The organism is Brevibacterium sp. HMSC22B09 (assembly GCF_001806795.1).
GTDB lineage: Bacteria > Actinomycetota > Actinomycetes > Actinomycetales > Brevibacteriaceae > Brevibacterium > Brevibacterium ravenspurgense.
This window is the reverse complement of the sequence record NZ_KV786010.1, coordinates 1-57,487: the sequence shown is the minus strand read 5'-3', so window position 1 is coordinate 57,487 and position 57,487 is coordinate 1. Positions and strand designations below refer to the sequence as shown.

Annotated in this window: 51 protein-coding genes, 5 tRNA genes and 1 other RNA gene (1 of these 57 cut by a window edge); 30 read left to right on the top strand and 27 right to left on the bottom strand. The window is 61.3% G+C overall.

The genetic code is table 11. The features are described 5' to 3' along the window. On the top strand, positions 1-282 hold the 3' end of the coding sequence (locus HMPREF3087_RS04980; RefSeq protein WP_070428300.1) for a cytochrome bc1 complex cytochrome b subunit. It extends 1,344 nt beyond the left edge of the window; 282 of the gene's 1,626 nt are visible here — the last part of the coding sequence; its start codon lies beyond the left edge, outside the window; it ends in the stop codon at positions 280-282. 1,238 nt (positions 283-1,520) lie between these two features. On the opposite strand, the gene HMPREF3087_RS04975 is transcribed toward HMPREF3087_RS04980, so the two are convergent. The 6 genes from HMPREF3087_RS04975 to HMPREF3087_RS04950 all read right to left on the bottom strand — a co-directional run bounded on the left by HMPREF3087_RS04975 (position 1,521) and on the right by HMPREF3087_RS04950 (position 7,135). Further along, positions 1,521-1,922: a cytochrome c oxidase subunit 4 gene (locus tag HMPREF3087_RS04975; protein WP_019174961.1), complete on the bottom strand. Its 402-nt coding sequence runs from the start codon at positions 1,920-1,922 to the stop codon at positions 1,521-1,523. Beyond that, positions 1,919-3,622, bottom strand: coding sequence for an aa3-type cytochrome oxidase subunit I (gene ctaD, locus HMPREF3087_RS04970; RefSeq protein WP_062021495.1), 1,704 nt, complete (start codon positions 3,620-3,622; stop codon positions 1,919-1,921). The genes HMPREF3087_RS04975 and ctaD overlap by 4 nt, the downstream gene beginning before the upstream one ends. Next, positions 3,619-4,512: an aa3-type cytochrome oxidase subunit II gene (coxB, locus tag HMPREF3087_RS04965; protein WP_062021498.1), complete on the bottom strand. Its 894-nt coding sequence runs from the start codon at positions 4,510-4,512 to the stop codon at positions 3,619-3,621. The genes ctaD and coxB overlap by 4 nt, the downstream gene beginning before the upstream one ends. 145 nt (positions 4,513-4,657) lie before the next feature. Continuing rightward, a complete protein-coding gene (aat, locus tag HMPREF3087_RS04960; RefSeq protein WP_256173042.1) occupies positions 4,658-5,299 on the bottom strand; it encodes a leucyl/phenylalanyl-tRNA--protein transferase in 642 nt (213 codons plus the stop codon). Positions 5,300-5,312: 13 nt separating this feature from the next. After that, positions 5,313-5,660, bottom strand: a complete 348-nt coding sequence (locus tag HMPREF3087_RS04955) for a HesB/IscA family protein (protein ID WP_019174957.1) — start codon at positions 5,658-5,660, stop codon at positions 5,313-5,315. An 83-nt stretch (positions 5,661-5,743) separates the two neighbouring features. Continuing rightward, positions 5,744-7,135: a dipeptidase gene (locus HMPREF3087_RS04950; protein ID WP_070428299.1), complete on the bottom strand. Its 1,392-nt coding sequence runs from the start codon at positions 7,133-7,135 to the stop codon at positions 5,744-5,746. A gap of 86 nt (positions 7,136-7,221) precedes the next feature. On the opposite strand from HMPREF3087_RS04950, the gene HMPREF3087_RS04945 reads away from it, so the two are divergent. Next, a complete protein-coding gene (locus tag HMPREF3087_RS04945; protein WP_070428298.1) occupies positions 7,222-7,785 on the top strand; it encodes a DUF3043 domain-containing protein in 564 nt (187 codons plus the stop codon). Positions 7,786-7,828: 43 nt separating this feature from the next. Here HMPREF3087_RS04945 and HMPREF3087_RS04940 read toward each other — a convergent pair whose 3' ends face one another. Beyond that, positions 7,829-8,893, bottom strand: a complete 1,065-nt coding sequence (locus HMPREF3087_RS04940) for a quinone-dependent dihydroorotate dehydrogenase (RefSeq protein WP_070428297.1) — start codon at positions 8,891-8,893, stop codon at positions 7,829-7,831. Positions 8,894-8,953: 60 nt separating this feature from the next. On the opposite strand from HMPREF3087_RS04940, the gene HMPREF3087_RS04935 reads away from it, so the two are divergent. The 3 genes from HMPREF3087_RS04935 (at position 8,954) to sucB (ending at position 13,898) form a co-directional block, all read left to right on the top strand. Then, positions 8,954-10,447: a leucyl aminopeptidase gene (locus tag HMPREF3087_RS04935; protein WP_070428296.1), complete on the top strand. Its 1,494-nt coding sequence runs from the start codon at positions 8,954-8,956 to the stop codon at positions 10,445-10,447. A 130-nt stretch (positions 10,448-10,577) separates the two neighbouring features. Further along, positions 10,578-11,966: a dihydrolipoyl dehydrogenase gene (lpdA, locus tag HMPREF3087_RS04930; RefSeq protein WP_070428295.1), complete on the top strand. Its 1,389-nt coding sequence runs from the start codon at positions 10,578-10,580 to the stop codon at positions 11,964-11,966. A gap of 24 nt (positions 11,967-11,990) precedes the next feature. Continuing rightward, entirely contained in the window at positions 11,991-13,898 is a 1,908-nt protein-coding gene (gene sucB, locus HMPREF3087_RS04925) for a 2-oxoglutarate dehydrogenase, E2 component, dihydrolipoamide succinyltransferase (protein WP_070428294.1), read from the top strand. A gap of 88 nt (positions 13,899-13,986) precedes the next feature. Here the strand turns inward: sucB and HMPREF3087_RS04920 are convergent, their stop codons facing one another. After that, positions 13,987-15,447 carry a hypothetical protein gene (locus HMPREF3087_RS04920; protein WP_070428293.1) on the bottom strand — a complete coding sequence of 487 codons (1,461 nt, stop codon included), beginning with the start codon at positions 15,445-15,447 and terminating at the stop codon, positions 13,987-13,989. A gap of 124 nt (positions 15,448-15,571) precedes the next feature. On the opposite strand from HMPREF3087_RS04920, the gene lipB reads away from it, so the two are divergent. The 3 genes from lipB to HMPREF3087_RS04905 are packed head-to-tail and all read left to right on the top strand — an operon-like array spanning position 15,572 to position 18,057. Continuing rightward, positions 15,572-16,207 (top strand): lipoyl(octanoyl) transferase LipB, encoded by a 636-nt coding sequence (lipB, locus tag HMPREF3087_RS04915; protein WP_070428292.1) that lies wholly within the window; start codon positions 15,572-15,574, stop codon positions 16,205-16,207. Positions 16,208-16,227: 20 nt separating this feature from the next. After that, the gene (gene lipA / locus HMPREF3087_RS04910; protein WP_070428291.1) at positions 16,228-17,271 is read left to right on the top strand and encodes a lipoyl synthase; all 1,044 of its coding nucleotides are present in this window, start codon (positions 16,228-16,230) and stop codon (positions 17,269-17,271) included. A gap of 45 nt (positions 17,272-17,316) precedes the next feature. Next, complete coding sequence (locus tag HMPREF3087_RS04905; protein ID WP_070428290.1) at positions 17,317-18,057, top strand: DUF4191 domain-containing protein; 741 nt, start codon at positions 17,317-17,319, stop codon at positions 18,055-18,057. A gap of 170 nt (positions 18,058-18,227) precedes the next feature. On the opposite strand, the gene HMPREF3087_RS04900 is transcribed toward HMPREF3087_RS04905, so the two are convergent. After that, positions 18,228-18,662, bottom strand: a complete 435-nt coding sequence (locus HMPREF3087_RS04900; RefSeq protein ID WP_070428320.1) for an RDD family protein — start codon at positions 18,660-18,662, stop codon at positions 18,228-18,230. A gap of 79 nt (positions 18,663-18,741) precedes the next feature. On the opposite strand from HMPREF3087_RS04900, the gene glnA reads away from it, so the two are divergent. Next, positions 18,742-20,166, top strand: coding sequence for a type I glutamate--ammonia ligase (gene glnA / locus HMPREF3087_RS04895; RefSeq protein ID WP_070428289.1), 1,425 nt, complete (start codon positions 18,742-18,744; stop codon positions 20,164-20,166). An 84-nt stretch (positions 20,167-20,250) separates the two neighbouring features. On the opposite strand, the gene HMPREF3087_RS04890 is transcribed toward glnA, so the two are convergent. From HMPREF3087_RS04890 to HMPREF3087_RS04880, 3 genes are read right to left on the bottom strand one after another with little or no spacing between them, the layout of a single operon-like run. After that, the gene (locus tag HMPREF3087_RS04890) at positions 20,251-23,265 is read right to left on the bottom strand and encodes a bifunctional [glutamine synthetase] adenylyltransferase/[glutamine synthetase]-adenylyl-L-tyrosine phosphorylase (RefSeq protein WP_070428288.1); all 3,015 of its coding nucleotides are present in this window, start codon (positions 23,263-23,265) and stop codon (positions 20,251-20,253) included. Then, a complete protein-coding gene (locus tag HMPREF3087_RS04885) occupies positions 23,262-24,596 on the bottom strand; it encodes a glutamine synthetase family protein (RefSeq protein WP_062022298.1) in 1,335 nt (444 codons plus the stop codon). Before HMPREF3087_RS04885 ends, HMPREF3087_RS04890 begins: the two co-directional genes overlap by 4 nt. 5 nt (positions 24,597-24,601) lie before the next feature. Continuing rightward, positions 24,602-24,784, bottom strand: a complete 183-nt coding sequence (locus HMPREF3087_RS04880) for a hypothetical protein (RefSeq protein WP_062021537.1) — start codon at positions 24,782-24,784, stop codon at positions 24,602-24,604. Positions 24,785-24,831: 47 nt separating this feature from the next. Here HMPREF3087_RS04880 and map point away from each other — a divergent pair, with 47 nt between their 5' ends. Both map and ppgK read left to right on the top strand, forming a co-directional pair. After that, positions 24,832-25,728: a type I methionyl aminopeptidase gene (gene map, locus HMPREF3087_RS04875; RefSeq protein WP_019174941.1), complete on the top strand. Its 897-nt coding sequence runs from the start codon at positions 24,832-24,834 to the stop codon at positions 25,726-25,728. Beyond that, positions 25,721-26,575, top strand: coding sequence for a polyphosphate--glucose phosphotransferase (gene ppgK / locus HMPREF3087_RS04870; RefSeq protein WP_256173041.1), 855 nt, complete (start codon positions 25,721-25,723; stop codon positions 26,573-26,575). The genes map and ppgK overlap by 8 nt, the downstream gene beginning before the upstream one ends. A gap of 35 nt (positions 26,576-26,610) precedes the next feature. Here ppgK and rnpB read toward each other — a convergent pair. After that, positions 26,611-26,970, bottom strand: an RNA gene (rnpB, locus tag HMPREF3087_RS04865) — RNase P RNA component class A. Positions 26,971-27,012: 42 nt separating this feature from the next. Here rnpB and HMPREF3087_RS04860 point away from each other — a divergent pair. Next, a complete protein-coding gene (locus HMPREF3087_RS04860) occupies positions 27,013-27,777 on the top strand; it encodes a YaaA family protein (RefSeq protein WP_070428286.1) in 765 nt (254 codons plus the stop codon). 30 nt (positions 27,778-27,807) lie between these two features. Here HMPREF3087_RS04860 and HMPREF3087_RS04855 read toward each other — a convergent pair whose 3' ends face one another. Continuing rightward, positions 27,808-28,515 (bottom strand): CT398-like coiled coil hairpin domain-containing protein, encoded by a 708-nt coding sequence (locus tag HMPREF3087_RS04855; protein WP_070428285.1) that lies wholly within the window; start codon positions 28,513-28,515, stop codon positions 27,808-27,810. Further along, a complete protein-coding gene (locus HMPREF3087_RS04850) occupies positions 28,506-29,363 on the bottom strand; it encodes a Nif3-like dinuclear metal center hexameric protein (RefSeq protein WP_070428284.1) in 858 nt (285 codons plus the stop codon). Before HMPREF3087_RS04850 ends, HMPREF3087_RS04855 begins: the two co-directional genes overlap by 10 nt. An 83-nt stretch (positions 29,364-29,446) precedes the next feature. Here HMPREF3087_RS04850 and HMPREF3087_RS04845 point away from each other — a divergent pair, with 83 nt between their 5' ends. Then, positions 29,447-30,976, top strand: a complete 1,530-nt coding sequence (locus HMPREF3087_RS04845; RefSeq protein WP_070428283.1) for a fatty acyl-CoA synthetase — start codon at positions 29,447-29,449, stop codon at positions 30,974-30,976. A gap of 111 nt (positions 30,977-31,087) precedes the next feature. On the opposite strand, the gene HMPREF3087_RS04840 is transcribed toward HMPREF3087_RS04845, so the two are convergent. After that, positions 31,088-31,161 (bottom strand) — tRNA-Pro (locus HMPREF3087_RS04840). A gap of 78 nt (positions 31,162-31,239) precedes the next feature. On the opposite strand from HMPREF3087_RS04840, the gene HMPREF3087_RS04835 reads away from it, so the two are divergent. From HMPREF3087_RS04835 to HMPREF3087_RS04825, 3 genes are all read left to right on the top strand, one after another. Beyond that, positions 31,240-31,740 (top strand): TetR/AcrR family transcriptional regulator, encoded by a 501-nt coding sequence (locus HMPREF3087_RS04835; RefSeq protein WP_070428319.1) that lies wholly within the window; start codon positions 31,240-31,242, stop codon positions 31,738-31,740. Positions 31,741-31,760: 20 nt separating this feature from the next. Beyond that, positions 31,761-31,834, top strand: a tRNA-Val gene (locus HMPREF3087_RS04830). Between the two features lie 254 nt (positions 31,835-32,088). Beyond that, on the top strand, positions 32,089-33,342 hold the full coding sequence (locus HMPREF3087_RS04825; RefSeq protein WP_083272040.1) for an Nramp family divalent metal transporter: 1,254 nt from the start codon (positions 32,089-32,091) through the stop codon (positions 33,340-33,342). Between the two features lie 54 nt (positions 33,343-33,396). Here the strand turns inward: HMPREF3087_RS04825 and HMPREF3087_RS04820 are convergent, their stop codons facing one another. The 4 genes from HMPREF3087_RS04820 to HMPREF3087_RS04805 all read right to left on the bottom strand — a co-directional run bounded on the left by HMPREF3087_RS04820 (position 33,397) and on the right by HMPREF3087_RS04805 (position 35,691). Next, positions 33,397-34,308, bottom strand: a complete 912-nt coding sequence (locus HMPREF3087_RS04820) for an Fpg/Nei family DNA glycosylase (protein ID WP_070428282.1) — start codon at positions 34,306-34,308, stop codon at positions 33,397-33,399. Next, positions 34,301-34,696, bottom strand: a complete 396-nt coding sequence (locus HMPREF3087_RS04815) for an HIT family protein (RefSeq protein WP_070428281.1) — start codon at positions 34,694-34,696, stop codon at positions 34,301-34,303. The genes HMPREF3087_RS04820 and HMPREF3087_RS04815 overlap by 8 nt, the downstream gene beginning before the upstream one ends. Before the next feature lie 66 nt (positions 34,697-34,762). Continuing rightward, positions 34,763-35,251: a redoxin domain-containing protein gene (locus HMPREF3087_RS04810; RefSeq protein WP_070428280.1), complete on the bottom strand. Its 489-nt coding sequence runs from the start codon at positions 35,249-35,251 to the stop codon at positions 34,763-34,765. Then, positions 35,251-35,691 carry a DUF3052 domain-containing protein gene (locus HMPREF3087_RS04805; protein WP_061942710.1) on the bottom strand — a complete coding sequence of 147 codons (441 nt, stop codon included), beginning with the start codon at positions 35,689-35,691 and terminating at the stop codon, positions 35,251-35,253. Before HMPREF3087_RS04805 ends, HMPREF3087_RS04810 begins: the two co-directional genes overlap by 1 nt. Positions 35,692-35,888: 197 nt before the next feature. Between HMPREF3087_RS04805 and aceE the strand changes: the two genes are divergently transcribed. From aceE to fabF, 6 genes are all read left to right on the top strand, one after another. Continuing rightward, positions 35,889-38,648, top strand: coding sequence for a pyruvate dehydrogenase (acetyl-transferring), homodimeric type (aceE, locus tag HMPREF3087_RS04800; RefSeq protein WP_070428279.1), 2,760 nt, complete (start codon positions 35,889-35,891; stop codon positions 38,646-38,648). A gap of 113 nt (positions 38,649-38,761) precedes the next feature. Further along, entirely contained in the window at positions 38,762-39,970 is a 1,209-nt protein-coding gene (locus HMPREF3087_RS04795; protein WP_070428317.1) for a PucR family transcriptional regulator, read from the top strand. A 53-nt stretch (positions 39,971-40,023) separates the two neighbouring features. Beyond that, positions 40,024-40,935, top strand: a complete 912-nt coding sequence (locus tag HMPREF3087_RS04790; protein ID WP_070428278.1) for an ACP S-malonyltransferase — start codon at positions 40,024-40,026, stop codon at positions 40,933-40,935. A gap of 13 nt (positions 40,936-40,948) precedes the next feature. Beyond that, positions 40,949-41,950 (top strand): beta-ketoacyl-ACP synthase III, encoded by a 1,002-nt coding sequence (locus HMPREF3087_RS04785; RefSeq protein WP_070428277.1) that lies wholly within the window; start codon positions 40,949-40,951, stop codon positions 41,948-41,950. Between the two features lie 117 nt (positions 41,951-42,067). Further along, positions 42,068-42,319, top strand: a complete 252-nt coding sequence (locus tag HMPREF3087_RS04780) for an acyl carrier protein (RefSeq protein WP_019175348.1) — start codon at positions 42,068-42,070, stop codon at positions 42,317-42,319. Between the two features lie 66 nt (positions 42,320-42,385). Further along, positions 42,386-43,639 (top strand): beta-ketoacyl-ACP synthase II, encoded by a 1,254-nt coding sequence (gene fabF, locus HMPREF3087_RS04775; protein WP_019175349.1) that lies wholly within the window; start codon positions 42,386-42,388, stop codon positions 43,637-43,639. Positions 43,640-43,753: 114 nt separating this feature from the next. Here fabF and HMPREF3087_RS04770 read toward each other — a convergent pair. Then, a tRNA-Ile gene (locus HMPREF3087_RS04770) sits at positions 43,754-43,827 on the bottom strand. A 136-nt stretch (positions 43,828-43,963) separates the two neighbouring features. Here HMPREF3087_RS04770 and HMPREF3087_RS04765 point away from each other — a divergent pair. Then, on the top strand, positions 43,964-44,461 hold the full coding sequence (locus HMPREF3087_RS04765) for a DUF3145 domain-containing protein (RefSeq protein WP_019175350.1): 498 nt from the start codon (positions 43,964-43,966) through the stop codon (positions 44,459-44,461). A 99-nt stretch (positions 44,462-44,560) separates the two neighbouring features. On the opposite strand, the gene HMPREF3087_RS04760 is transcribed toward HMPREF3087_RS04765, so the two are convergent. The 5 genes from HMPREF3087_RS04760 to HMPREF3087_RS04740 form a co-directional block, all read right to left on the bottom strand. Next, entirely contained in the window at positions 44,561-45,805 is a 1,245-nt protein-coding gene (locus tag HMPREF3087_RS04760) for an EAL domain-containing protein (protein ID WP_061942702.1), read from the bottom strand. Between the two features lie 101 nt (positions 45,806-45,906). Next, positions 45,907-47,385, bottom strand: coding sequence for an MFS transporter (locus tag HMPREF3087_RS04755; RefSeq protein WP_062021579.1), 1,479 nt, complete (start codon positions 47,383-47,385; stop codon positions 45,907-45,909). A gap of 99 nt (positions 47,386-47,484) precedes the next feature. After that, positions 47,485-48,654, bottom strand: coding sequence for a glycosyltransferase (locus tag HMPREF3087_RS04750; RefSeq protein WP_070428276.1), 1,170 nt, complete (start codon positions 48,652-48,654; stop codon positions 47,485-47,487). Continuing rightward, positions 48,651-49,550, bottom strand: coding sequence for a DMT family protein (locus HMPREF3087_RS04745; RefSeq protein ID WP_141738875.1), 900 nt, complete (start codon positions 49,548-49,550; stop codon positions 48,651-48,653). The genes HMPREF3087_RS04750 and HMPREF3087_RS04745 overlap by 4 nt, the downstream gene beginning before the upstream one ends. Before the next feature lie 101 nt (positions 49,551-49,651). Continuing rightward, positions 49,652-49,724 (bottom strand) — tRNA-Asn (locus HMPREF3087_RS04740). A gap of 345 nt (positions 49,725-50,069) precedes the next feature. Between HMPREF3087_RS04740 and HMPREF3087_RS04735 the strand changes: the two genes are divergently transcribed. After that, complete coding sequence (locus HMPREF3087_RS04735) at positions 50,070-51,152, top strand: NlpC/P60 family protein (protein ID WP_141738874.1); 1,083 nt, start codon at positions 50,070-50,072, stop codon at positions 51,150-51,152. Between the two features lie 118 nt (positions 51,153-51,270). Here HMPREF3087_RS04735 and HMPREF3087_RS04730 read toward each other — a convergent pair whose 3' ends face one another. Beyond that, positions 51,271-53,013, bottom strand: coding sequence for an AMP-binding protein (locus HMPREF3087_RS04730; protein WP_070428274.1), 1,743 nt, complete (start codon positions 53,011-53,013; stop codon positions 51,271-51,273). 74 nt (positions 53,014-53,087) lie between these two features. On the opposite strand from HMPREF3087_RS04730, the gene HMPREF3087_RS04725 reads away from it, so the two are divergent. The 6 genes from HMPREF3087_RS04725 to HMPREF3087_RS04700 all read left to right on the top strand — a co-directional run bounded on the left by HMPREF3087_RS04725 (position 53,088) and on the right by HMPREF3087_RS04700 (position 57,453). Continuing rightward, the gene (locus tag HMPREF3087_RS04725; RefSeq protein ID WP_070428273.1) at positions 53,088-53,906 is read left to right on the top strand and encodes a ribokinase; all 819 of its coding nucleotides are present in this window, start codon (positions 53,088-53,090) and stop codon (positions 53,904-53,906) included. A 143-nt stretch (positions 53,907-54,049) separates the two neighbouring features. Then, positions 54,050-55,303, top strand: a complete 1,254-nt coding sequence (locus HMPREF3087_RS04720; protein WP_070428272.1) for an inorganic phosphate transporter — start codon at positions 54,050-54,052, stop codon at positions 55,301-55,303. Next, a complete protein-coding gene (locus HMPREF3087_RS04715; RefSeq protein ID WP_370919318.1) occupies positions 55,300-55,632 on the top strand; it encodes a peptidase in 333 nt (110 codons plus the stop codon). Before HMPREF3087_RS04720 ends, HMPREF3087_RS04715 begins: the two co-directional genes overlap by 4 nt. Positions 55,633-55,683: 51 nt before the next feature. Beyond that, positions 55,684-56,499, top strand: coding sequence for a DsbA family protein (locus HMPREF3087_RS04710; RefSeq protein ID WP_070428270.1), 816 nt, complete (start codon positions 55,684-55,686; stop codon positions 56,497-56,499). Beyond that, entirely contained in the window at positions 56,496-57,308 is an 813-nt protein-coding gene (locus tag HMPREF3087_RS04705; protein WP_062021602.1) for a cytochrome c biogenesis CcdA family protein, read from the top strand. The genes HMPREF3087_RS04710 and HMPREF3087_RS04705 overlap by 4 nt, the downstream gene beginning before the upstream one ends. A 72-nt stretch (positions 57,309-57,380) precedes the next feature. Next, a tRNA-Ala gene (locus HMPREF3087_RS04700) sits at positions 57,381-57,453 on the top strand. Positions 57,454-57,487: the final 34 nt, after the last annotated feature.

Here is a 57,487-nt window from a genome sequence, read left to right as displayed (position 1 = left end):
GAGTCGGGTGAAATCATCCGTCTGCCCAACGGTGAGTTCCAGGAGCGCCACAAGCCACTGTCAGAAGACAAGCTGTGGAAACTGACCGCCTTCGAAGCTCCGGGCTACATCCCCGCGCAGCCCAACGAAGACGGAGTCATCACCAAGGCGGAGAAGCGCCGCGCACGTGTTGCACGATTCTTCTATGAAGACCGCGTTGCTCCTGTCACGAAGGCAGAGCTTGACGCTGCACACCACGACCACGAAGAGGTCGAAGCAGCTGACAGCAAAAAGCTGAACTGACAATAGGCAGCTGAAGCCCCGCAGCCATTGAGGCTGCGGGGCTTCTGCTTTGCCTGCCGGCCTTAGAATGCGCTCTCCGGGCCGGGGCGATCGGCGATAACACACTCCTGTCGCCGAGGTGTTGGCCGCACTATCGACTGTTGCGGGTCACTTGGATTCAAGTGTCGTTCTTACGACAGTTGTTATCGTCAAATCCAGGTCCCTACAGGTCCATCCAGCTGACTTGCTGCCATCTGCTAGAGACACCCGGCTAAGAGCTGATTGTGCTCAAGGTCAAGGCCCGGATCATTATTCACTCGATATCCCGGGTTTTTGTGTGGGGGCGGCTGATGTGTTGGGCTGTTGTTCCCTGCTTTTCGCCCCCAGTAGGTCCCGTATCCCCAAGCCGGAGCATGTGCAGATCGGGGCACAGATGAGGCGGCTCCGTGCGCTTCTGCCTCTATATGTGCCCTAATCTGCAGAACCTACTGACACCTGTGGTTTGTTTCTTGCCAGCGCGGCTGTTGCATGGCTGCCTAAAATCCGCGCCCCACCCGTTAGCAGCAAATCCACGCTTTAGCCGCATCGAGACTCCGTTCAGAAACAGAAACACCCATTAGAAGTTGTTGCTAAGGCGAAGAATCCGGCTAAAGGGTGTCAGGTCGTCAGAAAGGGGACGTGAATGGATGCGCAAGATATCAGCGGGCAAGTTCTCAGCGGCAGAAGCGAACGCTGTCCTGAATCCGGGCAAACGTGAAGGCATCTTACAGTCGCCGCGAGCAGCAGTGACAGTCTCGAGGTCTCGAGGCGGCCTTATGTTCGCAACGCTGTTTTCGAGACTGTTGGTGTGCACAGATGATGCATCAGCGCAGTGAGCACACACGAGATGGCCTTCATTCTTGAGATGAATCTATTCTAGATGCGCTTCCGCCCTACTCCAGGACCGTCCTTAAACCGATGATCAACATGTACGCACCCACGGTGCTATGTGCAGCGGCACTCAAAGCTTCAGCGCATACTTATGCGGTCGATATTTCGCAGTCGCAGGGCCCCATAAATAGGTGCACGGCCAGGTCTATTCATTAAGGCGGCTAAACCGGTTGTGGTGTGGGAAAGAGCCAATGCTAATCACGTGTGCAGAGGCAGGGCTTCATCTGACAACAGTGAAGCTCCGCAATCACAAAGACCACACGTGGGAATTAAGAAGCACAACAAAGCGCCCCCGTGCACAATGCACGGGGCGCTTCAGTCAGAGTTGATCAGTGCGCGTGGTTGCCGCGATCGTACTCGTATACGAGTCCGATCAGCGATACCAGGCACAGCACGCCACCGAAGGGCATGATCCACCAGCCGACTGCAACCCCGAGGAAGCAGATGCCGATGCCTGCAGCCAGAGCCAAAGGCCACCAGCTCCACGGGCTGTAGAAGCCGTACTCGTAGGATTCATCGCTGATCTCGGCAGATTCGATGTCCTGCGGGTGCTTGCCCATCTTCTTGTCCTCCAAGAAGACGAACGCACCGATCATGAGCGACATCAGACCGACAAGCAAGATAGCTGGAAAGCCGACCAGTTCCTTGAAGTCCGTCAGGTAACCGTAGACGAACGCAACAGGAATGAAGAAGAAGATTCCTGCACTGAAAATCAGGCCCGAGATCCTCACTTGGTGCTCCTTTCGGGCAGCGAGTATGCGTCACTGGGGTGACCAGCCAGTTCCAGAAGTTCTGGGTGGTTCGCGTCGAATGCCGGGCGTTCCGAACGGATGCGGGGCAGCGACGTGAAGTTGTGACGCGGGGGCGGGCAGGAGGTTGCCCATTCGAGCGAACCGCCGTAGCCCCACGGGTCGTTCACAGTGACCTTAGGCGCCTTGCGTGCGGTGATCCATACGTTCCAGAACCAGGGGATCATGGAAGCTGCAAGGATGATCGTGCCGACGGTCGAAAGCTGGTTCTGCCAGGTGAAGTTGTCCTGCGGCAGGTAGTCAGGGTAACGACGCGGCATGCCCTCAACACCAAGCCAGTGCTGGATGAGGAAGGTGCCGTGGAAGCCGATGAACAGAATCCAGAAGTGGATCTTGCCGAGGGTTTCGTTGAGCATCTTGCCGGTGAACTTCGGCCACCAGAAGTAGAAACCTGCGAACATCGCGAAGACGACGGTACCGAAGATCACGTAGTGGAAGTGAGCCACAACGAAGTAGGTGTCTGACACCTGCTGATCCATAATCGGGCTTGCCAGGACGACGCCGGTGAGACCACCGAAGACGAAGCTGACAAGGAAGCCGATCGACCAGAGCATCGGCGTTTCGAAAGTCAGCGAACCGCGGAACATCGTAAAGATCCAGTTGAAGATCTTCACACCTGTCGGAACCGCGATGAGCATCGTCATGAACGCGAAGAACGGAAGCATGACTGCACCGGTGACGTACATGTGGTGAGCCCAAACGGTGACCGACAGGGCTGCAATCGCGATTGTCGCGTAGACAAGCATCTTGTAGCCGAAGATCGGCTTGCGGCTGAAGGTCGGGAAGATCTCAGACACGATGCCGAAGAACGGCAGTGCGATGACGTAGACCTCAGGGTGACCGAAGAACCAGAACAGGTGCTGGTAGAGAATCGGTCCGCCGTTTTCCGGGCTGAAGATGTGCGCGCCCAGAACACGGTCTGCAGCAACAGCGAACAGAGCGGCAGCCAGCGGCGGGAACGCCATCAGAACGAGAATACCGGTGATCAGAACATTCCAGGAGAACACCGACAGACGGAACATCGTCATACCCGGAGCGCGCATGGTGATCACGGTCGTAATGAAGTTCACGGAACCGAGGATCGTGCCGAAGCCCTGGAAAGCGATGCCGAGCGTCCACAGGTGACCGCCCAGTCCGGGGGTGAATGTCGTGTTGCTCAGCGGAGCGTAAGCCGTCCAACCGAACGATGCTGCACCCTGCGGAGTCAGGAACCCGGAGCAGGCGATGAGCGAACCGAAGAGGAACACCCAGAAAGCAAATGCGTTCAGTCGCGGGAATGCGACGTCGGGAGCACCGATCTGCAGCGGCATGATGACGTTGGCAAAACCGGCAAACAGCGGCGTTGCGAACATCAGCAGCATAAGCGTGCCGTGCATGGTGAACAGCTGGTTGTACTGTTCCTTCGTTTCGATGATCTGCATACCGGGTGCAAACAGCTCAAGACGGATGAGCACTGCCATAACACCGGCGATGCAGAAGAAGAGGAACGACGCGATCAGGTACATGTACCCGATGGTCTTGTGGTCGGTGGAGGTCAGCCAGTTGACGATGACCTTGCCCTTACTCACCGGAACCTTCGGTGCAGCACCGAGGTCGACGGGGCGATCAGCTACCGCCGTCATTTGTCAGCACCTTCTTTCTGGTATGGGTTGGAGTACCAGTGTGTGCGGTCGAATTCTTCGCCGAGTACACCGGTGTTGCCCTGTTCACGGAGCTCGTTGGTGTAGGCCAGGTATTCGTCCTTGGACACAACCTTGACGTTGAAAAGCATTTCGGAGTGGAACTCACCGCAGAGTTCAGCACACTTGCCGAGGTATTCGCCTTCCTTGAGGGCCTTGAGGTGGAGTGTTTCCACACGGCCGGGGGTCATGTCGCGCTTCTCGAGGAACGCAGGGACCCAGAAGGAGTGAATGACATCGCGCGAACGGAGCTGGATCTCAAGATCCGTGTTCGCCGGCAGGTACAGCGTCGGTGCTTCTTCACCGGGCTTTTCAGTACCGTCCAGGTTTACCTGAACACCTGCGTAGTGGACGTCCTGCGAGGTGTAGTTGAAGTCCCAAGCCCACTGCTTGCCGACAACCTCGATCTTCTCTTCGCCCGGCGTCTTGTCATTCGTGGTCTCGTCGAACAGCGCCATGTTGTGGAAGAAGAAGCCGACAACAAGGATGATCGGAATGACCGTGTACATGATCTCGACGGGCATGTTGTACTGCAGCTGCACCGGCAGTCCGCGATCGTTCTTACGACGGCGGTACGCGACGATGCAGAAGAGCATCAGACCCCATGTGATGGCGCCTACGGCTAGAGCAGCAATCCAGCCTCCGGTCCACAGTGCGGTGTACGCGTCTGTGTGGGACGTCGCGCCTTTCGAAGCGGCGGGCAGATAGCCCAGCTCCGGCGCACCGTTGGAGCAGCCGGCGAGGAGGGCAGAAGAAGCCAGGGCGCCTGCGACGCCCACCTTCTTCGCCCAGGCCTTCGGAGACCTGCGTGCTGACTGATTCGGAGAATCCACGTGCAGCCTTTCGGATACCTAACGGATGAATCCTGCGTGTTGGGCGGCGCTCATATGCGCGACGCCAACCGACGGAAGTCACCCAACTCTGACTTTGTCTTAACCACCCTACCGCTAACGGGGGTGAAATTTCATACTCACCTGCTCATTGCATGAGAAAATCCTGTGTGCGAAGACCACGAAGCCGCATTTCTACGGCTTTTGCGTACTCGAGCTCAGAGATTTCCGACACGCCGAGCGATTCTAAGTGTGGCGTCGACCACTGCGCATCGATGAGCCACTGCCCTTCCACACATCTGTCCTCCATGTGGCGAACGAGTCCGACGAGGGCCGCTTTGGAGGCATCGGTTTCCCTGTGGAACATGGACTCACCCGCAAATATGCTTCCCAGGTCAAGCCCGAACAGCCCGCCGATGAGTTCGCCATCGCGATCCCACACATCGACTGATTTCATCCATCCTGTTCTGGCCAACTCCGTGTACACGGCTTTTATGTCGTCGGTGATCCACACACCCGGGCGCGAGGGGTCGGCACACCCGACCAGGACGTCGTCGAACGCCTCGTTCCACGTAATGCGCATTCCCCGCATCGACTTGCGAAGGCTCTTAGAGACCTTGAGCTTGCCCGGCAGAAGCACACCGCGTGTTTTGGGCGACCACCAGCCGCAGCCGTCTGCGCCCTCATCGCCGAGTTCCATCGGAAACAGGCCGGCACGATAGGCAGAAACAATTCGGCCGATCTCCAGCTGCGGTGAAACAGCTGCGAGATCGGCCGGTTGCATTCCCATTGACGTGGGTGCGTCAGTGGAAAGAATCCCCGCAGGCACACGAGCCAGCGGCATTGGGGTTGTCGATCGTAAAGCCCTGCTTTTCGATGGTGTCCGAGAAGTCGATGGTGGATCCGTCGAGGTAGGGAACGCTCATGCGGTCGACGATGACCTCGACGCCGTCGAAATTGCGCACTGCGTCACCGTCGAGGACGCGCTCGTCAAAGTACAGCTGATAGATCAGGCCGGAGCACCCTCCAGGCTGGACAGCAACACGCAGGCGAAGGTCGTCGCGGCCTTCCTGCTCGAGGAGGCTGCGAACTTTGTCAGCTGCCGCTGAAGAAAGATCAACTCCGTGCGACGCCTGTTCTGTAACAGTCATATTCACTCCAATTCATCGGCAATGCCTACGGTACGTATGGAAACGGCTGGGGCAAGCATAGTATTCCCGGCCGACAACTCGGTTCAGGCCCGTTCGCCCAACCGCTTGAGCAGAAGAGCCTCGGACACAATAGCCCGCTTGAAATCAGGCAGGTAAAGACTTTCATTGGCACTGTGGGCGCGAGTGTCGGGGTCTTCAATGCCGGTAACGAGGATCGAGGCGTTCGGGAAGACCTCGAGCAGGTCCGCAATGAACGGGATGGAGCCGCCCAAGCCCATCTTCACCGCTTCCTCCCCGAAGCCATCGGTCAGCGCATCGAGTGCCTTGCCGAGAACCGGGTCAGATTCGTCCGCCTGCCAGGGGCTGCCGAACTCGAATGCGCCGAACTCGATCTGCGCGCCGAAGGCCACATGTTCTTCGAGGTGCTTGCGGAGCTTGTTAAGAGCAGCCTCAGGGTCTTGCCCCGGCGCCAAACGCATCGACACTTTCGCACCGGCGCGAGCGTGCAGAGTGTTCGAGGAATCAGCCACGCTCGGCATGTCCATCCCAATGACGGTAACTGCCGGCTGCGACCACAGACGCGAGGCGAGTGAGCCGCGCCCGATGAAGTCTGTCCCGGGCAGGACACCGGAATCGCGGCGCAGGTCTTCCTCACTGTATTCAACAGCGGCCTCTTCAGAGGCGACGAGCCCCTCGACCGCCGGCGAACCGTCCTCGTTGTGCAGGCTGGACAGCAGGCGGATGAGGGCGAGCGGTGCATCCGGCGCCACTCCCCCGTACATGCCGGAGTGAACAGAGTGCTTCATCGTCGTAACGGTGAACTCGAGCGACGCCATGCCGCGCAAGCTCGTGGTCAGTGCGGGTTTGCCCTCCGCCCAGTTGCCGGAGTCGGCAACGATGATGACATCAGCAGCCAGCTTGTCCCGGTAGCGCTCAATGAAGTCTCGGAAGCTGGGAGAGCCGGCTTCTTCTTCACCTTCAATGAACAGAGTCACACCGACATCCAGTTCGTCCGCCAGCAATCGCAGCGCAGTCAGGTGAACCAGGATGCCAGCTTTGTCATCTGCCGAACCACGACCGTAGGCGCGGTCACCCTTCACCGTCAGCTCAAACGGTTCGGTATCCCAGTCATCGCGACTGCCAGCGGGCTGTACGTCGTGATGCGCGTACAGCAGAACCGTGGGCTGCCCTTCCGGAGCCGCACGGCGAGCCACTACCGCTGGATACCCCTCACTGCCGTCCTGGTTGGCACCGCGCAGGATCTCGACGTTGTCAAAGCCGACTTCTTCGGCGAGCTCAGCTGTGAGCGCCGCTGAATCAGCTACGTGCTGAGGATCGACGTTCGGCCATGCGACCGACGGCACAGCGACGAGCTTGGTGAGGTTGTCAAGGACATCCGAGTAAATGGCGTCCAGCCGCTCGTGCAGAGCCTTGGACAGGGCAGTTCCGTGCTGTGAAGATTCAGAAATGGTCATGCTCCGATACTATTAGCGCCGTACAGCCACAGGAAGCAGCGCGCACAATACACGTGCGGAGAGCATTATCAGGAGACGAACCAGGCATGTCGGACAGGCCAGAATCCAACGAGCAGCACCGGGACCCCGAGGCGAAGAAGAACCGCCCCACACCGTCCCGTCGCCAGCAGGAACAGGCTCGCCGTCGCCCTCTCGTCCCCGAAGATCGTAAAACAGCCAAGGCTGAGGCCCGCGCCGAAATGCGCCGTGAGCGCAACTACATCCGCGAACGGATGATGGAAGGCGATGAGCGCTATCTCCCCGCCCGTGACGTCGGCCCCCAGCGCCGCTACATCCGCGACTATGTCGACGCCCGCTACTCCTTCGGCGAGCTGCTCATCCCCATCGCGCTTGTCATCCTGCTGGTGAGCCTGTTCATTCAAAACGTTCAGGTGCAGGCCTATTCGACATACGTCATCTATGTGCTTCTGGGCCTCGTGGTGCTTGATGGCTTCATCATGCACTTCACCCTGAAGAAGAAGATGTCGGACAAGTTCGGAGCCGAAAACCTGCAGCGCGGCAATACCTTCTATGCGATTATGCGGAGCATTCAGCTGCGCATGCTTCGCACTCCCCGCGCACTCGTCGGCCGGCGCGAATACCCCAACTGACAACCATGCCGGCTGCAGCTGACCCGCAGCTGCAGCCGGACATTCAGCGGCCGAGGATCTTCTGTGCAAGGCGCGGACCTTCGTAGATGAGGCCCGTGTACACCTGCACCAGATCTGCACCTGCCGCAATCCTGGCGAGGTAGTCAGCACGCGACTGCACTCCCCCAACAGAGATGACGGTCATGTCCTCCGCGACCCGCGAGCGGACCAAACGCAGAACTTCAAAGGACCGCGCGGCAGCCGGGGCTCCCGAGATCCCGCCTGCTTCCGCCTCGGCAAGTTCGCGATCCGCACCGGTGAGTACCGAACGGTCCAGAACAGTGTTGGTGCAGATAATCCCATCTAAGCCGACCTCCGATGCGAGATCGCAGACAGCCAGAACATCGTCATCGGCAAGGTCCGGTGCGATCTTGACCAGCACTGGAACATGACCGAGCGTCGAACGCACATCAGATGAGCCAACCGCCCGTGTTTCTTCCAGAACCGCAGTGAGGATCGGGCGAAGCGCCTCGACCGTCTGCAGATCCCGCAGTCCCGGCGTGTTGGGTGAGGAGACATTGATCACGAGGTAGTCGGCGTACTTCGCAAGACGCGACGCCGACACCCGGTAATCATCAGCCGCCTGCTCCAAGGGAACAGTTTTCGTCTTGCCGATGTTGACCCCGATGATGGGACGGCGATCTTCAGGAAGCTCAGCAATCTGCTGGCGCGCACGCTGCAGATTGCGCTCCGCCTGCTCAGAACCGTCGTTGTTGAAGCCCATGCGGTTGAGAACGCCCTCCGACTGGGCCAGGCGGAACAGCCGCTTCTTCGGATTGCCGGGCTGGCCCTCAGCGGTGACAGTGCCCACCTCAATGTGGCCGAAGCCCAGCCGGGACATCGCCCGGACGCCCACGCCGTTCTTGTCGAACCCGGCGGCCAGCCCCAGACGATTGGGGAACGTCAAGCCCATGACGGTGGCCGGTTTCGGTCGCACACCGAACAGGGAGCCGATGAGATCTCCGCCCCCGGGAAGAGAATCAAGTAGGTTAAGAAGTGAGAAGCTCGCGCTGTGCGCCAGCTCCGCGTCAGAGCGGACAAGAACTGAGCGGTAGAGGGCTTTGTACATAAAGCTATCTTTACCGCCTGGCACGCGCGGGAACAAATGACAGCAGAAGAAAGGTTTCGCATGACCCAGTCGATTCCATCCGCAGCAGGACGCACCGCGGCCGCGCACAAGGCCAAGGCCGATGTGCTTGTGGTCGGGCTGACCGCTGAAGGCACCGTTCTAGCAGAAGACCTCAAGCCCGCTCTCGCCAAGGACCTCGAGAAGGCCGCCGTCAGCGTCGACGCGTCCGGCCGACTCGACTCAACGGCGCGGGTGCCCGCACCCGCTGGATTCGCGGCAGGTTCTGTCGTCCTGGCCGGACTTGGGGAATTCTCTCCGGCTGACCTGACTGAACCGACCAAGGCAGATGCAGCCCTCGATGCTCTGCGCCGCGCTGCCGGTTCAGCTCTGCGCAGCATCACGAAGGCCCGTTCGGTCGCGTTGGCTCTCCCCAGCCCCGACGCCGCGGCTGCCGAAGCGATCGCAACCGGTGCCGTGCTCGGCGCCTACCGCTACGGTGCCTACCGTTCCGAAGACAAGGCGAAGACCCTTGCTGCCGGCATTGAAGTGCTCACGGCGAAATCCAACCTCAAGGCTGTTGAGCGCGGTGCCGTCATCGCTCGCGGCACCTGCGGTGCACGCGACTTCGTCAACCAGCCGCCGCTTGACCTTTACCCGGAAACGTTCGCCGCTGAGGTCGTAAAGCAGGCGAAGGCCGAAAAGATCAAGGCAACCGTTTGGGATCCAGCGAAACTCGAAGCCGAGGGCTTCGGCGGACTCATCGGAGTTGGCCGCGGTTCAAAGCGCGGACCCCGCCTGGTGAAGCTCGAGTACGCACCCCGCCGTGCTTCGAAGCACCTGGCCCTGGTCGGCAAGGGAATCACCTTCGACAGCGGCGGCATTTCCCTGAAGCCCGCTGCAAGTATGGAGGACATGAAGTCTGACATGGGCGGCGCCGCAGCCGCAGCTCAGGCCATCATCACGATCGCCCGCCTGCATCTGCCGGTCAAGGTCACCGCCTGGCTCGCCATGGCTGAAAACATGCCCGGTGCTGACGCACAGCGACCCAGCGACGTCATCACCATCTACGGCGGCAAGACCGTCGAGGTGACCAACACCGACGCAGAAGGCCGTCTGGTGCTGGCCGATGCCCTTGTTGCAGCAGGCAAGGAGAACCCGGACCTCATCATCGACATCGCGACCCTCACCGGCGCGCAGATCGTCGCCCTGGGCAACCGCACCTCGGGTGTTATGGGCCGGACGAACGCCCGCAACGCCGTAGTCCTCGCCTCCGAGAAGACCGGCGAGGCCATGTGGCCGATGCCCTTCCCGGAAGAGCTTCTGAGCTACTTCGATTCGGAAACCGCTGACATCAAGAACTCCGGCAAGCGCCCCGGAGGCATGCTCAGCGCCGGCGTCTTCCTGCAGGAATTCGTCGCAGACGAACAGGATTGGGCACACATCGACATCGCCGGACCGTCGTTCAACTCGGAATCACCTTGGGGCTACACCCCAGCCGAAGGCACCGGCGTTCCGGTTCGCACACTCGTCCAGGTGGCCGAAAACCTCGCCTGATCGCACCCGCCCCCGGTTTGACAGTGGTCACACTGCCGAGCCGGGGCGGGACTTTATCGGAATTAAGTGAAAAGATAGGACTAGCCGCCACAGCGGTCCTCAACCGACCATTTTGCTAGGAGCACATTTCGTGAGCGATTCGCAAAACAACTACGACCTCATCGTTCTCGGCGGTGGCACAGCCGGCTACGCCGCGGCACTCCGCGCGACGCAGCTTGACATGAAGGTCGCTCTCATTGAGCGCGACAAGGTCGGAGGCACCTGCCTTCACCGCGGCTGCGTCCCCACCAAGGCACTCCTCCACGTTGCCGAAGTCGCAGACTCGACACGCGAAGCCAGCGTGTTCGGCATCGATGCCACCCTCAACAACATCAACGTCGAAGACGTGCTGAAGTTCAAGAGCGGCATCACCGACAAGAACCACAAGGGCTTGCAGGGCCTCATCAAAATGGCCGGCATCGACACCGTCATCGGCGAAGGCAAGCTGACCGGCAAGGACACCGTCACCGTCTCCACCGACGAAGGCGATGTCGAACTGACGGGCAAGAACATTGTCCTGGCCACCGGTTCGACTTCCCGCACACTCGGCATCGAGATCGGCGGCAACGTGCTCACCAGCACCGAAGCTCTCAACCTCGACCGCGTTCCCAAGTCCGCAATCGTGCTCGGCGGCGGCGTCATCGGCGTTGAGTTCGCAAGCATTTGGAACTCCTTCGGATCCGACGTCACAATCGTCGAAGGACTGCCGAACCTCGTGGCCAACGAAGACGCATCCGTTTCCAAGGGCCTCGAGCGCGCATTCAAGAAGCGCAAGATCAAGCAGAAGCTCGGCGTGTTCTTCAAGGAAGTCGAGCAGACCTCCGACGGCGTCAAGGTGTCCCTCGAAGACGGCACTGAACTCGAAGCCGAGGTTCTGCTCGTGGCTGTCGGCCGCGGTCCCGTGACCGAAGGCTTCGGCTTCGAAGAGCAGGGAGTGAAGCTCGACCGCGGTTTCGTCACCACGAACGATCGCCTGCACACCGGTGTCGGCAACATCTACGCCGCCGGCGACATCGTGCCCGGCCTGCAGCTTGCACACCGCTCCTTCGCGCACGGTATCTTCATTGCCGAAGAGATCGCGGGCAAGAACCCGGCACCCCTGGATGAAACCGGCGTTCCGCGCATCACCTACTGCGACCCGGAGATCTTCTCCGTCGGCCTCACGGAAAAGAAGGCTGCTGAGAAGTACGGCGAAGACAAGATCGAAAAGGTCGAATTCCCGCTGGCCGGCAACGCCAAGTCCGCCATCCTCAACACGCAGGGATTCATCAAGATCATCCGCGAAAAGGACGGCCCGATTGTCGGCGTTCACGGACTCGGCGCTCGCCTGTCCGAACAGGCCGGCGAAGCCCAGCTCATCGTGAACTGGGAGGCCTTCCCCGAAGAGGTCGCATCGCTCATCCACGGACACCCCACCCAGAACGAAGCCATCGGCGAAGCAGCGCTGGCGCTTGCCGGCAAGCCGCTGCACTTCCGCTGATCGAGCCATAGGGAGACTGACACAATGGCCAACACCGTAAAGATGCCCGCTCTCGGCGAATCGGTGACGGAAGGCACCGTCACCCGCTGGCTGAAGGAAGTCGGCGACACCGTCGAGGTCGACGAACCGCTTCTCGAAGTGTCGACTGACAAGGTCGACACCGAAATCCCCAGCCCGTACTCCGGCGTTCTGCAGGAGATCCTGGCTGAAGAAGACGACGACGTCGAGGTCGGCGGCGACCTCGCTGTCATCGGCGACGGAGAAGGCTCCGGCGACTCCGCTGAAGACGACTCCGCTGGCGAAGAAGAAGCCGAAGAACCAGATGCCGAAGAGCCAGAGGCGGACGAAGAGCCCGAAGACGACGCAGCCGAAGAAGAGGACGAAGCTCCCGCTGCGAAGTCGGACGACAAGCCCTCCGGCGGTTCCGGTGAATCGCAGGAAGTCACCATGCCGGCTCTCGGCGAATCGGTGACGGAGGGCACCGTCACCCGCTGGCTGAAGGAAGTCGGCGACACCGTCGAGGTCGACGAACCGCTTCTCGAAGTGTCGACTGACAAGGTCGACACCGAAATCCCCAGCCCTGTCGCAGGCACCGTGCTTGAACTGCTTGCTGAAGAAGACGACGACGTTGAAGTCGGCGCACCCCTGGCGCGCATCGGCGACGGCGACGCTTCGGCTTCGGGTGACAAGCAGGACGACGCTGACGATGCCGACCAGGCTGAAGACTCGGCTGACAACGCTGACGATGCTGACCAGGCTGAAGACTCGGCTGACGAAGCTGACAACGCTGACGAAGCCGATGTCGAAGAAGAAGCCATCGACGAGTCCGAAAAGGACCTGTCGAAGGAAGAGCCCAAGAAGGCACCTGCCTCTGAGTCGACAGCATCGGATGACGAAGCCCAGACCGCTGCTGCCAAGCAGGCTGCAGGCGAATCGAGCAGCGCACCCAGCCGCTCCGCCGAGTCTGCTTCTTCGGCCGCACAGACCGTGACCTCCGGCCAGGCGCCCTACGTCACGCCGCTGGTGCGCAAGCTTGCACGCGAAAAGGGCGTTGACCTTTCGACCGTGCGCGGAACGGGAGTCGGCGGTCGCATCCGCAAGCAGGATGTCCTTGCCGCACAGAGCACCGCCAGTGCATCTGCCCCGGAGGCATCCGCACCCGCCGGCCGCGAACCTTTCGTCATCGAGGTTTCGGAAGAAGCCAAGAAGCTTCGCGGCACCACGCAGAAGGCGTCGCGCATTCGCCGCACCATTGCACAGCGCATGCGCGAATCGCTGCAGAACTCCGCTCAGCTCACCCAGGTGACCGAAGTCGACATGACTGCTGTTTCGGCTCTGCGCAAGGCCAAGAAGGAAGAATTCCAGCAGAAGCACGGCGTTAAGCTGACGTACCTGCCGTTCTTCGCCAAGGCCGTAGCAGAAGCCCTGCAGGCGTACCCGCGTGTCAACGCCACGTTCGATGTCGAGGCTGGAGAGATCTCCTACCCCGACTCTGAGAACCTCGGCATTGCGGTCGACACCGAACGCGGTCTGCTGGTTCCGGTCGTCAAGAACGCCGGCGACCTTTCGATCGCAGGCCTGGCCAAGGCAATCGACGACGTCGCGTCCAAGACTCGCGATGGCAAGATCAGCCCTGACCTGCTGTCGGGCGGCACGTTCACCATCACGAACATCGGTTCGTTCGGTGCTCTGTTCGACACGCCGATCATCAACCACCCCGAGGTCGGCATCCTGGGCACCGGTGCTATCAAGCGCCGCCCGCAGGTTGTCACAACCGAAGACGGCTCCGAGGCAATCGCTATTCGCGACATGGCCTACCTTCCGCTGACCTACAACCACGAACTGGTTGACGGTGCGGACGCCGGTCGTTTCCTCAAGGCCATCAAGAACCGCCTTGAGAACGGTTCGTTCGAGGCCGATCTCGACCTCTGATCGATCCTGATCGAACCTGAATAGAAGCGCCCGCGGAGAAGTCCGCGGGCGCTTCTGCTTGGCGGGCACCTGGCTGGCGGCTTAAGACTCAGTTCTCGTGAAGTTCCTCCGTGCGGCTCACCTTCCATTTGCCTTCGTGCTTTTCCAAACTCACCCGGATCCGCGCTTCGGGAACAGGCGCTCCGCCGACCTCGGCAGAGACAACAGCCCGGACAGTCGCAGTCTCTGCGGTGCTGTCCTCAACTTCGCACTCTGTGACGTTCATCGTGACGTTCATGGGCTGAGCGGGTTTGTCTTCTGATTCCGCATCGGCTTTCGCAGCGTTTGATCCTGGCACTGTAAGGCCTGCGAGGTCGGCTGGCTTGCCGCCGGCGAACGCAGCTGCCCGCGCCTGTGTCAGGTCTTTGAAGCCCTCACAGGGCCCACTGCTGTCTGGAGCAGCATCCGAGGTGTCTTCCGGCTCGCCGCTTTGCTCTGCCGGCACGGAGGGCTCATCCTCCGCTTTAGGGCTGCGCGGCTCTTCGCCATGCTTCCCCTGGTCAACCGCCGCTGTCGGTTCGGTCTGATCCGGCTGCGCACCACCGATGATGAGCGCAATGCCGGCAGTCACTGTCGCCAGCGCTGCAGCACCGATAACACCGGCACGCACACCTCTGCGGATCTTTCCACCCGGGGCAGCCGCGGTGGGTTCTTTTCTTTTCGGACCGGATCGCTTTGCTGTCTTCTCCGGTTTCCGGGCTCCACGACGAGGTGCCTGTGATCCTCGATTCTTGCGCGCGCGTTCTGTGTCCCCTCGGAGGGCTGCTATCGCGGTGTCGCCAATCCCCTGTTCAGCTTTCTCCTCAGCGCCTGTCTTCGGGCCCGTCTGCTCCGGGACGTTATTCACAGCCGCTGTGACCGGGCGCAGTCCAGCGGTCGGTGGATCATTGACTGGAACTCCAGGTTCGCCCGGATAAAAGGGCAGCCGCTCTGCCCCTCGGTATCTGCGCACTGCCTCAAGAAGATCTCCTCTGGGAAGATCACCTGTTTCGCCGTCCAGCAACAGCGCATCAATGAGATCGACAAGTTCCGTGGGCAGGTTGTTGTCGCGATTCTTCAAAGGCACAGCAGTTTCAGTGAAAGTCACGCCCTGCGCGGCAGCGTACAGAAGTTCGCCCAGCTCCCGAGCTTCTGATTCCTCCCCTGGAACCTCGATGCCCGGCAATGCGCAGACGGAACCGTCATCGGCAAGCGCCAGGCTTGCCCGCGAAATCGGGATCGAGCCATCGGTCCCGCCTGTGGCCTCAATCGTGCCGCGCAGAAGACACACGAGCTCTTCCGCTCCCAGAGGTGCCAGACCGAGAAGCGCGTCCTCGAGCATGCCGCCTCGACATCTGGGAATGAGCAGCCCCGCAACCGGCTCCATGTCAGGGCCCAGAACCGAAACCGGCCTCCCGGCACCAGCGGCCGTGTCTGCTGCACACACGAACCATTTGACCTCGTGGGCGTTGAACACGCGCCACAGTCCGGGACGGACCTCGGCATCGTAGATCCATTCGCACACCTGCATATCAGCCTCCTTAGGCAGAAATTCGACCACGTCGGCAGACGGACCGAAACCCCCAAACCGCAATCTGTGGATAACTGTTGCGGTGCTTTTGCCGCTTGGGCCCTCGTCGGCATATGGTCATGGAATGGCTTGGGACATCGAACATCTGGGTTTTGCACCCGAATTCGTTGACTACAGAGAAGCGCTGGAAGTCCAAAGGCGGACGCACGCTGATGTTGTCGACGGCAAGAAGAACTCCACTTTCCTCGTGCTGGAACACTCCCCCGTCTACACAGCGGGCAAACGCACTGAAGACCACGAACGCCCCCGCGACGGCACGGAAGTCATCGACATCGACCGAGGCGGAAAGATCACCTGGCACGGTCCGGGGCAGCTGGTCATCTACCCCATCTACCGCCTGAATGACCAAAAAGAGGTCCGCCTTTTCGTCGACCAGATCGAAAAAGCGGGAATCGAACTGCTCGCCGAGTACGGAATCACCGCGCAGCAGGTTGAGGGCCGATCCGGTGTGTGGATCACCGAGGGCCCGGGACCGGACAGGAAGATCCTCGCGATCGGCATCCGCATTCACAACGGCGTGTCGATGCACGGCCTGGCTTTGAACTGCTCGAACGAGCTCGCCGGCTTTGAAAACATCGTCCCCTGCGGCATTTCTGACGCCGCGACCACTAGCATTTCCATCGAAACCGGCACCCAAACAACTCCGGAACAGGCTGCCCAGCGCCTGCTGGAGCTGCTGGACAAGCACATCACCGCCTGATCCCCACGAAAGGCCATGACATGACAATCGCCCCGGAAGGACGCAAGCTGCTGCGAGTGGAAGCTCGCAATTCGCAGACTCCCATTGAAGACAAGCCGAAGTGGATCAAAGCGAAAGCCAAGATCGGCCCCGAGTTCTCGGAACTGAAATCGCTTGTCCGCACGGCCGGTCTCAACACCGTGTGTGAGGAAGCGGGCTGCCCCAACATCTTTGAATGCTGGGAGGACCGCGAGGCCACGTTCCTCATCGGCGGTGAGCAGTGCACCCGCCGCTGCGACTTCTGCCAGATCGACACCGGCAAACCCGCAGACTTCGACGCTGATGAACCCCGTCGCGTCGCTGAGTCCGTGAAGACCATGGGTCTGCGCTATTCGACCATCACGGGTGTTGCTCGCGATGACCTTGATGACGGCGGCGCGTGGCTGTACGCGGAAACGGTCCGCCTCATCCACGAAATCGACCACGGTGACGGTCACGGCACTGGTGTCGAGCTGCTCATCCCCGACTTCAACTCTGACGATGACCAGCTGGCCGAGGTCTTTTCGTCACGTCCCGAAGTGCTGGCACACAACATTGAGACGGTGCCGCGCATCTTCAAGCGCATCCGCCCCGGTTTCCGCTACGAGCGCTCGCTGTCGGTCATCACGAAGGCCCGCGAGGCCGGCCTGGTCACAAAGTCCAACCTCATCTTGGGCATGGGCGAAACGAACGACGAAGTGGTCGAAGCGATGAAGGATCTCCACGAAGCCGGCTGCGACCTGCTGACGATCACGCAGTACCTGCGCCCCAGCGCCCTGCACCACCCCATCGACCGGTGGGTCAAACCGCAGGACTTCGTTGAGCTGCGCGACATCGGCGAAGAAATCGGCTTTGCCGGAGTCATGTCCGGTCCGCTGGTCCGTTCGTCCTACCGTGCCGGTCGTCTGTGGGCTCAGGCCATGCGCCGTCGCAGTCAGGAAATCCCCGCTCACCTGGCTCACCTTGACAACGAAGCTCCCGCCCGTCAGGAAGCTCAGGCGGTGGTGGATACTTTCGGCCCGGGCGACGAGGTAAAATTCTCCTGACCAATCATTGGTTGATCATTTTTCGCAAGCAAACAGAAAAGCAGAATGTCTCAGACTGAAGAACCACGCCGCCGCGGACTTTTCCGCCGGCGTCCCAAGGACCCTTCGAAGCCCGGTCGCATCGGCCAGATGCGTCAGGTCTTCAAACTTGCCCGCAAACACTTCCCCGCTGTTCCGTGGCTTATGCTCGCCGCGATTCTGGGCTTGGGCGGCATCGGCTTCATCGTGGGCTTCTTCCTGCTGCCGCCGGTGTGGCTGTGGACCATCATCGGCCTGTTGGGCGGTCTGACGCTGGCGATCTTCATTCTCGGCCGCTACGCCGAGACCGCGGCCTTTGCAGAAATGAAGGACCAGCCCGGCGCTTACGGCGCGGTGCTCAACACGGTCCGCCGCAGCTGGCTTGCCGACGACCAGCCGGTCGCCGGTGACCCGCGCACCAAAGACCTGGTGTTCCGCGCCACCGGCCGAGGTGGGGTCGTGCTGGTTTCGGAAGGTCCGGCTGGCCGTGTGTCGAAGTTGCTGGCCAAGGAGCAGAAGCGCCACGAGCGCATTCTGCCTTCCGTTCCCGTGCACGTCATCCAGGGCGGTGAGGGCAAGAACCAGGTTCCCATGAACCGACTGGTCTCGACCGTGTACAAACTGCCGAAGAAGCTGACGAAGGCCGAAGTGCTTCAGGTGCGCAAACGTCTTGCGGCTCTGGGCACCATGTCGACGAACCAGCCGATTCCCAAGGGCATGGATCCCAACCGCGCACGTCCCAACCGCCGCGCACTGCGGGGACGCTGATCTCAAACACAAGAAGCGCCGACCACGTTGGTCGGCGCTTCTTGTGTTCTGAAGAAATCCACACCGGCTGCCGTCGGCTTCCCAGTGGCTGCACGTTCGGCTGAACGATCATCGCTCGGCAGGCAAAGCAGTTTGTGCGACATGCCCGAGCGAGTGGTCGGCTATGTCAGTCAGAGCCGCACAACGGCGGTGTCGGCCGCGAGGTCGTGCAGGCCGCGGTTGTCGGGGTTGTACAGAAGACCGGGGATGATGAGCAGCTGCAGTGCGATTCGAACGAGCAGCCGCAGGGGGTTGGGGCGGCGTCCGTGGCGATTGATGATGCGCACTCCACAGATCCGCTGGCCGATGGTGTAGCCCAGCAGCGACTGCAGCAACAGGGATTCGATGACGAAGATCAGGTGGGGCGCGAACATGAAATCAGGCGCCAGCCAGCGAGCAATCAGGGCGCACAGTGCCCAGTCGATGAAGAGGCTTCCGACCCTGCGGATCAAAGACGCTGTTGATCCCGGACCGGTTTCGGGAAGGCCTAGGCGCTGCCCCGCGTAGGTTCCCTCTTCGAGTTTCGGCCCCTGGAGCCACGAACCTAAACTGTCTCTGTCGAACACGGAAACGAGTGTAGCCGCTAAGATGAAAACACCGGCGGCCAGTACCGCACCGTCGCGACGACTCAATACAGGAGAAAAGTTGTTTTCCACCGCAAGCGAGCTCGTTTCGTATATTCGCGACAACGAGATCGATTTCGTCGACATCCGATTCTGCGATCTTCCCGGAGTAGTTCAGCACTTCAATCTTCCCGGCAAGGCCTACACGGAAGAAGTGATTGAAGAGGGCCTGCTCTTCGACGGTTCGTCCATCCGCGGCTTCCAGTCGATTCACGAATCCGACATGAAGCTCATCCCGGACGTGACGAGCGCTTACATCGATCCGTTCCGCAAGGCAAAAACCCTCGTGGTCATCCACTCGATTGTGGATCCGTTCACGAACGAACCGTACTCGCGTGACCCCCGCCAGGTAGCGGCAAAGGCCGAGGCGTACCTGAAGTCGACCGGCATCGCTGACACCGCCTTCATAGGCGCCGAAGCCGAGTTCTACCTCTTCGACTCAATCCGCTACGACAATTCAGCCCGCACCAGCTTCTACGAGATCGACTCCCTGGAAGCCGCGTGGAACACCGGTGTTGCTGAAGACGGCCACAACCTCGGCTACAAGACGCCCTACACCAGCGGCTACTTCCCCGTTCCCCCGCGCGATAAGTTCGCAGACATCCGCGACGAAATGTCGCTGACTCTCGAACAGATCGGCTTCGAAATGGAGCGTGCTCACCACGAAACCGCGACGGCTGGCCAGCAGGAGATCAACTACAAGTTCGACACCCTGCAGAAGGCCGGCGACCAGCTGCTGGACTTCAAGTACGTCATCAAGAACGTTGCTGCGGCCAACAACAAGACCGCCACGTTCATGCCGCGCCCGCTTCTGGGCGATGCCGGTGCCGGTATGCACTGCCACCAGTCGCTGTGGAAGGACGGCAAGCCGCTGTTCTACGACGAAACCGGATACGCGGGCCTGTCGGACCTTGCGCGCTGGTACATCGGCGGCCTCATTGAACACGCCGGCGCTGTTCTTGCGTTCACCAACCCGACCATGAACTCCTACCGTCGTCTGGTTCGCGGTTTCGAGGCGCCGATCAACCTGGTCTACTCGGCTCGCAACCGTTCGGCTGCCATCCGCATTCCGATCACCGGTACGTCGCCGAAGGCCAAGCGCCTGGAGTTCCGCGCACCCGACCCATCGGGCAACCCGTACCTGTCCTTCTCCGCTCAGCTCATGGCCGGCCTCGACGGAATCAAGAACCGCATCGAACCGCCGGAGCCGATCGACAAGGACCTCTACGAGCTTCCGCCGGAAGAAACCGAGAACATCAAGATGGTTCCGAACTCGCTCGAAGGCGCCCTCGAAGCTCTCGCGGAAGACCACGAGTTCCTCATGGAAGGCGATGTCTTCACCCAGGACCTCATCGAAACCTGGATCAACTACAAGTACGAAAACGAAATCGACGTTGCACGTCTGCGTCCGACGCCGACGGACTTCGAACTGTACTTTGATCTCTGATCGTCGCCTGTGATGTGAATGGCCCGGCATATGCCGGGCCATTCGCGTTTTGTCAGACGGGGCTGGTGCAGCTGAGCGTGTACCTCAGTCGGTGGGGTCGTCTCCGTAGAAGATGACTTCCATTGTCGAACGCGCCCAGCGGGTGACCCGCAGATAGTCATCGACCAGCAGCTGCGCGCTTCCCTGCGGATAGCCCATGAGCCTGGCCGCGGCTTCGAGTTCGCGGATATCGCTGGGCAGACTGTCGCTGGGTTTGCCCCTGTAGAGCGTGATGGCGTTGCGTACTTCGGTGGCCATGAGCCAGGCGGTGCGCAGCACCTCGTGATCGGTCGCCGACACAAGCCCCTCATCACGTGCAGCGGCCAGGGCGGGCAGCGTCGAGGTTGTGCGCAGCCCGGGGTATTCGGCGGCGTGCTGCAGCTGCAGCAGCTGCACAGTCCACTCGACATCGCTCAGCCCGCCGGTTCCCAATTTCACGTGCTGACGGCGATCAGCACCGCGCGGGAGTCGTTCGTCTTCCATCCGCGCTTTGAGCCGACGCACCTGCATGATGGAGCGCACCGGGAGAATCTGCGGATAGCGCAGAGGGTTGATCATGTCGACGTAGTCGCTCATGAGGTCGTTGTCACCGGCTATCGGGCGGGCACGCAGGAGCGCTTGTGCTTCCCACGGTTCGCTCCACGCTTCGTAATAGCGCCGATAGGACTCAAGCGTTCGGACATAGGGTCCGCTGCGGCCTTCAGGACGCAGATCGGCATCGAGTTCAATGGCTGGGTCCTGCTGTGCGCTTTTCAGCGCCGAGGTCACGTCGAGAGCGACGCGACGGGCGTGTTTGGCCAAAGCCTCGCGGTCGTCATCGCCCATGGTGTGTGCGGGACGGTAGACAAAGCACACGTCGGCATCAGAGAACACCCCGATCTCGCGGCCGCCCAGGCGTCCCATCGCGATGATCGCAAAATCGTAGTCATAGATTCTGTGCTCAGTGTCCAGGTCACGCCGCACTGACAGAAGTGCTGCGTCAATGGCTGTGCTCATCACGTCAGACAGGGCCTGTGGGACAGCGCTGCGGGGAATGACCTCGAGAATGTCGGCGAGGATGATCCTGAGCTTTTCGCGTCCGTAGACGGCGCGCACGCCTTCCACTCCCCTGCCTCGGCCGACCAGTTCAGACATTTCCTGGCGCAGCGAGTCCAGCGGGGTCGGCTGCAGCATGTCCTGATCAGCAAGCCAGCGCACTGACCCGTGGTAGTGCATGATGTGCGATGCCGCGTACTGCGACAGTGACAGCACCCGGGCAAGCGCTTCTGCGCCCTGCCCGGAGTCACGCAGCAGCTTGAGGTACCACGTTGATGAGCTCAGCTTTTCCGACAGCCTGCGGTAGGCAAGCAGACCGGCATCGGGATCAACACCCTCCGACAGCCAGCCGAGCATGGCCGGCAGCACTTGTCGATGCACGCGCGAAGCACGGCTGACGCCGGCTGAAAGGTCGTGGATATGCCGCATGGCTGAGTGCGGGTCGACGAAGCCGAAGGCGCGCAGGCGGCTTTCCGCGGCTTTTGCCGGCAGCGAGGTCACTGCGCCGGTCCCGACGGCCGCGTCGAGGATCGGACGGTAGAAAATCTGTTCGTGAAGAGCGCGTACGCGACGGGAATAGTCGTCGCGTTCACGTTTGAGCCGTACTTCTGTCCGGTCACCGGTCGGGTAGACCATGCGCGCCAGTTCGCGGAGTGCTTCTGGTTTGTCAGGCAGAACTGCAGCACGGCGCATGCGCGGAATCTGCAGGCGGTGTTCGACAACCCGCAGGAATGAGTAGGCCTCTTCCATCAGCGCGGCATCGTCCCCAGACAAATAGCCGCCCCGTTCAAGGCTGCGCAGGGCCTCGAGGGTGTTCGGTTCGCGGATGTCGTGGTCTTCCGTTCCGTGCACCAGCTGAAGCAGCTGGGCGGAGAATTCGACATCGCGGAGCCCGCCGGGCCCCAGTTTCAGCTGCCGGTCGGCTTCATCGCGGTCGATGAGATCGACAACTCTGCGTCGCATAGCCCGTACTTCCGGGATGAAGTCGTCCCGGTGGGCGGCGGTCCACACCTGGGGCAGACACGCCTCCGCCCACTGCTGTCCGAGTTCTTCGGATCCGGCGACGGGACGGGCTTTGAAAAGAGCCTGGAACTCCCAGTTTTCTGCGATGTCGCTGTAATAGCCTGCAAACTCGTCGACAGTGCGCACAAGCGCTCCCGCTTTGCCCTCCGGCCGAAGAGCTGCGTCGACTTCCCACAGGGCGGGTTCTGCTCCAGCAGCTGAAATGAGGTCGATGATCTGCAGGGCCGCTGCCGAGGCGCAGCTGCGGGCGCGTTCTGCCTGTTCGCCGTCCGCTGTGGTTTCCGGGCTGAAGGCGAAGACCACGTCAACATCGGATACGTAGTTGAGTTCGCGGGCGCCGCATTTGCCCATGGCGATAACAGCAAGTTCAGCGCACCCGTCGGGTATTGAATCCCCCGCGGCGAGGTCGTGTGCCGCCATGAGGGCACCCTCAGCCATTTCCGTCAGGGTCCGGCTGACAGTGTCGAAGTCTGCGGTCGGTTCGTGACTGCCGAGGTCTGCGGCTGTCAGCTGGATGAGTTCGTCCCGGTACGCTCGGCGCAGGGCGATTCGGCCGTCTTCGATTGAGAGCAGCTGACCGTCGGCGTCGTACACCGAACGGGCAATGCGCTTACGCGCCTTTCTCCTGCGCTTTGAACGCAAGAAGTCTTCGTCTTCGGCCAGCAGCCGCAGCGACTCAGGCCACCGCACAATGTGGTCAATGCAGGCCTCAGAACTCCCGGCCAACCGAACAAGTCGGTCGAGCAGATGCTGAGAATCCTGCACGAGCCCACCGAGGTCGACCTCGGCTGCCGCTGCCGCCTCGGCGACCCGCACCAAGCCCAGCGAAACAGAACCGGGGTCACCGGTGAACCGGGCGAATTCCCTAATCGCCGATTCGTGCGCTTCCAAACCGGTCAGTTCGCAGAACTGGCCAAGGAAGCGCTCAAAGCGCGAGTCGAATTTACCGCGCTGCGTGCGTGTCGGGTCCTGCCGCCGGCTGAGATCGAACCTGCGAATCATGTTTGGGTGTAGAGCCCATCGAGTTCATAGGCGGTCACCTGCGCGCGGTAGTCTCTCCATTCCCGCGCTTTGTCACGCAGGTAGAAGTCGAATACCTCTTCGCCCAGAGTGTCAGCGACGAGTTCGCTGTTCTCCATGCAGCGAAGAGCTTCCGACAGGCTCGCAGGCAGCGGTTCAATGCCCATGGCGCTGCGCTCGCGTCGACTGAGATCCCACACGTCGTCTTCGACTTCCGGAGGCAACTCCATGCCCTCCTCAATGCCTTTCAGTCCCGCGGCCAGCAGCACCGAGTAGGCCAGGTAGGGATTGGCGCAGGAGTCCATACCGCGGTACTCGATCCGAGCAGACGATTCCTTGCCGGACTTGTACTGCGGCACCCGTACAAGTGCAGTGCCCGTGCGACCCCAGCTGATGTAGGACGGGGCTTCGTGCCCGGTCCACAGGCGCTTGTAGGAGTTGACGTACTGGTTGGTGACCGCCGCGATCTCAGGGGCGTGGTGCAGCAGGCCTGCCGCGAACTGCCGGCCGGTGGTCGACAGCTGGTATTCGGCGCCGGCCTCAAAGAACGCGTTGTCTTCACCTTCGAACAGCGACAGGTGCGTGTGCATCCCGTTGCCCGGATGCTCGGCCAGGGGCTTGGGCATAAACGTGGCGTGCACGCCCTGGGAAATCGCGACTTCTTTCACAACCGCCTTAAAGGTCATGACGTTGTCGGCCATAGTCATCGCGTCCGCATAGCGCAGATCGATTTCGTTCTGCCCGGGGCCGGCTTCGTGATGCGAGAACTCGACGGAAATGCCCATGGATTCCAACATCTGCACTGCACTGCGCCGGAAGTCGTTCGCGGTGCCGCCGTTGACGTGATCGAAGTATCCGGCGTCGTCGACCGGCACAGGAGGTTTGCCGTCCAGTTCGGCCGAACGGAACAGGTAGAACTCCATTTCCGGGTGCACGATGAAGGTGAAGCCGCGCTCGCGCGCCTTCGCCAGGGTGCGGGCCAGAATATTGCGCGGATAAGAAGCGGCAGGTTCACCATCGGGAGTCAGCACATCGCAGAACATCCGACCGGTCGGCTCGACCTCACCTCGCCATGGCAGGAGCGAATACGTCGACGAGTCTGGGCGCAGAACCATGTCGTCTTCGATGACCCTCGAAAAGCCTTCGAGCGCCGAACCGTCGAAGCCGATGCCCTCGGTGAATGCTCCGTCAAGTTCGTCGGGAACAATCGCAACGGACTTCAAGCGGCCCATGATGTCGGGAAACCACAGACGCACAAACCGCACGTCACGGTCATCGACATCGCGCAGAACCGCTTCCTGCTGTTTGGTCAGCCCCATCAGCGCCAGTCCTCGTCGTCTTCTTCCCATTCGCGATTGCGCTCGCTGGCTGTTGCGAGTGCCGCCTGAGCTTCGGCTTCGCTGTCATAGGGGCCCAGCCGGTTCTCAAAGGAGCTCTTCCGTCCCTTTTCAACTTTGCCGGTCTTGGTGTTGAACCAGTATTTCTCTTCTTCGTACGACATAGCGCACCTCCCTGTGCACAACTCTAGCTGTCTACAATGATGTCATCATGACGAATTCTGCTCCGCTTGGAACTCTCACAAAGGGAACCGTGGCGCCCATGCGCTCCGTTCCAGCCCACATCGAACGTCCCGAATATGTCGGCAAGGCCGAACCGAACGAAGGTCGCGGCAGCAATTTCTACACGCCTGAAGAAATCGAGCTGGTCCGCGAATCGGGCCGCATCGCTGCAAACGCCATGGCCGAGGGCGGCAAGCTCGTTGAGCCCGGCCGCACGACGGACGAAATCGACGTTGTCGTCCACGAATATCTGCTGGACCACGGCGCCTACCCGTCGACTCTTGACTACCGGGGCTTCACCAAGTCGGTGTGCACATCGATCAACGAGGTCGTCTGCCACGGCATCCCCGACTCCACCGTGATTCAGGACGGTGACATTGTGAACCTTGATGTCACCGCCTACAAGAACGGCATGCATGGCGACACGAACTTCACGTTCGTGGCCGGCAACGTCGACGAAGAGTCCCGCCTGCTGGTTGAACGGACCCACGAATCGCTCATGCGCGGCATCAAGGCCGTCAAGCCCGGCCGTTCGATCAACATCATCGGCCGGGTCATCGAAAAGTACGCGAAGCGCTTCGGCTACGGAGTTGTTCGCGACTACACGGGTCACGGGGTCGGGCGCGAATTCCACTCCGGTCTCATCATCCCCCACTATGACGCCGCTCCGAACTACGCGGACGAAATCCAGCCGGGCATGATCTTCACAATCGAGCCGATGCTCAATCTGGGCACCATCAACTGGGAACAGTGGGATGACGGCTGGACGATTGTGACTGCCGACCGTCGCCGCTCCGCTCAGTTCGAGCACACTCTCGTGGTGACAGAAGACGGCGCGGACATTCTTACGCTTCCCGATGTCGAACTCGTGGCCGGCCGTGACTGATCGCGGCGAGCTGCGCGGTTCGGCAGGAGCACACTCCTGTGCTTTGGGCATTGACATCGGCGGCTCATCTATCAAGGCCGGGCTGGTCGACCTCGAACGCGGCCGGATCATCGGCGACCGTGTCGTTGTGCCGACGCCACAGCCCGCCACTCCCGAAACTCTCATGAATGCAGTCCACGGTGCGGCAGCCGAGGTGCTGGCACAGCAGCCGGGCGGCACCTCGTCACCAGAATCCGGGTACGAGGCGCCGCTGACTCCCCCTGTTCCCGCCGGGGTCGCATTCCCCGGGGTGGTCAAGAACGGCGTTGTCACCTTCGCGTTCAATCTTGACGATTCATGGCTTGGAGCGAATATTGAGCAGACCATTGGGGCAGCGCTTGGCCGTCCGTGTGTTTTTCTCAATGACGCTGATGCCGCCGGCATTGCCGAAATGACCTTCGGCGCTGGTCGCGACTGGCACGACAGGACTGTTCTCATGCTCACCCTGGGAACCGGCATCGGTTCGGCGCTGTTTACCCGCGGCAGGCTCGTGCCGTTCACCGAACTCGGCCACGTTGAGATAGGCGGCGAAGACGCAGAGCTCAGCGCATCCGCAAGCGCAAAGGTGCGGTTGGGCATGGACTACCCCACGTGGGCTGCGAAGCTCAGCCGGTACTGCAGGGAAATGGAAAAGCTCATCAACCCCGACGCGTTCATCTTCGGCGGGGGCATTTCGCAGGACCATGCCGACTGGCTTCACCTGCTCGACCTTCAGACGCCCGCTGTCCCGGCGGCAATGTTCAATGACTCAGGGATCATCGGTGCGGCGGTCCACGGTGCTGACGTTGCCGAAAGCATCGGTCGCTGAACATTACAGCGCTGAGTCCCGGCACCAGGTTGTGTACGGACAGGCCACCGATAAGCCGGGTTCTGTTCCCAGGCGGAAGCCTGGGCGACGGTCATCTGTCTAGGACCTGCATTGCTGCAGGCCTCAAGCAATCCACCCGACGGCACGACGAGCAGCCGTATAGCCGTCTGCACGATCTTGCTCCCGGTGGGGTTTACCCAGCGGCCCGCGTCACCGCGGGCCCTGGTGGTCTCTTACACCACCTTTTCACCCTTACCAGCACGCTGGCGGTTTAGCTTTCTGCGGCACTTTCCCGCGGGTTTCCCCGGGTGGCTGTTAGCCACCACCGCGCTCTGCGGAGCCCGGACTTTCCTCGGCCGGGCACGAGGCCCGAACGCGACCGTCTGGTGGCCTGTCCTCGGCCAAGTGTATATGTGCGGGCTTCTAGAATGAGCATCATGTTCATTCTTCTGCCGCCGTCCGAAGGCAAAACACCGGCGCAAGACGGAGCGCCTGTCGACCTGTCGTCTCTGTCCTTACCGGAACTCAATGAAACGAGGCGTGAGGTGCTTGCCGAGCTGCAGAAAGTCAGCGCCGCACCGGACGCCCTTGTTCAGTTGGGTGTAGGTGAGCGCATTGCCGGCGAGGTGGCGCGCAACATTGATCTCGACACGGAACCGTCGGCACAGGCTCTGACGGTCTATACGGGTGTCCTGTTTGAGGCACTCGATGTTTCCGCTGTGCTGCAGGCCCCGCGCGAACGGGTCGAGCGGGTGTTCATTGCCTCAGCGCTTTTCGGCATGGTCGGCGCACTTGATCACATCCCCGCCTATCGACTGTCGATGAAGACCTCACTAGGTGATCTGGGACCACTGGCGAAACTGTGGAAGGAGGCGCTGGGGGAACCGTTGGCCGAGCACTTCGGAGATGCGCCGGTGCTCGACTGCCGGTCGGGCGACTACCGCAGGCCGTGGCCGGGCATTCCTGAAAACACCGTGGCTGTCAATGTCGTCAAAGAGGTCGCCGGCAAGCGCACAACCGTGTCCCACTGGGCTAAGCACACGCGCGGCCTGGTTGCGTCCCACCTGCTGCAGCGCAGTGAACCGATGCCGTCTTCACCGGAAGCCATTGCTGACGCTGTTGCCGAACAGTTCGAGGTCGAATACGCCCCGCCCCGCGGTAAACAGTCGGCAGTGCTGACGATCGTACTGCCTGACGCCTGACAGGGCAGCGGGCTTGATGCTTCTGCGCTTTCAGGCCTGAACGATGAGGCCTTCGCAGTCCTCGCACTGAAACGCCCAGGTGCGCTCGGCATTGCGCACCGCATCAGCCTGCACTCCGGACAAAGCTGCACCACAGGCTCCACAGGCTCCTGCCGTGAGAACTCCGATACCGGATGAGCGGATGATCGACGCTGCCTCAGCCGGTAGCTCGGCGAGTTTGGCCGTGGTCTGCTCTACCAGCTGCGCGTGCTCGCCGTCCAAGCGGGCCGCTTCTTCCTGCCTGCGCTGACCTTCGGCTTTTCCTTCCGCGGCGACCTCTTCGGCACGTGCGCGCAGCTTCTGCAGCTGGGATTCGGCAGATTCGGCGCTGTCAAGAGCCTCCAGTTCTCTGTCTTCCGCTTGGCCGACAGCAGTGCGCACAGATTCGATGTCCGCCTGCAGTGCAACGAGGTCCCGGCTTGTCAGGCCGACTCCGGCATTGAGCTTCGCCTCCATGCTTTCGGCTTTGGACCGCCCATCGGCAGCTTGCGCAGCGGCCGTGCGCGCTTCTTTCTGATGCCCCTCGATTTCGCCGCGCAGATTTTTGGCTTTCGCGGCAAGCGCTTTGTGTTCACCCGCCAGTTCCTGCAGGCGTGCCACGCGCTCTTCTTGTTTTGCCTCGGTGCGTTTGCGACGAATCTGCGCGCTCAGTGATGCGTAGTCGAGCGCGGCCGCGTGCTGCTGTGTGCTCAGTTCCACTGCCACTCCTCGGAGTCGGGAAGAACGACTGCTGTCCACGGGTCAGAGCAGACACCGGACACAGTCACTTCAACACTGTGTCCGCCTGCCCGCAGGGCTTCGTCGAGCTGTTCGGCCGCGCGCGGGATCCACGCCGATTCGGCCGAGTAGTGCGAAATGTCGATGAGGTGCTCAAGCGGGCCTCCCCGGGAACCCGTATCGAGGGCTTCCGATGCGGGGTGATGGCGAAGGTCCGAGGTGATGTACAGCTGGGCTCCCGCCTTGCGCGCCGCATCGAACATGGAGTCACCCGCTCCTCCTAGAACGGCAACACGCGTAACTTCCGCACCGGGGTCACCCCCGATGGCGATGCCCCGGACAGACAGGTCAACTCCCTGTGCCAGGCGGACGGCAATATCCTCAACTGTCGTCGGTTCCACGGTGCCGACCCGCCCCAGGCCGACCCCCGCCTCGGCATCGGGGTTCTGCACAAGGGGTTCGACTTCCCGCACCTGCAGGATCTCCGCGAGGACATCGGACACCCCGCCAAGAGCTGAATCGGCGTTCGTGTGGGCGTTGAACTGTGCGATGCCAGACCGGATCAGCGTGTGTACGGCACCGCCCTTCAGCGTGTCGGCAGCGACTGATGTCACGCCGCGCAGCAGCAGCGGGTGGTGGGTGAAGAGGAAGTCCGCACCGAGCTCAACGGCTTCTGCGATGACTTCATCCGATGGGTCCAGCGCGCAGTGCACGTGCGTCACGGGGGCTTCTGGGTCTCCTACCGCCAAACCAACGGAGTCCCAGTCTTCCGCGAGGTTGTTCGGCCAGAGCTGTTCACAGATGTTCGTTACATCGCGCACATTCGTCATGCCTTCAAACTAGCGCATGACAGCGGTGAAAAAGACACGACGAGAAAATTGAATGATCGTTTGAACTGTGCCACGATTCATCTATGACACAGCTCACAGAAGAGAATCGCTCCGTCATCGGAGACATCGTCAAGCGCAGCGCCGCGCGCTCCCCCAAGGACACCGCCATCGTCTTCCAGGACCGCACCTGGACGTACAGTCAGCTCGACCAGGCAGTGACCAAGATCGCCCGCTTTTTTGTTGAGCACGGCCTTGAAAAAGGCGACCGCGTTGCTGCCTACAGCAAGAACTCCGACATCTTCGCCATCGTCTTCTTGGCCTGTGCACGCGCCGGACTCATCCACGTGCCGGTCAACTACCAGCTGACGAAGGACGAACTCGACTACATCCTGTCGGATTCGGACCCCAAGCTGATCCTGGCCGAAGAAGCCCTCATGCCATTCGTCGAGGAAACCGAAGCCGGCCAGAAGCGTGAGCGCATGCTCATGGAAAGCCTTGTGGAACCGGCACTGAAGGTCGACGGTCCGGCTCGCGATGGCGAGTTCTCCCCTGTCGACACCGACCGCGTGCAGCTGCTCTACACCTCGGGAACCACGTCGTCGCCCAAGGGTGCTGTCATGACGCACCGCAGCCTCATGCACCAGTACCTGTCGGCGCTGACGTCCCTGGACTTCACCAGCTCTGACCGTTTCGTCCACGCTCTGCCGCTGTACCACTCGGCTCAGATGCACGTGCTGCTGATTCCCGCCCTCATGCGCGGCGCATACAGCATCATCGTTCCCACACCTGTTCCGCAGCAGCTGCTCGAGCTCATCGAAAAGGAGCGCATCACCGCGTTCTTCGCCGCCCCGACCGTGTGGGTTGCGCTGACCAACAACCCGGACTTCACCACGCGCGACCTTTCGTCGCTCAAGAAGGCCTACTACGGCGCATCCATCATGCCCGGCCCGATTGTTGAGCGCCTGCAGAAGCAGCTGCCGGAGCTCGGCCTGTACAACTGCTTCGGCCAGTCCGAAATGGGCCCGCTGTGCACCGTTCTGCGTCCTGAAGAGCACGCCGACCGCCCGGCCTCAGCTGGCCGCCCAGCGCTGTTCGTTGAGACCCGAATTGTCGACCTCGACGGCAACGATGTCGAAGTCGGCCAGCGCGGCGAAATCCTCTACCGCTCACCCCAGCTGGCCGAAGGCTACTGGAACAAGCCGGAAAAGACCGCCGAGGCCTTCGTGGGCGGATGGTTCCACTCCGGTGACCTCGTTGTGGCTGACGAAGAGGGCTACATCACGGTTGTGGACCGCGTGAAGGACGTCATCAACACCGGTGGTGTTCTCGTGGCCAGCCGCGAAGTCGAAGACGCCATTTTCTCGATGGACGGCGTGGAAGAAGTCTCGGTTGTCGGCATGCCGGATGAAAAGTGGATCGAGGCGATCACCGCCTACGTCGTCCTCAACGACGCCGGCCGCGAAAGCCTGACGGAAGAAGCCGTCATCGAGTACGTCAAGGACAAGCTCGCAGGCTTCAAGGTTCCCAAGGCCGTGCACTTCGTGGACGCTCTGCCGAAGAACTCGGCGGGCAAGATCCTCAAGCGCTCACTGCGCGAAGGCACGCACTCGTGACCTGAGGCTCAAACCCAAGCGGGGATGTCCTGAAAGGGCATCCCCGCTTCTGTTGGAGGCAATGAGAAAACCCGCTCTCGACGCTTAAGTCGATGAGCGGGTTTCTGTCTGTCGGGATAGCGGGATTTGAACCCACGACCTCCTCGTCCCGAACGAGGCGCGCTACCAAACTGCGCCATATCCCGTGATTGGCAACGGGGACAACTATAGCCCACCGCGGGCTGATTGCGAAATCGCGTCTTCGACCTGCCATGATGGACCCCATGAGCTTGTCTGTTCACCGCATTGCCGATGCCGCGGTCGCAATTCTCACTGACTACGGCATGGGTGACCTATCCATGCGCAGGCTTGCTCGCGACCTCGGAGTCGGCCCTTCCGCTCTGTATTGGCACGTGAAGAACAAACAGGAGATCTTCGTCCTTGTTGCCCGGCGCATCGCCGGTGAAATTGACGAGGCCCTCGGAGACGGCAGAGACCTCGCCCCGACCGAAATCCTGTTGCACATGCACGATGTTCTTCTGCGCTACCGCGATGGCGCCGACATCTTTTCTCTCGCCTACGCCCATTCGGGTGATTCTGTTCTGCCCACCGCTGTCCGAACCCAGATCGCTGACGAGGCGGAGCGGCACTCTTCTGTTGTTCTCACCTGTGGGACGGTCGCCTTTGAGCAGAACCGCTCCCTGTTCGATTCGACGGCAGGACCGGCTGACAGCCGGGCGGCTCTTGCCGCCGCTCTGACCCGAATTGGCAGGAACGCCGACTGACTGTATCCTTATCCTGGTCAGGGCCTATAGCTCAGTTGGCTAGAGCATCTCGTTTACACCGAGAGGGTCGGGGGTTCGAGTCCCTCTGGGCCCACCGCTACAAGAAAGTCGGGACCCGCGAAATCGTGCGGGTCCCGGTTTTCTTTGTGCCCGCTTCAGCTGCTAGCGGGTCATTTGTGGGTCATTTCTGACCAGAACCGGCGTTCTTGATTGGAGCACGGCCAGAAGCCATGCCGTGTCGTTCAGGCAATACACAGGAAAACATCCCAGCGTCGGCTGCTTAAATCACTACCGTTGTGTTCACGGTCACTCTTTCGGGGAGCCTCCCCGGGCCGAGAGGAGTACCCTGTGAACCCCTCTTCAACAAATACAGTCAAAAAGAAGCGCACGGGAGCGCTGTTCGGCCCCGGTCTTATGATCGCGGCTTCGTTCATCGGTCCCGGCACAATCACCACAGCAATCGTCACCGGCGCAGACTTCGGCTTCACACTCGCGTGGTCGGTCATCTTCTCGATCATCGCCACCCTTGTTCTGCAGGAGATGTCGGTCAGACTCGGCCTCGGCGCCGGACTCGGGCTCGGCGAAGCTATGCGGCGTGCATTAGAGAACCCCGTCCTGAGAACGCTGATGATCGTGCTCGTCGTCGCTGCAATCGGAATCGGCGGGGCTGCCTATGCCGGCGGTGACACAACAGGCACATCGTTGGCCGTTTCAGCGGTTGCGCCAGTAGACCTCAGGATCATTGTCGGTGCAATCATCATCGCGATCTTCGCGCTGCTCATCAGCGGCAGCTACAAAACCATCGAGCGGGTTCTCATGGTGATGGTGGTCATCCTTGCCTTCCTGTTCGTCATCACCGTCTTCGTCGTTCAACCTCCGATCGGCGACATTCTCAGGGGAATCTTCGTCCCCTCGATGCCCCCAGGGTCCGCACTGACGGCAATTGCACTCATCGGAACCACCGTGGTTCCCTACAATGTCTTCCTCCACGCCAGCCTCGTACAGGAAAACTGGGCGAATGTTCCACAGGAGACAGCGCTGAAAGAAGCCCGCATTGACACCGTCGCTTCGATTTCCTTCGGCGGGCTCATCACTTTGGCAGTCATGGCGACCTCCTTTGGCGCGCTGTTCATGCACGGTATGAGCGCAGAAACGGCTGAGGACCTCGCGGTATCGCTCGAGCCGCTGCTGGGAGAAGCTTCCACATGGGTATTCGCACTCGGCCTGTTTGCGGCCGGCTTCACGTCCGCCCTCGCCGGTCCGCTCGGGGCGGCTTATGCCATTACGGGGATGCTCGGCAAGAGCACAGATATGAAAAGCCCGCTGTTCCGCGCAGTGTGGATCGCAGTGCTCGCCGTCGGCGCAGTCATCGCTCTGACCGGCTTTGAGCCGATTCAGCTCATCGTCATTGCGCAGGCGGCCAACGGCCTGCTCCTGCCAATCATCGCCATCTTCCTGCTGGTGACAATGAACAGCAAGAAAGTCGTCGGCGAACATGCAAACGGTGTATGGGCCAATATCTTCGGCGGTGCAGTGACTCTGATTGTCATAGGGATCGGCAGCTACCAGCTGGCTGACCTTCTGGGGCTGCTGCCCGGCTGATCGAATCTCTGTCACAGGCGAGGTTGGGTGCGGTGCAGGCCGCGTCCAGCCTCGTCACTTCTGGCACTCGGGGCACCAGTAGAGTTTGCGCCCCTCCATTTCTGTCATCGCGACGAGAGTTCTGCACACACGACACGGCAGCCCTGTGCGGCCATAGACAAAATGGCGGAATTCACTGTCATCCACTGCGCGCTGCCGACCAGCGCCTCGCAGTCTCGTGCGGGTGAGCATGACACCCGTGTCAACACCGACGGGCAGCAGGCGAACCCAGTCACGCCACAGCGCAGCAACTTCGTCATCAGTCAGCTCGGTGCCGGGTTTGAACGGGCTGAGCCCAGCCCGAAACAGCATCTCAGCCCTGTACACGTTGCCGATACCGGCAACAACAGACTGGTCCATGAGCAGACTTCCGATCGGACGGCGTCTGCGCACATTCTGCGCAAACCTGCGGCCTCCTCGAGCGTTCCCGTCGACCAGCGGGTCCGGTCCGAGAGAAGCCAGCTGGGCCTCCACCTCGTGAGGAGCGAGAACCTCGCACACCATCGGGCCGCGCAGATCAGCGCACACGTCCTCGGTCAGCAGGCGCAGACGCACCTGGCCGACCGGCTCCGGCGGCCACACAGCGTCGAGCTCCTCCGCCCTTTCGACCTCACCGGCACGCACCCGCCGAGGTGCCCCCAGCGATCCTGCATACTCCCCTGTCTGCCCGGCACGGTCAGAGGCGCCGGCAGCGTACAGAAAATCCCAGGCACCGTAGATCCCCAGGTGGACCCGCACAGTACGCTCACCCTCGAAAGGCAGGAACAGGTGCTTGCCAACGGCATAGCACTCCCCCAGCTCACTGCCGCTGATGAGCGCGGCACCGTCGGAAAAGCGTCCCTGGGGTGACGAAGCGGTCACCGTGCGCCCGCCGAAATCAGCGTTGAAGCGGCGGGCAATGCGGTGAATCGAATGGCCCTCAGGCAAGCGCGGCCTTGATCTTCTCGGCGGCTGCAGCGATGTCTTCGGCGTCAGTCGATCCGCGGGTGTTTTCCAGGCGGAAGTCCTCGACCGAGTTCGTGGGCCACACGTGAATGTGCACGTGGGGCACTTCGTACCCCTGAATCAAGACCCCAATGCGCTCACAGGAGAACGCCTTCTTCTGCGCCTTGCCGATCTTCTGGGCAACCGCCATGAGGTGGGAGGTGAGCTCTTCCGGCATGTCGAGCCAGTGGTCAATCTCTTCGCGCGGGATGACGAGCACGTGCCCATCGGTCAGCGGACTGATGTCCATAAAGGCTGCGCAGCGGTCGTCTTCGTAGACGAACGTGCCGGGAATGTCACCGTCGAGGATTTTCGTGAAGATGGACGCCATAACCCCTCCTTGGGAAGAACGACAGGTCATTCCCACCCTATCCGCTCAGGCGGCAGCGAAGCAGGCTCAGAAGCTCCCAGCAGGATTGAGGAAGCGACTGAAGTCGCGCTTGCTGCCAGTCAAAGAGTGCTCCGTGTCGACCACAACACCCTCGCCATCAAGAAGAAAGGTCAGTCGGCGTGCAAAGCCGCGCTGCTCATCGAAAGCCCCAAAGGCCTTCGCGGCTGCACCGTGGGGCCAGAAGTCAGACAGAAGAACAAAGGGCAGCCCGAGGTCCTGCGCCCACGCAGCCAGCGTGTACTTGGGATCGCAGGAAACAGCGACGACCTCTGTGCCGCCGGAAAGCAGACCCTCATACATTCCGGCAAGCTCACGCATTTCGGAACCGCACACGGGCGAGAAGGCAAAGGGAAAGAACACCGCGAGAACGCGATCAGCGTCGGCTCGGCGCCTGCACTCGTCCAGGGAAAGCTCCTCACCGAAATGGGAGGCCAGAGAATACGAAGGTGCCGCCGCACCCACCTGGGGTCCGACGGCACCGGTTTCCACAGTCATCAGTCGAAGTTCTTTTTGCTCATCAAGCACACGGCCGACCAGTCAGCCGCCGCACGGACCGTTTTCGTCACGTGCATACCGGCCACGGGAGCGGCATCGTTGATGTCGACGGGGTCAATGTGTCCCGGACGACCGGCCTTCGGGGTGAGAAGCCACACAACACCGCCGTCCTTCAGTGTTGTCTGCGCGTCGACGATGCCGTCTGTCAGGTCATCGTCATCGCTGCGCCACCACATGACGATCACGTCGAAAACATCGTCAACGTCGCCGTCAATCATCTCTTCGCCGGTAACTGCGGCGATGTCATCGCGCAGCTGGAAATCAACGTCATCGTCGTAGCCGATTTCCTGAACATACTGTCCGCTCGACAGAGACAGAGGGTTAGCAACCTGTGCTGCCTGAGCGGAATCGAGCGTCCTTCCTGAGGGAGTTGTACTCATGGCTTTATTCTCACCAGAAACGCCGCGTTTCGCCAATCACAGGGCCGACACCCCGACAAAAAGCGCGAAATTGGCCATTTTGCACAATCTGCGTCCATAAGGGTGGAGCATTTCACACCAAGTTCGGCACCACCCGGGCTCGATGTGCAATAGCCTAGACACATATCCGAAGTCCCTTAAACGCGAGAGGAATTGCTTTGGACAACAAGAACAAGGGCCCCATCCTCAATGGTCTCCCCGCGAATGTCCCGGACATCGACCCACAGGAGACGCAGGACTGGATCGACTCCCTTGACGCGCTTGTAGAAGAGGGCGGCACTGCACGTGCCCGCTACATCATGCTCAACCTCATCCAGCGCGCTCGCCAGCAGCGAATCGGCGTTCCCAGCCTGACTGCCACTGACTACGTCAACACCATCGGCGCTGAAGACGAACCGTGGTTCCCCGGAGACGAAGAAGTCGAACGTCGCTTCCGCAGGTGGATTCGCTGGAACGCAGCCGTGCAGGTCCAGCGCGCACAGCGCGAGGGCATTGGCGTCGGCGGACACATTTCGACGTATGCCTCTGCCGCGACCCTCTACGAAGTGGGCCTTAACCACTTCTTCCGCGGCAAAGACCACCCCGGCGGCGGCGACCACATCTTCTACCAGGGCCACGCTTCCCCCGGCATGTATGCACGCGCCTTCCTCGAAGGCCGCCTCAGCGCCGAGCAGATGGACGGCTTCCGCCAGCAGTCCTCCCACTACGTCAACGGCAAGCCCTTCGGTCTGCCCTCCTACCCGCACCCGCGGCAGATGCCGGACTTCTGGGAGCACCCCACAGTCTCCATGGGCATCGGCCCCCAGGCCGCCATTTCGCAGGCGCAGTTCGACCGCTACCTGCACAACCGCGGCATCAAGGACACCAGCCAGCAGCACACCTGGGCTTTCCTCGGCGACGGCGAAATGGACGAGCCCGAAGCACGCGGCATGCTCCAGTACGCCGCCTACGAAGAGCTCGACAACCTGACCTTCGTCATCAACTGCAACCTGCAGCGTCTCGACGGCCCGGTCCGCGGCAACGGCAAGATCATCCAGGAACTCGAATCCTGGTTCCGAGGTGCCGGTTGGAACGTCATCAAGGTCATCTGGGGCCGCGAGTGGGACCCGCTGCTGGCCAAGGACCGCGACGGCGCCCTGGTCAATCTGATGAACGCCACCCCGGACGGCGACTACCAGACCTACAAGGGCGAGTCCGGTGGATTTGTCCGCGACAACTTCTTCGGTCGCGACCCCCGCACGAAGGCCATGGTCGAGGACTACACCGACCAGCAGATCTGGAACCTCAAGCGCGGCGGCCACGACTACCGCAAGGTGTACGCGGCGTACAAGGCAGCACTTGAGCACACCGGCCAGCCGACCGTCATCCTCGTCAAGACCGTCAAGGGCTACTCGCTCGGACCTCACTTCGAGGCCCGCAACGCGACCCACCAGATGAAGACGATGGCGCTCGAAGACCTCAAGGCCGCTCGCGACCACTTCTCCATCCCGATCTCCGACAAGCAGCTCGAAGAGAACCCGGAACTCCCGCCGTACTACCATCCCGGTGAGGACGCACCGGAGATCAAGTACCTCCTCGACCGCCGTCGTGAACTCGGCGGCTTCACACCCGAACGCCGCTCGAAGTACGTCGACATCAAACTGCCCGACGACAAGGTCTTCGAACCAGGCATGCGCGGCTCCGGCAAGCAGGAAATCGCCTCGACCATGGCGTTTGTCCGCATCCTCAAGGACCTCATGCGCGACAAGGAGTTCGGCAAGCGCGTCGTGCCGATCATCCCTGACGAAGCCCGCACTTTCGGCATGGACTCCTTCTTCCCCACGAAGAAGATCTACAACCCGCACGGCCAGAACTACATTTCGGTCGACCGTGACCTCTTCCTGTCCTACAAGGAAGCGACTGACGGCCAGCTGCTGCACATGGGCATCAACGAATCCGGTTCGACAACCGCTCTGACCGCCGCGGGCACCAGCTACGCCACGCACGGCGAACCCATGATTCCGTTCTACATCTTCTACTCGATGTTCGGATTCCAGCGTTCGGGCGACCAGTTCTGGGCGGCCAGCGACCAGATGGCACGCGGATTCATCCTCGGTGCCACCGCAGGACGCACCACCCTGACCGGTGAGGGTCTGCAGCACGGCGATGGACACTCCCACGTCCTGTCTTCGACCTTCCCGTCAATCGTGTCCTACGACCCGGCCTACGCCTACGAAATCGCGACCATCATCCGCGACGGTCTGCACCGGATGTACGACCCCGAAGACCCGCGCCAGGATCCGAACGTCATGTACTACATCACGATGTACAACGAACCGATGGTCCAGCCGAAGGCACCGGAAGACCTCGACACCGAGGGCATCATCAAGGGTCTGTACAAGCTCAAGGACGGCAACAAGACCGAAGGCCCGAAGGTTCAGCTCATGGCCTCCGGTGTTGGCGTGCCGTGGATCCTCGAGGCCCAGGAGATCCTGGAAAAGGACTGGGGAGTCAGCGCCGACGTGTGGTCTGTCACCTCGTGGCAGGAGCTGCGCCGTGACGGCCTGGAAGCCGACGACGCTCGTCTGCTCGATCCGGAGGCTGAACACCGGGTCCCCTTCGTCACGCAGAAGCTGCTGGGCTCGGAAGGTCCGGTCATCGCCACGAGCGACTTCACCAGGACCGTTCCGGACATGATCCGCCAGTACGTGCCGAACCACTTCACGAGCCTCGGAGCTGACGGCTACGCGATCTCCGACACGCGTCCGGCAGCCCGCCGTTACTTCCTCATCGACGCTCACTCGGTTGTCGTTCAGGCCCTCATCAGCCTGGCAGACACCGGAGAGATCGACATGTCGAAGGCTGCGGAGGCCGCTAAGAAGTATGGACTCGACGACCCGCGCAAGGGCGTATCGGGCACCACCGGCGGCGACGCCTGATGAGCACAGCCGCGCGGCAGTGATTCCGCCGCAGAAGGGGCCGGGGCCACTCCCCGGCCCCTTTTGTGTATCAAATACAAGACTTTTGTCGTTTTAGCGCTATTGTTGTGCTCATGCCCGACCATGAAGCACCTGGCGCGAAGACCGCTGATCGCGCTGACACGATTCGCCGCCTCGAGGCCGGTCAGCGCACGCTGTCGAACCTGACGCTGAAGCGCATTGAGGGACGCCTGCGCTGGTTCTCCCAGCTGTCCTCAGCTGACAAAGGTTGGGTCGTCGTGCTTGCGAACTCGGGAATTTCGTCATTCATCGAGTGGTATCGCAATCCCACCCGGCACCTGCGGGTCATCAACGACATCTTCAAATCCGCACCGAAGGAACTCGTCCGGTCGGTTTCGCTGCAGCAGACTCTGCAGCTGCTGCGCGTAGTCGTCGAAGTGGTCGAAGAGCGGGTGAGCGATCTTGCGCGCGCTGGCGAACAGGCCGAACTGCGCGAGGCGGTGCTCATCTATTCGCGCGAAATCGCCTTTGCCGCCGCCGATGTGTATGCACGCGCCGCCGAGGCGCGGGGCAGCTGGGACGCTCGACTCGAAGCGATGGTCATCGACGCTCTCGTTCGCGGCGATTCCGTTGACGAACTGGCCAGTCGCACCGCCGCCTACGGCTGGAACTCTGAGGGATCCATTCGCGTCATCATGGGACGCGCGCCGCGCCGCAAAGACCGCGCCTCGATCGAAGAAGTGCGTGCAACGGCTAAAAAATGGGCCGAAGACGCGCTGGTCGGCGTCCATTCCGATCGTCTGCTCATCGTGCTTGGCGGCGTGTCTGACATCGAAGCGGCCGCTGAGGACCTATCGCCGTTCTTCGGACCGTCGGACATCGTCATCGGCCCGGAGGTCAGTTCGTTCGCCGAAGCGGGAACGAGCGCATCAGCGGCCGTGTGGGGTCTGCGCACAGCACGCGCCCGGCCCGACACTCCCCGTCCCGTCTTCGCCGATGATCTTCTTCCCGAACGCGCCATGGCAGGTGACCGCAGCGCCGTGCGCGCCCTTGTGACTTCCTACTACGAACCCCTGGCAACAGGGTCCGGCCAGCTTCTGGCAACCGCCGCTGCCTATCTCGAATACGGCGGTGCGCTGGAAACAACCGCACGGGCCCTGGATGTTCACCCGAACACCGTCCGCTATCGACTCAAGAAGCTCACAGAAGCTCTTGGGATCGATCCGACCGAAGCGCGGTCGGGCTTCGTCATACGGATCGCTTTGGTGTATGGCCACCTGCACAGCGCAGGGCAGTTGTACGCCCACAACAATTCACGCTGAGGTTTCAGCCAAATACACTATCGTCATTGCGCAGTCGAGAAAGTTGGAGAGCTTTGCTAGTTGTTGCCTGCCCGGGTCAGGGCGCCCAGAAGTCCGGATTCCTCACGCCTTTTATGGAGATCGACAGCTTTAAGCAGACGATCGCCAGCGCTTCCGAAGCGGTCGGCCTTGACCTTATTGCCCACGGCACCACATCGGATGACGAAACCATCAAGGACACCGCTATTGCGCAGCCGCTCCTTGTTGCATCCGCAATCGCCTCGGCACGCGAAGTCCTCGGCGACACCGCACCCAGCTTCTACGCGGGACACTCGGTGGGTGAAATCGGCGCCGCGGCACTCGCGGGCATTCTCACGGATTCTGACGCCATGAACTTCGTCGGCGTCCGCTCCCGGGGCATGGCCCAGGCTTCCAAGGCCGTGCCCACGGGTATGGCTGCTGTCATCGGCGGAGTCCAGGATGACGTCCTCGCGGCAATTGAGGCTGCGGGCCTTCAGCCGGCCAACGTCAACGGCGGCGGACAGATCGTCGCCGCCGGAGCCCTTGAGAACATCGACAAGCTCAAGGACAACCCTCCGGAGCGCACCCGCGTCATCCCACTGCAGGTGGCCGGTGCATTCCACACCGACTTCATGGCATCGGCACAGCCTGAACTGCAGGAACTGGCCGATTCACTCAACCCAAACGACCCGACCGTGTCGATCCTGTCGAACCGCGACGGCCGTCCGGTCGAGAACGGCCGCGAGTACGTCCAGTCCCTGGTTTCGCAGGTCACCTCGCCCGTCAGATGGGACCTGTGCCAGCAGACTCTCGTGGAGGCCGGGGTCACTGGTCTGCTCGAACTCCTACCCGGTGGAACGCTGACCGGAATTGCCCGACGCGGCATGAAGGGCGTTGAGACCTTCGCTTTGACATCGGCCGATCAGCTCGACGAAGCACGCGCCTTCGTCGCCGCCCACGCCTAAGAAAGGGATCAACGTGGCAACTCTCAAGACCGCGACCCCGCAGGGATATTCCCGCATCGCCGGCATCGGAGCCGGTCGATCGAACGTTGTCGTACACAACAACGACATCGTCGGCCCCATCGATTCGTCTGACGAATGGATTCAGCAGCGCACCGGCATCGTCACGCGCCGCCGCGCCGACAAAGATACGAGCCTCATCGACATGTCCCTGGAGGCGTCCAAGGAGGCAATCGCGAACGCCGGGCTTACGCCCGAAGACATCGGCGCGATCATCATCGCGACCGTAACCTTCCCCTACCCGACGCCGTCAGCGGCAGCGAAACTCGCAGCTGAACTGGGCACCGGCCCGATCCCCGCCTGGGATATTTCAGCCGCGTGCGCCGGCTACTGCTACGGCATCGCCCAGGCCGACGCTGTCGTGCGCTCGGGCATGGCCGACAACGTCCTCGTGGTCGGCGCTGAGAAGCTCTCCGACTGGATCGACCCGACAGACCGGACGATTTCCTTCATCCTCGGAGACGGTGCGGGAGCTGCCGTCGTGCAGTCTTCCGACAGGCCCGGCATTTCACAGTCGGTTATCGGATCAAACCCGCAGAAGTGGGACACCATCAAAATGCACGCATCGTTCTTCGAATACCGGGACGACCGCGAAGTTGGATTCCCCACACTGCGCCAAGACGGACCGTCCGTTTTCCGCTGGGCCGTCTACGACATGGTCGAGATCGCCAAGGAGGCGCTCGATGCCGCCGGCGTTCAGGCTTCCGACCTCGCCGCATTCGTGCCACACCAGGCGAACATGCGGATCATCGACAACCTGGCAAAGCAGCTCGGCGTTCCCGACTCCGTCGTGATCGGCCGAGACATTGCAGAGAACGGCAACACATCATCGGCGTCCATTCCGCTGGCAACCCACCGCCTGCTGAAGGAAAACCCGGAGCTGTCCGGCGGCCTGTCCCTGCAGATAGGCTTCGGCGCCGGCCTGGTGTACGGAGCCCAGGTAGTGCAGCTCCCCTGATTGACTTGGAGACCGCTGAGTCACGGGACACAGCGCGCCTCCTGACGTAATATCGATTCGGGCATTCGTCGAATCAATGTCACACGACTGCAAGCAGTCAAAGAGAAAGAGGAAACTATGGCTAACACCGAAGCAGAAGTCCTTGCAGGACTCGCAGAAATCGTCAACGAAGAAACCGGCCTCGCCGTCGACGCTGTTGAACCGCAGAAGTCGTTCACCGATGACCTCGACATCGACTCGATCTCGATGATGACCATCGTCGTCAACGCTGAGAAGAAGTTCGACGTCAAGATCCCGGACGACGACGTCAAGGACCTGGAAACCGTCCAGAACGCTGTTGACTACATCGTGAAGGCTCAGCAGGCCTGATCTCCCTAAGCCGCCGGGCTCGCACGAGCTCGGCGGCTTACCCCCAAGATTCGACGAGGTAACCACATGACTTCCACAGTTGTCGTCACCGGCATCGGCGCTGTCACCCCTCTGGGCGGCACCGCCGAAGAAACCTGGGAATCAGCTCTCGCCGGCACGTCCGGTGTCAAAGCACTCGACAACGACTGGCAGGAAAAATACGACATCCCTGTCAACTTTGCGGCTGCCGTCGATCCGGCAGTTGTCGAAGACAAGCTCACACGAGTCCAGGCCAAGCGCCTTGACCCCTCCAGCCAGTTCGCACTGATCTCCGCCAAAGAGGCTATGGCTGATGCCGGCTTCAGCGAAGAGGGCGCCGAAGTCGATGCTGATCGACTCGCCGTTTCGTGGGCCACGGGCATCGGAGGCGTCTGGAGCCTGCTCAACGGCTGGGACACTCTGCGCGAAGAGGGCTCCCGCCGCGTTATGCCGCTGACCGTCCCCATGCTCATGCCCAACGGCCCCGCCGCTGCCATCGGCATGGAATACCACGCCCACGCAGGTGTGCAGACGGTTGTCTCCGCGTGCGCTTCGTCCACCGAAAGCATTGGCCACGCCTTTGACGTGCTCAGGTCCGGCCGCGCTGACGTCGTGATTGCAGGCGGTTCAGAAAGCGCCATTCACCCGTTCACAATGTCGGCCTTCTCATCGATGCGCGCCCTTTCGCGCCGTACCGATTCGCCTGAAACCGCATCGCGTCCCTACGACGTCGACCGTGACGGCTTTGTCATGGGCGAAGGCGCTGGCGCTCTCGTGCTGGAAACCAAGGAGCACGCAGAAGCGCGCGGCGCGAAGATCTATGCGGAGCTCGGCGGCTGGGGCGTCACCAACGACGCGCACCACATCACCGCCAACGAACCCGAAGGCAAGTACGCCCTGCGGGCCATGCGCCAGGCGCTCGAATGCGCCGAGCTCAAGCCTGAGGACATCAAGCACATCAATGCCCACGCAACCTCGACGCCGGTCGGCGATGTGCCGGAATCCCTGGCTATCAACGCACTGCTCGGCGAGCACACACACGATGCTCTGGTGACCGGCACGAAGTCCATGACCGGCCACCTGCTCGGCGGTGCGGGCGCTGTTGAAGCGATCTTCACCGTCCTGGCTCTGCACAACCGCGTGGCCCCGCCGACGATCAACATTGAGAATGTCGATCCGAAGATCGATCTCAACATCGTTCGCGATAAGCCAGCAGAACTGCCCGACGGTCCGATCGCCGCACTGTCGAACTCGTTCGGCTTCGGCGGTCACAACGCCGTCGTTCTTTTCAAGAGCGTCTGATCTTCAGCAGCTGACTGTTTCGGGGTGGGTATCGCTGCGATACCCACCCCGAAGTGTTTCTGCCACAGGGCCTAAGCCGACGCGCGGTCAGCGGCTCTGATGGCTGAATGAGAGTCCCCCCGGCCGGACTTGAACCGGCGACCAAGGGATTATGAGTCCCCTGCTCTAACCAGCTGAGCTACAGGGGGTCAGAACATCGACAGCATAGCAGTGCGCACACGGGGACGGTATTTCTCTTCTTAGCGTTTTGCACTATCATGGCTAGGAACCTCTTGGCGTTTCGATTCGTGGGGAAGACGTTTTCGGAACGATCAAGGAGGCAAAGTGAATAACACTCAGGGCGTACTGTTCGTCCACTCTGCACCGCGTGCGCTGTGCCCTCACATTGAATGGGCCGCAGGCGGTGCTATTGGTGCCCAAGCAAAGTTTGACTGGTCACCGCAGCCGGCAGCTCCCGGTCTGCTGCGGGCAGAAGTCTGCTGGGCAGCCCCGGCTGGGTCAGGCGCTAAGATCGCGTCTGCTCTCAAAGGCTGGGCCAATGTTCGCTACGAAGTCACCGAGGAAGCGTCCCCGGGATTCGACGGCGCACGGTGGAGCCATACACCGGACCTCGGCATTTTCCATGCGCTGACCGACGTCCACGGCAACATTGTCGTCGGCGAGGACATCATCCGCGCTGTCATGGCACGCTCCGCCGGAGACTCCGAGCGCATGCAGGCCGAAATGTCCCTCGCCCTGGGCCAGGCCTGGGATGACGAGCTCGAAGCTTTCCGTCGCGCCGGAGAAGGCGCACCGATTCGCTGGCTTTCCCGCGCAGTCTGAATTAAACGCTCCACCGAGCACCACTCCGCCCGGTTCCGTTGGCTTTGCCTCTTGGCCAACGGAACCGGGCGGTCTTTGCAACCGAAGTGTTCTTGGCCTTCAGCGCTTCTGCAGGCGAATGCGGGAAAGAACTGACCGCGCGGCGTCGACGCTGGTGTAGCGCTCGGTCGTAATGAACAGGTCGAATTCGCGGCGACCGTCCGAGCCCAGCTCGTTGCGGCGGTGCGCACTGACCATGCTCGACCAGTCCGGCCCGACAACGATGACCGCGTATTCGTCGCGCAGCGCATCGGAATGGTCAACCGGTCCAGACCGGACACTCGGCATCGGCGATTCTTCGAAACCACCCGATAGGACCGCAGCAAGCCCCGCAGTCCTGCCAACAGACCGATACACCTGTTCGACCTTGTCGGGCAGCTTCTCTTCTTCGCCGAACACACCGACGACGAGCGCTGAAGATCCCGCCGAGGACGCCCGCTGCAGCAGCTGCACCATGTGCTCGATCATGAAGTCGTAGTCGACGACCAGCGGATCAGTCTGCAGCCCCAGCGCGATTGAATAGGGCGTACCCTGAATCTGTTTGTTGCGGGTGTAGTGCCCAGACAGCGCATCTTCGGGAGGGATGGTCACCGGGTTCGGCTTTTCCGTAGGCTCGGCGTACAGTTCCCCCGTGGCGAACCGCGCACCAAGCGCATTCACCATGATGAGGTCGTCCTCGGAATCAACACCCTCGGCAACAATGACCGCCCCGGTGCGTTCAACGTGGGCTCGCAAGAGCATATTGAGCTTAGCCAGGTGTTCTTTGTCTTCTATTTTGAGCACGCCCGGGTGGAGAGCCACCACCGCGGGATTGACCAGCGGCAGATAAGCCGTTGTAGCAAGGTCGAGCCCGACGCCCGATATCCCCATCGACCAGCCCAGCTGGCGGGCGGAGCGCACTGAACGCAGCACTGACCCCGGCTGAGCGGCGATGCTCAACGGGTCGAGCTGCAGGATGATCCGAGCGTCGCGATCCGTGCGGTCTTCAAGAGTGACGAGCGATTCCGGTTCAGCGTTCACAAACAGTCGCGTGTGGGATTCAAGACCCGCGGCTTCGGCATCCCGAAGAGTCTGTTCGCGGATGGACGAATCGATGTCCCCCACCATGTGCGAATCGCGGACGGCCCGTCGCAGATCTTGGGGGCTGATCGGTGCTCCGTCGGTGTCTGCACTGTGTCTGACGCGGTACCCGGCGTCCATGCCGGTAATGACATCAACGACTGGAGAAAACAGCGAACGCACTCCCCCGGAGCGCACAAGCTCTTCGAGGTCCGGACCTCCGATGGCGTTGGCATCGTGTGTCACTGGCGCTACTCCCCTTTTCCTTTTGCGGGCGCTGCCAGTGTCTCACACACAGGCTGCCGCGGTCAGAAAACCGTCACGTGCGCGCAAACTTCGCACAGGGTTCAGCTGGAAGATACGGTCTGGCGGCCCGGAGGCTGACTGCCGCCCCGGCGGCCCGAAACGATCACATCCCAGACGGCCACCGCGGCGGCCGCACTCATGATGACGCCGATGACGGTGAAAGCAGTGATGAACGCAGCGTCCCAGCCTGCAGTCGCTTGGACCGCGAACAGGGTTCCGGTGATGGCGGCGATGCCCACCGCCGTACCGACCCTCTGCCCAGTCTGGAGCACCCCGCCGGCGGCTCCGGAATCCCGGACCGGCACCTCGAGCAGGGTGAGAGTCTGGTTGGGACTGACGATGACGCCCTGTGCCGTGCCCAGAACAGACAGCGGGAGCATAAGCCACCAGATGCTCACGAGCCCCGCCTGAGCAAGCAGAACAACACCGATCGAACCGGCAACGCACACAATGGCGATCACCATGCCCCAGAGAACCAGGCGTCGACCGTAGGCGAAGACCCTGCGGCCGGCCCAGGCAGAGGTCCCGATGGTTCCGAGTGCTCCCGGAAGTCCAATAAGACCAGCCTGCAGCGCGGTGAAATCGTGACCACCCTGCAGGAACACCGCAGACACAACCCAGATGCTGGTCGTGCCCATGAAATACAGGCCGATGAGCAGTGAGCCGTTTGCGAAGCTCGGGATCCGGAAGAGACTGAGATCAACCATCGGTTCGCGCCCGCGGGCCTTGTAGCGCTTCTCCCAGGCAACCCAAACGCCGATGAGTGCAAGGCCCACAAACACGAGCGAGAACACCCAGGCACCGAGTGCGCGCTCCATGAAGGGCAGCATGATCAGCAGGATCGCCAGCGCGAAGAGCACTGTTCCAACCGGGTCCATGTCGGCGCGGGACTTTCCACGACCGTCAGTCTCGGCTGTGTCAGCAGCACTCGTCCACGCACTCGCCGGGAACAGGCGAAACGCTGCAAAAGCCCCGATGAGCGCGAAGGGAACGTTGATGAGGAAGGACGCACGCCAGCCCCAGCCGTCACCGAAAGCAGCCATGAAGACCCCGCCGAGCACAGGACCGATCGCCACCGAAATGCCGACCGTCGAACCGAAGTAGCCGAATGCGCGGCCGCGTTCAGGGCCGGAGAAATACTGTTGGATGATGCCGACGGTCTGCGGATTCAGCAGCCCGGAACCAAAGCCCATGAGGACGCGGGCAATGTTGAGCACGATGTCGTTCGGCGCCAATCCGGCAAGCAGCGACGCTGCGCCGAACAGGATCGAACCGATGACGAACAGGCGACCGCGCCCATACACGTCTCCAGCACGCCCGGCTGCAACCAGAAGCACGCCGAAAGACAGCGTGTAGCCGGACAGAACCCACTGAAGAGCCGATGACGGCGCGTCAAGATCCCGGCCTATGCCCGGCAGGACGACGTTGACGATCGACACGCTCAGCAGCGACATGAACACCGGAATGAGCACTACCAACAGAATCTGCCTCTGCTGCTGTGTCAGCTTTCCGGAACTCACGCTGTGCGCCGCCTTTCGTCATTCAGCAGGAGGATCTGCTGCCTTCGGTAGTCAGATGTAAACCGGTTCCCGAGGTGGAACTCAGTTTTTCGAGTTTCTTCAGTTCTGAAGACAACCCGAGTAGATCTCTTCAAAGGTATCGAGAGTTGCTGAGATATCGTGACGAGCCGCAATCTTCTGCGCGGCCAGGCTCATAGCCTCGCGCTCATCAAGAGGGGCCGTGGCGATTTCAGTGAACGCCTGCGCGTATCCGTCGATGTCCCTGGGTGCGATGAGTCGACCGTTGACTCCGTCCTCGCAAAGGTGCGGGAGGGCCACCGCATCTGCAAGAACCACGGGAACACCCGTAGCCAGAGCCTCGAGTGTTGCAATCGACTGCAGTTCAGCGGTTGAGGGCATGCAGAAAATGTCTGCTCGCTGGTAGGCGGCCACGAGTTCAGCATCGCTGACCTTCCCGCGCAGAACCACGCGATCAGCAACTCCAAGCTTGTCTGCAAGGTCCGCCAGTGCTTTTTCCTGTTCGCCCGCGCCGATGATCTCAGCCCGCAGGTCCAGCGCCGGATCGGTCTTGGCAATTGCCTCGATGATGTCCTCGATGTGCTTCTCAGCCGACAGACGACCGACAAAGAGGATTGTCGGCGAGGTGCCGGCCTTGTCCTCTGCTGGGTCGGCAGGGTGGAAGTGGGACAGGTCGATGCCGCAGGACACTGCTCGGATCGGCTTGTCAAAGCCGTGTTGGTGGAGCAGGTCCGCGGCCAATTGGGTGGGAACCGTGATGTAGTCAGCAGACTGGTATTTCTTCTTCAAGTCCCACCATGCGGCCTTTTCGGCCGCAGCGACGATCGCCCCGGGCGCACTGACGTATGGCACGACGTTCTGGGGCATGAAGTGGTTGGTGCCCACAATGGGGATGTGACGGCGACGCGCCGTCGTAAAAGCACGCCGTCCGATGACGAAATGTGCCTGGGTATGGATGATATCGGGCTGAATCTGGTCGATCAGCCGGTCGAATGCCGGCGCGACGTCCCAGGGCATGCAGATCATCCACGTGGGATGCAGCGGCCAGCGCAGAGATTTGATGTAGTGGACCTCAACGCCGTAGTCGTCCGCTCGATGGTAGGCCATGCCCGAGGGTGAAGGGCAGATGACGTGGACTCTGTGCCCGCGTCCAGCCAGACCTTGGGCGAGCTGCTGGGCGAATGTTGCAGCGCCGTTGACTTCCGGGGCGTAGGTTTCGGCGGGAATGACGATTGTGAGGGGACGGTTCATGCTCGCTGTGAGGTTGGGGACTGGGTGCTCTCGTCACGCTCTCGGCGTTCAAGCACATCGGGGTGAAAGCGAGCGAGGACGATAACTCCCAAGCACGCTACCAGTCCGGCCGCAACCATAATCACAGGAACCCACAACGGTGCGGCAGCGGCCTCATCGAGTACGACAACACCGAGGATCACCGCGACGATCGGGTCGATCACCGTCAGGCCTGCAATGACGATTTCCGGCGGTCCCGAAGCGTAGCCGGCCTGCACAAACCACGAACCTATTCCACCGCACGCGGCAACACACAAGAGGTTGCTCCAGGTCACTGCCGGCAGTCCCCCGGCAAGGAACTGAGACGCGCAGATATGCGTATTGGTTGCCACACACGCAAAGAGAATGGCCGCGCTGACCACGTTGAACAGCTGATGCGGTCGGCGCTGAACAAGGCGGCCCACAACGGTGATTGCGAGAAGTGCCGCTGAGACCCACACCATTGGGAGGGCCTCAGCACCGAATCTGACGCGAGACACGGCAAAGAGCGAAGAAACTCCTACAAAACCGGCGACACCGGCGACACAGAGAAGAACCGACGTGTAGACGCGCCTCTTGAACACCAGACCACGAGCGAATCGGGCGATGAGGACGGAAACGGCCAGCGAGATGGCACCGACGGGCTGAACAACCATGACGGGGGCAAGAGCAAGGGACAGGACACCGGCGGTGACGGCGATGACCATGATCGCGGTGCCCAGCAGCCACCTGCCCGATTTGAACAGTTGGAAGAATGAGCGAATGCCGAAGCGCTCGGAGTCGTGCGATGTCGTTACACCGGAGTGCTGCACAGCCGCACCTGCGGCAAGTCCTACCGCAGATACCAGTGCAAACCCCAAGGCTGCCCAAATGATCACTCCAGCACTGTACAGGGTTCGAGTGCAGACCCGCTGAGAGAACTGGCGGGGAGGGAAATCGAAGACGGAAAAGCCCCGATCCTGAGATCGGGGCTGAAGCGCTCCTCCGGCTGGGCTCGAACCAGCGACCCTTCGATTAACAGTCGAATGCTCTGCCAACTGAGCTACGGAGGATTAGTGCTCTTCTTGAGCACGAGTCATAACTCTAGAACACCCTGCGCACAGATGCAAATCCATCCCACGACAGCCAACGAGGTCCACCTCGGGAGCGGTCAAGAGTTCGCCCTGCAGAGCAGAGTTCGCAGGAAATCCAGCACAACCACATGAGGAGCAAACCGCCCGCCACCGGCGAAAACTCGCACTATCTAGGGAATGTTCAAGCCGACGCGCCGGTCATTTCATAAATTCCCTGTGACAATGTTGCAGTTTTGTCATATTATGGCTTCTTGAAACTCAACAGCCTAGGCTTCGACCTTCTTCCTCCTTCGAGTCGGGCCGTTAGTTTTTATACGGGGAAACATGTCTCTTTTGAATAAAGTGACGGTCGCCGCAACAGCGACTGTCATGCTATTCGGCACGGGCATCGCATCCGGTTCCGCGGTCAGCGCTGCCCCCGCTACTTCCCAGGGAGACACTGGCGAGACCAGCAGCCTGGGTGGTACGCAGATTTCAACCGAATCTGAAGAAGCCGGACCGGCGCAGATGGCCTCCGCTGCCGCTGAGCACGCACAGCTGCTCGGCAATGCGACCGGTGAAGTCAAGTGCGTCATCAAGGACAACGGCTGCTACCAGGCGTTCGCGCAGGGTGCGCTGTTCTTCTCACCTGTGACGGGCGCCGAACCGGTCGTTGACAAGATGTGGCAGCAGTACCGCGCCAACGGCTTTGAAAACGGCTCGTGGGGCTACCCGCTCGACGCACCCGTCACCAACGAAGACGGTTCCGTCACCCAGCGCTTCCAGGGCGGCGTGAAGGAGGTTGCGGCTCCCGCACCGGAGCCTGCACCGCAGCCGGAATCTGAAACGCAGCCGGCACCGGGCGGCAACACCGACAACGGCCAGGAACAGAGCCCTGAACCTTCTTCCGAAGCTTCACAGGAGCCTTCGGAAGCACCGTCGACGCAGGCACCGCAGCCGGCGCCCAAACCCTCACCGAAGCCGGAATCGAAGAAGCCTGCTCCGAAACCAAAACCGAAGCCGAAGCCTAAGAAGACGGATTCGAAGCCCAAGAAGTCGAAGAAGGTTTCTGAAGACCAGCTGCGCAAGAACATCATCAAAGAAGCGCGCAAGGGAATCGGAACCCGCTACGTGTGGGGCGGCACAAGCCCCACGAAGGGCTGGGACTGCTCGGGCTTCACTCAGTACGTGTACAAGAAGAACGGAATCAACATTCCGCGAGTGTCCGGCGCACAGCGCAGCGCCGGCAAGGTGGTCAAGGCATCTGAGGCCAAGCCCGGCGACATCATCTGGGTACCCGGTCACGTCGGCATCGTGTCCGACAAGAAGGGCAAGATGATCGACGCGGGTTCACGCCGCACCGGCACATCCGAGCGCAGCTACGCCTGGATGGTCAAACGCGGAGCGAAGTTCATCCGCTACATCTGATAAGCGCAGGTCAGCTCAGCTGACACCGCGTTGAAAGACACAGAAAGAGCCGCAGACTTAACTGTCTGCGGCTCTTTCTATCTGCCTGCGCTTCCGCAGTGGTGTGTTCCGTCGGCGCTCAGCCTGCGGAGACGATCTCCGCTCCTTCTGCGCGCAGCTCGACCTTGCGGATCTTGCCCGAAACCGTCATGGGGAAAGACTCACGGACTTCGACATAGCGTGGAATCTTGTAGTGGGCCAGTTTGCCCTGAGCGAATTCGCGTACATCTTCCGCTGTCAGTGTTTCCACTCCTTCGCGGAGGATGACCCAGGCCATGAGCTCTTCGCCGTACTTGGGGTCGGGCACACCGACCACCTGCACATCGCGAATTGACGGGTGCGTGTAGAGGAACTCTTCGATTTCGCGCGGGTAGACGTTTTCGCCGCCGCGAATCACCATGTCTTTGATTCGTCCCGAAATGTCGAGGTATCCCGCTTCGTTCATGATCCCGAGGTCCCCGGTGTGCATCCAGCCATCGGCATCGAGCACCTCGGCGGTTTTGTCGGGCTGATTCCAGTAGCCCTTCATGACGCAGTAGCCGCGTGTGCACACTTCGCCCTTCTGCCCCCGGGGCAGGGTCTCCCCCGTCACGGGGTCGACGACCTTGACTTCCGTGTGCGGCATGACCGTCCCGACGGTTTCCGTGCGGGCTTCGAGTGAATCATCAACTCGGGTCATGGTCGACACGGGCGCGGTCTCCGTCATTCCGTAGCAGATGGCAACTTCGGACATGTGCATCCGCTCGATAACAGCCCGCATGACTTCGACGGGGCACGTGGATCCCGCCATGACGCCTGTGCGCAGCGTTGAAAGGTCGTAGTCGTCGAAGTTCGACAGTTCAAGTTCGGCGATGAACATCGTCGGCACGCCGTACAGCGATGTCGCTTTCGTCTTCTCCACCGCGCTCAGGGCAGCACTCGGTTCGAATCCTGCGCTTGGGATCACAGCCGTGCTTCCGTGGCTGAACGCAGCGAGGATGCCGATGACCATGCCGAAGCAGTGGAAGAATGGCACGGGAAGGACGACCGTGTCCTCTTCTGCGTACGCGAGGTTTTCGCCGATCAGGTAGCCGTTGTTGAGGATGTTGTGGTGGGTGAGCGTCACACCCTTGGGGAAGCCGGTTGTTCCCGAGGTGTACTGCAGGTTGATCGGCTCGTCACAGCTGAGCGAATCCGTGATCTGGCGGATGCGCGTGCGCACTTTGGCACCTTCGTCCGCCAGAAGCCTCTCCCCGGCTTCGAGGAGAGCGGAGAACTTTTCCTCCGGCGCGATCTCGTGTTGTTTCATCGGTATTGCGGTCGGTTCGTGCGATGTGTCGACGTAGACCACTGACAGGTTCTCAAGTTTTGCGGCGACCGCCCTGCTCACTTCGACGAAGTCGATGTGAGGAGGTGCCGATACCTGGCTGATGAGCATCGTGGCACCGGAGTGCTCGAGGATGAACTCGAGTTCGTGTTCCCGATAGGCCGGGTTGATGTTGACGATAATGACGCCGAGTTTGGCCGCCGCGTACATCGTCAGCACCCATTCGGGAATGTTCTGGGCGAAGATCCCGAGGCGGTCGCCCTTATTCAGGCCGCGTTCCATAAGGGCGGCGGCCAGGCGATCGGTGTCACGCTCAAGTTCGGCATAGGTCCACGTGCGGCCGGTGGGTAGGTCGAGAAGCGCTTGCGCGTCGGGCGTCTGCGCTGCCTGTGTGGCGAAATTGCCGGCAATCGTGTCTCCGAGAAGCCCTGCTGAAGCGGGGCCGGATGAATATGACAGGGTCACGACTCTGTGCTCCTTGCTGTTGTTTTTCACACGCCTGTGTGCGATGCGCATCACTTTGCCACAAACGAGGCACTGTTTCTACAGACACCCGCGACCACCCGGATGTTCGCACCTATCATGGGGGTATGGGCAAAGTCATAGTCCTCGGTTCGATCAACATCGACACGGTCATCCGCGCTCCCCGCTACCCCAGACTGGGTGAAACACTCATGGCGAACAGCGTGCGCACCATGCCCGGCGGAAAAGGAGCCAATCAGGCTGTTGCCGCACACCGGTCGGGCGCTGAAACGCTCCTCTTGTCCTGTGTTGGTTCGGATGCCCAGGGGGCGTTCTACCGCAAGCATCTTCAAGCTTCCGGCCTGAGTACGGAGTTTGTGCGCACGACCTCGGGGCCCACCGGGTCCGCGACGATCGTCGTCGAAGATTCCGGCAACAACGCGATTCTGTTTGATCCGGGCGCGAACGCCGCGGTCGGCGAACCGGAGATTGAGGTCATTCTTGAGCATGCACAGCCCGGGGATGTCCTGACGATCGTGTTGGAAATCCAAGACCAGGTGGCTTTGCGCGCCCTTGCAGCCGCTCAAGAACGCGGCGTGACAACCCTGCTCAACCCCTCCCCCTGGACGCAGGCAGCCCAGAGCCTCGCCGACTCCGCTGACATCGTGATCGTCAACGAACAGGAATCAGCACGACTCAACCGCGTTGACGAAAGGGTGTGCATCACCTTCGGCGCTCAGGGCGCTCTGTGGCGCGGCATTCACGCACCCGCGCGCCGAATAGAGGCCGTCGACACAACGGGCGCGGGCGATACGTTCGCGGGAACACTGGCCGCAGCCGTTGCCCGGGGACTCTCGACCGAAGAAGCTTTGCAGGCCGCAACAGAAGCCGCGACCGACATCTGCGAACGCGATGGCGCGCAGGACTGGCAAACACTGAGCAACTAAAACTTTGCCCGGCGTTAATTTGGCGTTAACGTAAACCTTGTCATCATTCGGTTCCACACCGACCCACATCCGCCTGAGCACGCTCTGCGGTCACGGGTCCTTCACCGCGCGGAGCCGATCTCGCACATAAGCGGAAGAAGACAGTGGATTTCGTCGTACTCATCGTCGTGCTCGTCATCGCCTTGGCGCTGTTCTTCGATTTCACCAACGGCTTTCACGACACGGCCAACGCAATGGCGACCCCGATTGCAACAGGGGCCCTCAAACCGAAAACAGCCGTGGGGCTCGCAGCAATCCTCAACCTCATCGGCGCGCTCCTGTCGACGGAAGTCTCCAAGACAGTCTCGGGCGGCATCATCAACGAGGACCGGATAGGCGGGGATCTGTTCCCCTCCCTCATCTTCGCCGGACTGATCGGCGCCATCTGCTGGAACATGCTCACGTGGCTCTTGGGCCTGCCCTCAAGTTCGTCGCACGCTCTTTTCGGCGGACTGATCGGCGCGACGATGGTCGGTATCGGGTTCACAGCCGTCAACATCGGCGGCGTCCTGTCCAAGATCGTTCTGCCAGCCATCCTCTCGCCGCTGACAGCCGGCATCATCGCCTTCGTCGCGACCAAGGTCGCATACGGCGTTACCCGCCGCTACGACAAAAAGCCCTCGGGCCGTGACGGGTTTCGGTGGGGTCAGATCCTCACTTCAAGCCTCGTTGCACTCGCCCACGGAACGAACGACGCGCAGAAGACGATGGGCGTGATCACCCTCGTCCTTATCGCGGTCGGCTGGCAGTCGTCTGCCGATCACGATCCGCAGATGTGGGTTGTCCTCGCCTGCGCCTTCACAATTGCCCTGGGTACGTACATGGGCGGCTGGCGAATCATCCACACGCTCGGCAAGGGCCTCACCCAGGTGCGCCCAGCCCAGGGATTCGCCGCGGAGTCCTCCACAGCAGCGACGATTCTCGCCTCGTCCGCCCTCGGCTTCGCACTGTCGACAACCCAGGTCGCGTCAGGTTCTGTCATCGGTTCGGGCATGGGCAGGCGCGGTTCAACCGTGAAATGGTCCATGGCCGGAAAGATCGTGCTCGGCTGGCTGGTCACTCTGCCGGCCGCAGGCCTCATCGGGGCTCTTGCCGCGATCTTCGTTGTTCTTCTGGGCAACATCGGTCTTGTCATTGACTTCATCGCAGCCACTGCAATTGTTCTCGGCCTCTACCTGTACTCGAAGCGCGACAGCGGCGAACCCGACGAAGCGCTGTCACACGATGTCGCCGATGCCGGTTTCGCGGTGGATGTCGACACGGATCCCCCGCCCACGCCGCGGCAGGCACGCGCCCAAGAGCGCCGCCGCAGTGAACGGATTGGCATCGACGGCGACAGCGGAAAGGAAGAATCGTGATCACAATCGACTGGGCCGCATTCCTCCTGGTGTTTGTCTCCGCTTTGGCGGGAGCCGTGTTCCTCGTGGGCTTCTATGCCCTCGGGCTGCGTCTGCTTGTGGCCGGCGGCAAGCCTCCGGTGGTGCACCCGGCAGAATTCCCCGATGCCATCACCGTGATGTCACCCAAGCAGATCCGCAAGGCGGAAAAGAAAGCAGCCAAAGCAGCCAAAAAGGTGCCGCTGTCGCCTGGTGCGCAGAAGCTCGTGCTGCTGTGCGCCTACTGCTGCTTTGCCCTGTGCGCAGCCGTCATCGTCTTCGGTGTTCTGCTGCTGTTGGTGTTCCGCTGATACTCCCGCTCTCCCAGGATTTGTGACGGTTGGGCCGATAGGGTGAGAAGCATGGCCGAAAACTCACCTCACAGCTCCAAGCAGGGGCGCAGTCGCACCGCCTACATCATCATCGCCATTATCGCGGTGGCTGCCTTCATCGCGGTTGTCGCACTCGCACAGCTCACGTCCGGCGGCACGCCCTCCGGTGACGAGCAGGCACAGCGCAGTGCCCCCTCCGCCTCGTCCGCCGATGGGGACAATGCGCAGGAAGAAGGCGATTCATCGGAAGGCGCTGAAGCCGCCGCAGCCGGCGAGGAAGGCGAATGGGTTCGCCGGGACGCAGACGACTCCGCCGCTGTTGGCGATGTTGACGCTCCCGTCGTCATCACCGAATGGACCGACCCGCGCTGCCCGTTCTGTGCGCACTTCCACAACAACATCCTTCCGGACCTGCAGAAGAAATACGTTGACACCGGCAAGGTGCGCTTCGAATTCATCACCGTGGCGTTCTTCGGCGAACAGTCCGCGGCCGCCGGCGCAGCTATGGAAGCTGCCGGCAAACAGGGCAAGTACAGCGAGTATTCGGATGCCCTCTATGCGGCCGCGCCCGACAAGGGCCACCCCGATCTTCCGGAAGACAAGCTGGTGGAGTTTGCCGAAACCGCTGGTGTTGGCGATATCGAGAAGTTCCGCAAAGACATGAACGACCAGGCGCTCATCGACAAGGTCAATGACGAAACTGCGAAGGCTCAGCAGTACTACGGAATCCAGGCAGTGCCCTTCTTTGCATCGTCCGATGGCGAAAGCGCACTGCGCGGAGCGCAGCCGGTGGAGAACTTCGAAGAATTCATTGACGAACAGCTGGAGAAGGCCGAAGCTCAATGAGCCTGGGGCTTCTTGGAGCTTTTGCCGGCGGAGTTCTCACACTCTTGAGCCCGTGCTCGGCAATGCTCCTGCCGGCATTCTTTTCCTACGCTTTCACGTCACCAAAAGAGCTGCTGGGAAGGACCTTCATCTTCTACCTGGGGCTGGTGACCACGCTCGTCCCGCTGGGAATTCTTGCCGGTTCAGTCGGCGCCTTTGTCACGATCCACCGCGAAGCTGTCGTGGCGGTGGCCGCTGTCGTGGTCGCCATCATGGGTGTTCTCACAGCTCTCAACGTGAATCTCCCGTTCATGCCCTCAGGCGTCCAGAGTGCAGGGCGTTCATCCGCATCGGTCTATCTTCTCGGTGCTGTGTACGGGGTGGCGGGTGTCTGTGCGGGGCCTATTCTCGGAGCTGTTCTGACGGTCGCCGCGGCAAGCGCATCCGCGCTGTGGGGTGGCCTGATCCTTGTGTTCTTCGCTGCAGGCATGGCTCTGCCTCTTGTACTGCTGTCAGCCCTGTGGACGCGCCTGCCCGCTGTCCAGAAAATGGTCCGCCCGCGACCGGTTTCGTTCGGACCCATCACAACCACGTGGACGAACCTGATCGGCGGTCTGCTCATGGTGGCACTTGCCGCACTGCTGTTCTTCACGAGCGGCACGGCCAAGCTGACTGGCTTCCTCGGCGCAGGAACGCAGGCGCGCATTGAAGGGTGGGTTCTGCAGAATTCATCAGCCGGCGTCGAGTTCGTCATTCTCGGTGCCATTGCCGTGATCACTGCAGTAATCGCCGTCGTTGTTCTCAAACGCCGCGGTCCGCGCAATGACTGACTTCACGGACCGTCGATTTTGCATTGGTCCGATGCATGGTCTAAGCTAGTACCTGTTGCCCAGACGGGTTCTGGGGGATTGGCGCAGTTGGTAGCGCGTCTCCATGGCATGGAGAAGGTCAGGGGTTCGAATCCCCTATCCTCCACTCGTGTGAAGTCCCGGGACATCGTTCACTCGAT

Excerpts from the sequence above, each read along its gene's own strand:
- ctaD (WP_062021495.1), bottom strand. The coding sequence starts at position 3,622 with ATGACGGCGGTAGCTGATCGCCCCGTCGACCTCGGTGCTGCACCGAAG.
- aat (WP_256173042.1), bottom strand. The coding sequence starts at position 5,299 with ATGGGAATGCAACCGGCCGATCTCGCAGCTGTTTCACCGCAGCTGGAG.
- HMPREF3087_RS04955 (WP_019174957.1), bottom strand. The coding sequence starts at position 5,660 with ATGACTGTTACAGAACAGGCGTCGCACGGAGTTGATCTTTCTTCAGCG.
- HMPREF3087_RS04950 (WP_070428299.1), bottom strand. The coding sequence starts at position 7,135 with ATGACCATTTCTGAATCTTCACAGCACGGAACTGCCCTGTCCAAGGCT.
- HMPREF3087_RS04945 (WP_070428298.1), top strand. The coding sequence starts at position 7,222 with ATGTCGGACAGGCCAGAATCCAACGAGCAGCACCGGGACCCCGAGGCG.
- HMPREF3087_RS04940 (WP_070428297.1), bottom strand. The coding sequence starts at position 8,893 with ATGTACAAAGCCCTCTACCGCTCAGTTCTTGTCCGCTCTGACGCGGAG.
- HMPREF3087_RS04935 (WP_070428296.1), top strand. The coding sequence starts at position 8,954 with ATGACCCAGTCGATTCCATCCGCAGCAGGACGCACCGCGGCCGCGCAC.
- sucB (WP_070428294.1), top strand. The coding sequence starts at position 11,991 with ATGGCCAACACCGTAAAGATGCCCGCTCTCGGCGAATCGGTGACGGAA.
- HMPREF3087_RS04920 (WP_070428293.1), bottom strand. The coding sequence starts at position 15,447 with ATGCAGGTGTGCGAATGGATCTACGATGCCGAGGTCCGTCCCGGACTG.
- lipB (WP_070428292.1), top strand. The coding sequence starts at position 15,572 with ATGGCTTGGGACATCGAACATCTGGGTTTTGCACCCGAATTCGTTGAC.
- lipA (WP_070428291.1), top strand. The coding sequence starts at position 16,228 with ATGACAATCGCCCCGGAAGGACGCAAGCTGCTGCGAGTGGAAGCTCGC.
- HMPREF3087_RS04905 (WP_070428290.1), top strand. The coding sequence starts at position 17,317 with ATGTCTCAGACTGAAGAACCACGCCGCCGCGGACTTTTCCGCCGGCGT.
- HMPREF3087_RS04890 (WP_070428288.1), bottom strand. The coding sequence starts at position 23,265 with ATGATTCGCAGGTTCGATCTCAGCCGGCGGCAGGACCCGACACGCACG.
- HMPREF3087_RS04880 (WP_062021537.1), bottom strand. The coding sequence starts at position 24,784 with ATGTCGTACGAAGAAGAGAAATACTGGTTCAACACCAAGACCGGCAAA.
- map (WP_019174941.1), top strand. The coding sequence starts at position 24,832 with ATGACGAATTCTGCTCCGCTTGGAACTCTCACAAAGGGAACCGTGGCG.
- HMPREF3087_RS04860 (WP_070428286.1), top strand. The coding sequence starts at position 27,013 with ATGTTCATTCTTCTGCCGCCGTCCGAAGGCAAAACACCGGCGCAAGAC.
- HMPREF3087_RS04850 (WP_070428284.1), bottom strand. The coding sequence starts at position 29,363 with ATGACGAATGTGCGCGATGTAACGAACATCTGTGAACAGCTCTGGCCG.
- HMPREF3087_RS04845 (WP_070428283.1), top strand. The coding sequence starts at position 29,447 with ATGACACAGCTCACAGAAGAGAATCGCTCCGTCATCGGAGACATCGTC.
- HMPREF3087_RS04835 (WP_070428319.1), top strand. The coding sequence starts at position 31,240 with ATGAGCTTGTCTGTTCACCGCATTGCCGATGCCGCGGTCGCAATTCTC.
- HMPREF3087_RS04815 (WP_070428281.1), bottom strand. The coding sequence starts at position 34,696 with ATGGCGTCCATCTTCACGAAAATCCTCGACGGTGACATTCCCGGCACG.
- HMPREF3087_RS04810 (WP_070428280.1), bottom strand. The coding sequence starts at position 35,251 with ATGACTGTGGAAACCGGTGCCGTCGGACCCCAGGTGGGTGCGGCGGCA.
- HMPREF3087_RS04805 (WP_061942710.1), bottom strand. The coding sequence starts at position 35,691 with ATGAGTACAACTCCCTCAGGAAGGACGCTCGATTCCGCTCAGGCAGCA.
- HMPREF3087_RS04795 (WP_070428317.1), top strand. The coding sequence starts at position 38,762 with ATGCCCGACCATGAAGCACCTGGCGCGAAGACCGCTGATCGCGCTGAC.
- HMPREF3087_RS04780 (WP_019175348.1), top strand. The coding sequence starts at position 42,068 with ATGGCTAACACCGAAGCAGAAGTCCTTGCAGGACTCGCAGAAATCGTC.
- fabF (WP_019175349.1), top strand. The coding sequence starts at position 42,386 with ATGACTTCCACAGTTGTCGTCACCGGCATCGGCGCTGTCACCCCTCTG.
- HMPREF3087_RS04750 (WP_070428276.1), bottom strand. The coding sequence starts at position 48,654 with ATGAACCGTCCCCTCACAATCGTCATTCCCGCCGAAACCTACGCCCCG.
- HMPREF3087_RS04735 (WP_141738874.1), top strand. The coding sequence starts at position 50,070 with ATGTCTCTTTTGAATAAAGTGACGGTCGCCGCAACAGCGACTGTCATG.
- HMPREF3087_RS04730 (WP_070428274.1), bottom strand. The coding sequence starts at position 53,013 with ATGCGCATCGCACACAGGCGTGTGAAAAACAACAGCAAGGAGCACAGA.
- HMPREF3087_RS04725 (WP_070428273.1), top strand. The coding sequence starts at position 53,088 with ATGGGCAAAGTCATAGTCCTCGGTTCGATCAACATCGACACGGTCATC.
- HMPREF3087_RS04710 (WP_070428270.1), top strand. The coding sequence starts at position 55,684 with ATGGCCGAAAACTCACCTCACAGCTCCAAGCAGGGGCGCAGTCGCACC.
- HMPREF3087_RS04705 (WP_062021602.1), top strand. The coding sequence starts at position 56,496 with ATGAGCCTGGGGCTTCTTGGAGCTTTTGCCGGCGGAGTTCTCACACTC.